General features: G+C 72.6%; 59 protein-coding genes (2 of these 59 cut by a window edge). 34 read left to right on the forward strand and 25 right to left on the reverse strand.

What is annotated here, in order from left to right; all coding sequences use genetic code 11:
* Positions 1–201, reverse strand: partial view of an SDR family oxidoreductase gene (locus FHX45_RS03830; protein WP_341771343.1) — the beginning only. Its footprint begins 549 nt before the window's first position; only the first 201 of its 750 coding nucleotides appear in the window; it begins with the start codon at positions 199–201; the stop codon falls past the left edge of the window.
* An 87-nt stretch (positions 202–288) separates the two neighbouring features.
* On the opposite strand from FHX45_RS03830, the gene FHX45_RS03835 reads away from it, so the two are divergent.
* The 3 genes from FHX45_RS03835 to FHX45_RS03845 are packed head-to-tail and all read left to right on the forward strand — an operon-like array spanning position 289 to position 2478.
* Positions 289–1194, forward strand: a complete 906-nt coding sequence (locus FHX45_RS03835) for an LLM class F420-dependent oxidoreductase (RefSeq protein ID WP_243868916.1) — start codon at positions 289–291, stop codon at positions 1192–1194.
* Positions 1191–1667 carry a nuclear transport factor 2 family protein gene (locus FHX45_RS03840; protein ID WP_167096681.1) on the forward strand — a complete coding sequence of 159 codons (477 nt, stop codon included), beginning with the start codon at positions 1191–1193 and terminating at the stop codon, positions 1665–1667. The genes FHX45_RS03835 and FHX45_RS03840 overlap by 4 nt, the downstream gene beginning before the upstream one ends.
* Positions 1660–2478, forward strand: a complete 819-nt coding sequence (locus FHX45_RS03845) for an SDR family NAD(P)-dependent oxidoreductase (RefSeq protein ID WP_167096683.1) — start codon at positions 1660–1662, stop codon at positions 2476–2478. Before FHX45_RS03840 ends, FHX45_RS03845 begins: the two co-directional genes overlap by 8 nt.
* A 45-nt stretch (positions 2479–2523) precedes the next feature.
* On the opposite strand, the gene FHX45_RS03850 is transcribed toward FHX45_RS03845, so the two are convergent.
* The 4 genes from FHX45_RS03850 to FHX45_RS03865 form a co-directional block, all read right to left on the reverse strand.
* Positions 2524–3261 (reverse strand): ABC transporter ATP-binding protein, encoded by a 738-nt coding sequence (locus tag FHX45_RS03850; RefSeq protein WP_167096685.1) that lies wholly within the window; start codon positions 3259–3261, stop codon positions 2524–2526.
* Positions 3258–5072, reverse strand: coding sequence for a branched-chain amino acid ABC transporter ATP-binding protein/permease (locus tag FHX45_RS03855; protein ID WP_208405794.1), 1815 nt, complete (start codon positions 5070–5072; stop codon positions 3258–3260). Before FHX45_RS03855 ends, FHX45_RS03850 begins: the two co-directional genes overlap by 4 nt.
* 1 nt (position 5073) lies before the next feature.
* Positions 5074–5931 (reverse strand): branched-chain amino acid ABC transporter permease, encoded by an 858-nt coding sequence (locus FHX45_RS03860; protein ID WP_167096687.1) that lies wholly within the window; start codon positions 5929–5931, stop codon positions 5074–5076.
* 85 nt (positions 5932–6016) lie between these two features.
* Positions 6017–7228, reverse strand: coding sequence for an ABC transporter substrate-binding protein (locus FHX45_RS03865; protein WP_167096689.1), 1212 nt, complete (start codon positions 7226–7228; stop codon positions 6017–6019).
* Positions 7229–7579: 351 nt separating this feature from the next.
* Here FHX45_RS03865 and FHX45_RS03870 point away from each other — a divergent pair, with 351 nt between their 5' ends.
* Genes FHX45_RS03870 through FHX45_RS03880 form a run of 3 tightly spaced genes read left to right on the forward strand, consistent with a single transcriptional unit; the run spans position 7580 to position 9694 of the window.
* A complete protein-coding gene (locus FHX45_RS03870; protein WP_208405795.1) occupies positions 7580–8353 on the forward strand; it encodes an SDR family NAD(P)-dependent oxidoreductase in 774 nt (257 codons plus the stop codon).
* Positions 8354–8366: 13 nt separating this feature from the next.
* Entirely contained in the window at positions 8367–9131 is a 765-nt protein-coding gene (locus FHX45_RS03875) for an SDR family oxidoreductase (protein ID WP_167096691.1), read from the forward strand.
* Positions 9132–9142: 11 nt separating this feature from the next.
* On the forward strand, positions 9143–9694 hold the full coding sequence (locus FHX45_RS03880) for a nuclear transport factor 2 family protein (RefSeq protein ID WP_208405796.1): 552 nt from the start codon (positions 9143–9145) through the stop codon (positions 9692–9694).
* Positions 9695–9801: 107 nt separating this feature from the next.
* Here FHX45_RS03880 and FHX45_RS03885 read toward each other — a convergent pair whose 3' ends face one another.
* The 5 genes from FHX45_RS03885 to FHX45_RS03905 form a co-directional block, all read right to left on the reverse strand.
* A complete protein-coding gene (locus FHX45_RS03885) occupies positions 9802–11022 on the reverse strand; it encodes an acetyl-CoA C-acetyltransferase (RefSeq protein WP_167096693.1) in 1221 nt (406 codons plus the stop codon).
* A 154-nt stretch (positions 11023–11176) separates the two neighbouring features.
* Positions 11177–11539, reverse strand: a complete 363-nt coding sequence (locus tag FHX45_RS03890; protein ID WP_167096695.1) for a DUF1622 domain-containing protein — start codon at positions 11537–11539, stop codon at positions 11177–11179.
* A gap of 77 nt (positions 11540–11616) precedes the next feature.
* The gene (locus tag FHX45_RS03895) at positions 11617–12135 is read right to left on the reverse strand and encodes a DUF421 domain-containing protein (RefSeq protein ID WP_167096697.1); all 519 of its coding nucleotides are present in this window, start codon (positions 12133–12135) and stop codon (positions 11617–11619) included.
* 148 nt (positions 12136–12283) lie between these two features.
* Positions 12284–12739, reverse strand: coding sequence for a nuclear transport factor 2 family protein (locus FHX45_RS03900; RefSeq protein WP_167096699.1), 456 nt, complete (start codon positions 12737–12739; stop codon positions 12284–12286).
* A 17-nt stretch (positions 12740–12756) separates the two neighbouring features.
* A complete protein-coding gene (locus tag FHX45_RS03905; protein ID WP_167096701.1) occupies positions 12757–13098 on the reverse strand; it encodes a carboxymuconolactone decarboxylase family protein in 342 nt (113 codons plus the stop codon).
* Positions 13099–13216: 118 nt separating this feature from the next.
* Between FHX45_RS03905 and FHX45_RS03910 the strand changes: the two genes are divergently transcribed.
* Positions 13217–14023 carry a helix-turn-helix transcriptional regulator gene (locus tag FHX45_RS03910; protein WP_341771344.1) on the forward strand — a complete coding sequence of 269 codons (807 nt, stop codon included), beginning with the start codon at positions 13217–13219 and terminating at the stop codon, positions 14021–14023.
* Positions 14024–14081: 58 nt separating this feature from the next.
* Here the strand turns inward: FHX45_RS03910 and FHX45_RS03915 are convergent, their stop codons facing one another.
* Complete coding sequence (locus FHX45_RS03915) at positions 14082–14696, reverse strand: TetR/AcrR family transcriptional regulator (RefSeq protein ID WP_167096705.1); 615 nt, start codon at positions 14694–14696, stop codon at positions 14082–14084.
* Between the two features lie 53 nt (positions 14697–14749).
* On the opposite strand from FHX45_RS03915, the gene FHX45_RS03920 reads away from it, so the two are divergent.
* Positions 14750–15913, forward strand: coding sequence for an MFS transporter (locus tag FHX45_RS03920; protein WP_167096707.1), 1164 nt, complete (start codon positions 14750–14752; stop codon positions 15911–15913).
* 14 nt (positions 15914–15927) lie between these two features.
* Here the strand turns inward: FHX45_RS03920 and FHX45_RS03925 are convergent, their stop codons facing one another.
* Complete coding sequence (locus tag FHX45_RS03925; protein ID WP_167096709.1) at positions 15928–16749, reverse strand: tetratricopeptide repeat protein; 822 nt, start codon at positions 16747–16749, stop codon at positions 15928–15930.
* Between the two features lie 305 nt (positions 16750–17054).
* Positions 17055–17471: a hypothetical protein gene (locus FHX45_RS03930; RefSeq protein ID WP_167096711.1), complete on the reverse strand. Its 417-nt coding sequence runs from the start codon at positions 17469–17471 to the stop codon at positions 17055–17057.
* Here FHX45_RS03930 and FHX45_RS03935 point away from each other — a divergent pair.
* The 4 genes from FHX45_RS03935 to FHX45_RS03950 all read left to right on the forward strand — a co-directional run bounded on the left by FHX45_RS03935 (position 17470) and on the right by FHX45_RS03950 (position 19265).
* Entirely contained in the window at positions 17470–17718 is a 249-nt protein-coding gene (locus FHX45_RS03935; RefSeq protein WP_167096713.1) for a hypothetical protein, read from the forward strand. The two genes, FHX45_RS03930 and FHX45_RS03935, sit on opposite strands and share 2 nt — an antisense overlap.
* 12 nt (positions 17719–17730) lie before the next feature.
* Complete coding sequence (locus tag FHX45_RS03940; RefSeq protein ID WP_167096715.1) at positions 17731–18081, forward strand: DUF3040 domain-containing protein; 351 nt, start codon at positions 17731–17733, stop codon at positions 18079–18081.
* Positions 18082–18188: 107 nt separating this feature from the next.
* Positions 18189–18827 (forward strand): acetate uptake transporter, encoded by a 639-nt coding sequence (locus tag FHX45_RS03945; RefSeq protein WP_167096717.1) that lies wholly within the window; start codon positions 18189–18191, stop codon positions 18825–18827.
* Between the two features lie 69 nt (positions 18828–18896).
* A complete protein-coding gene (locus FHX45_RS03950; protein WP_167096719.1) occupies positions 18897–19265 on the forward strand; it encodes a hypothetical protein in 369 nt (122 codons plus the stop codon).
* Positions 19266–19388: 123 nt separating this feature from the next.
* On the opposite strand, the gene FHX45_RS03955 is transcribed toward FHX45_RS03950, so the two are convergent.
* The 5 genes from FHX45_RS03955 to FHX45_RS03975 form a co-directional block, all read right to left on the reverse strand.
* A complete protein-coding gene (locus FHX45_RS03955) occupies positions 19389–19610 on the reverse strand; it encodes a CDGSH iron-sulfur domain-containing protein (RefSeq protein WP_167096721.1) in 222 nt (73 codons plus the stop codon).
* Positions 19610–19816: a heavy-metal-associated domain-containing protein gene (locus FHX45_RS03960; RefSeq protein ID WP_167096723.1), complete on the reverse strand. Its 207-nt coding sequence runs from the start codon at positions 19814–19816 to the stop codon at positions 19610–19612. Before FHX45_RS03960 ends, FHX45_RS03955 begins: the two co-directional genes overlap by 1 nt.
* 198 nt (positions 19817–20014) lie before the next feature.
* Entirely contained in the window at positions 20015–20710 is a 696-nt protein-coding gene (locus FHX45_RS03965; protein ID WP_167096725.1) for a response regulator transcription factor, read from the reverse strand.
* Positions 20707–21381: a sensor histidine kinase gene (locus FHX45_RS03970; protein WP_167096727.1), complete on the reverse strand. Its 675-nt coding sequence runs from the start codon at positions 21379–21381 to the stop codon at positions 20707–20709. Before FHX45_RS03970 ends, FHX45_RS03965 begins: the two co-directional genes overlap by 4 nt.
* 99 nt (positions 21382–21480) lie before the next feature.
* Entirely contained in the window at positions 21481–22365 is an 885-nt protein-coding gene (locus tag FHX45_RS03975; RefSeq protein WP_167096729.1) for a hypothetical protein, read from the reverse strand.
* 110 nt (positions 22366–22475) lie between these two features.
* Here FHX45_RS03975 and FHX45_RS03980 point away from each other — a divergent pair, with 110 nt between their 5' ends.
* The 15 genes from FHX45_RS03980 (at position 22476) to FHX45_RS04050 (ending at position 39289) form a co-directional block, all read left to right on the forward strand.
* Positions 22476–23204 carry a LuxR C-terminal-related transcriptional regulator gene (locus tag FHX45_RS03980; RefSeq protein WP_167096731.1) on the forward strand — a complete coding sequence of 243 codons (729 nt, stop codon included), beginning with the start codon at positions 22476–22478 and terminating at the stop codon, positions 23202–23204.
* Positions 23205–23273: 69 nt separating this feature from the next.
* Complete coding sequence (locus FHX45_RS03985; RefSeq protein ID WP_167096733.1) at positions 23274–24632, forward strand: YveK family protein; 1359 nt, start codon at positions 23274–23276, stop codon at positions 24630–24632.
* Entirely contained in the window at positions 24629–25573 is a 945-nt protein-coding gene (locus tag FHX45_RS03990) for a glycosyltransferase (RefSeq protein WP_167096735.1), read from the forward strand. The genes FHX45_RS03985 and FHX45_RS03990 overlap by 4 nt, the downstream gene beginning before the upstream one ends.
* Positions 25570–26754, forward strand: a complete 1185-nt coding sequence (locus FHX45_RS03995; protein WP_167096738.1) for a DegT/DnrJ/EryC1/StrS family aminotransferase — start codon at positions 25570–25572, stop codon at positions 26752–26754. Before FHX45_RS03990 ends, FHX45_RS03995 begins: the two co-directional genes overlap by 4 nt.
* Complete coding sequence (locus FHX45_RS04000; RefSeq protein WP_167096740.1) at positions 26745–28241, forward strand: polysaccharide biosynthesis protein; 1497 nt, start codon at positions 26745–26747, stop codon at positions 28239–28241. The genes FHX45_RS03995 and FHX45_RS04000 overlap by 10 nt, the downstream gene beginning before the upstream one ends.
* Positions 28241–29230, forward strand: a complete 990-nt coding sequence (locus FHX45_RS04005; protein ID WP_167096742.1) for a hypothetical protein — start codon at positions 28241–28243, stop codon at positions 29228–29230. Before FHX45_RS04000 ends, FHX45_RS04005 begins: the two co-directional genes overlap by 1 nt.
* Positions 29227–30381, forward strand: coding sequence for a glycosyltransferase (locus FHX45_RS04010; protein ID WP_167096744.1), 1155 nt, complete (start codon positions 29227–29229; stop codon positions 30379–30381). The genes FHX45_RS04005 and FHX45_RS04010 overlap by 4 nt, the downstream gene beginning before the upstream one ends.
* Positions 30372–31811, forward strand: coding sequence for an RtcB family protein (locus FHX45_RS04015; RefSeq protein ID WP_167096746.1), 1440 nt, complete (start codon positions 30372–30374; stop codon positions 31809–31811). The genes FHX45_RS04010 and FHX45_RS04015 overlap by 10 nt, the downstream gene beginning before the upstream one ends.
* The gene (locus tag FHX45_RS04020; RefSeq protein WP_167096748.1) at positions 31808–33061 is read left to right on the forward strand and encodes a phosphotransferase family protein; all 1254 of its coding nucleotides are present in this window, start codon (positions 31808–31810) and stop codon (positions 33059–33061) included. The genes FHX45_RS04015 and FHX45_RS04020 overlap by 4 nt, the downstream gene beginning before the upstream one ends.
* On the forward strand, positions 33058–34359 hold the full coding sequence (locus FHX45_RS04025) for an O-antigen ligase family protein (protein ID WP_167096750.1): 1302 nt from the start codon (positions 33058–33060) through the stop codon (positions 34357–34359). Before FHX45_RS04020 ends, FHX45_RS04025 begins: the two co-directional genes overlap by 4 nt.
* Positions 34356–35678 (forward strand): oligosaccharide flippase family protein, encoded by a 1323-nt coding sequence (locus tag FHX45_RS04030; RefSeq protein WP_167096752.1) that lies wholly within the window; start codon positions 34356–34358, stop codon positions 35676–35678. The genes FHX45_RS04025 and FHX45_RS04030 overlap by 4 nt, the downstream gene beginning before the upstream one ends.
* Positions 35675–36952, forward strand: coding sequence for an Ig-like domain-containing protein (locus tag FHX45_RS04035; RefSeq protein ID WP_167096754.1), 1278 nt, complete (start codon positions 35675–35677; stop codon positions 36950–36952). The genes FHX45_RS04030 and FHX45_RS04035 overlap by 4 nt, the downstream gene beginning before the upstream one ends.
* 17 nt (positions 36953–36969) lie before the next feature.
* Positions 36970–37992 (forward strand): methionyl-tRNA formyltransferase, encoded by a 1023-nt coding sequence (locus FHX45_RS04040; RefSeq protein WP_167096756.1) that lies wholly within the window; start codon positions 36970–36972, stop codon positions 37990–37992.
* Positions 37989–38654 carry a PIG-L deacetylase family protein gene (locus FHX45_RS04045; protein WP_167096758.1) on the forward strand — a complete coding sequence of 222 codons (666 nt, stop codon included), beginning with the start codon at positions 37989–37991 and terminating at the stop codon, positions 38652–38654. The genes FHX45_RS04040 and FHX45_RS04045 overlap by 4 nt, the downstream gene beginning before the upstream one ends.
* Positions 38651–39289, forward strand: coding sequence for a sugar transferase (locus FHX45_RS04050; protein WP_208405798.1), 639 nt, complete (start codon positions 38651–38653; stop codon positions 39287–39289). The genes FHX45_RS04045 and FHX45_RS04050 overlap by 4 nt, the downstream gene beginning before the upstream one ends.
* 18 nt (positions 39290–39307) lie before the next feature.
* Here the strand turns inward: FHX45_RS04050 and FHX45_RS04055 are convergent, their stop codons facing one another.
* The gene (locus FHX45_RS04055; RefSeq protein WP_167096760.1) at positions 39308–40801 is read right to left on the reverse strand and encodes an MFS transporter; all 1494 of its coding nucleotides are present in this window, start codon (positions 40799–40801) and stop codon (positions 39308–39310) included.
* Positions 40802–41157: 356 nt separating this feature from the next.
* Between FHX45_RS04055 and FHX45_RS04060 the strand changes: the two genes are divergently transcribed.
* From FHX45_RS04060 to FHX45_RS04075, 4 genes are all read left to right on the forward strand, one after another.
* Positions 41158–41631 (forward strand): winged helix-turn-helix transcriptional regulator, encoded by a 474-nt coding sequence (locus FHX45_RS04060; protein WP_341771345.1) that lies wholly within the window; start codon positions 41158–41160, stop codon positions 41629–41631.
* Between the two features lie 130 nt (positions 41632–41761).
* Complete coding sequence (locus tag FHX45_RS04065) at positions 41762–42217, forward strand: transcriptional repressor (RefSeq protein ID WP_167096764.1); 456 nt, start codon at positions 41762–41764, stop codon at positions 42215–42217.
* A complete protein-coding gene (gene katG, locus FHX45_RS04070) occupies positions 42214–44490 on the forward strand; it encodes a catalase/peroxidase HPI (RefSeq protein ID WP_167096766.1) in 2277 nt (758 codons plus the stop codon). The genes FHX45_RS04065 and katG overlap by 4 nt, the downstream gene beginning before the upstream one ends.
* Before the next feature lie 156 nt (positions 44491–44646).
* On the forward strand, positions 44647–45858 hold the full coding sequence (locus FHX45_RS04075) for a hypothetical protein (RefSeq protein WP_167096768.1): 1212 nt from the start codon (positions 44647–44649) through the stop codon (positions 45856–45858).
* Here FHX45_RS04075 and FHX45_RS04080 read toward each other — a convergent pair.
* From FHX45_RS04080 to FHX45_RS04090, 3 genes are read right to left on the reverse strand one after another with little or no spacing between them, the layout of a single operon-like run.
* On the reverse strand, positions 45815–46948 hold the full coding sequence (locus FHX45_RS04080; RefSeq protein WP_167096770.1) for an LLM class flavin-dependent oxidoreductase: 1134 nt from the start codon (positions 46946–46948) through the stop codon (positions 45815–45817). The genes FHX45_RS04075 and FHX45_RS04080 overlap by 44 nt on opposite strands.
* 58 nt (positions 46949–47006) lie before the next feature.
* The gene (locus FHX45_RS04085) at positions 47007–47447 is read right to left on the reverse strand and encodes an iron chaperone (RefSeq protein ID WP_167096772.1); all 441 of its coding nucleotides are present in this window, start codon (positions 47445–47447) and stop codon (positions 47007–47009) included.
* A 56-nt stretch (positions 47448–47503) separates the two neighbouring features.
* The gene (locus FHX45_RS04090; protein ID WP_167096774.1) at positions 47504–48127 is read right to left on the reverse strand and encodes a VOC family protein; all 624 of its coding nucleotides are present in this window, start codon (positions 48125–48127) and stop codon (positions 47504–47506) included.
* A gap of 80 nt (positions 48128–48207) precedes the next feature.
* Here FHX45_RS04090 and FHX45_RS04095 point away from each other — a divergent pair, with 80 nt between their 5' ends.
* The 3 genes from FHX45_RS04095 to FHX45_RS28545 all read left to right on the forward strand — a co-directional run bounded on the left by FHX45_RS04095 (position 48208) and on the right by FHX45_RS28545 (position 50395).
* The gene (locus FHX45_RS04095; protein WP_167096776.1) at positions 48208–48651 is read left to right on the forward strand and encodes an MmcQ/YjbR family DNA-binding protein; all 444 of its coding nucleotides are present in this window, start codon (positions 48208–48210) and stop codon (positions 48649–48651) included.
* A 224-nt stretch (positions 48652–48875) separates the two neighbouring features.
* Entirely contained in the window at positions 48876–49223 is a 348-nt protein-coding gene (locus FHX45_RS04100) for a hypothetical protein (RefSeq protein ID WP_167096779.1), read from the forward strand.
* Positions 49224–49243: 20 nt separating this feature from the next.
* Positions 49244–50395 (forward strand): zinc-dependent alcohol dehydrogenase, encoded by a 1152-nt coding sequence (locus FHX45_RS28545; RefSeq protein ID WP_341771346.1) that lies wholly within the window; start codon positions 49244–49246, stop codon positions 50393–50395.
* A gap of 72 nt (positions 50396–50467) precedes the next feature.
* Here the strand turns inward: FHX45_RS28545 and FHX45_RS04110 are convergent, their stop codons facing one another.
* The 3 genes from FHX45_RS04110 to FHX45_RS04120 form a co-directional block, all read right to left on the reverse strand.
* Complete coding sequence (locus tag FHX45_RS04110) at positions 50468–51586, reverse strand: hypothetical protein (RefSeq protein ID WP_167096783.1); 1119 nt, start codon at positions 51584–51586, stop codon at positions 50468–50470.
* Positions 51587–51668: 82 nt separating this feature from the next.
* On the reverse strand, positions 51669–53129 hold the full coding sequence (gene pntB / locus FHX45_RS04115) for a Re/Si-specific NAD(P)(+) transhydrogenase subunit beta (protein WP_167096785.1): 1461 nt from the start codon (positions 53127–53129) through the stop codon (positions 51669–51671).
* Positions 53130–53154: 25 nt separating this feature from the next.
* On the reverse strand, positions 53155–54227 hold the 3' portion of the coding sequence (locus FHX45_RS04120) for a Re/Si-specific NAD(P)(+) transhydrogenase subunit alpha (protein WP_167096787.1). 454 nt of this gene lie beyond the right edge of the window; the window shows 1073 of its 1527 coding nt (coding positions 455–1527); its start codon lies beyond the right edge, outside the window; it ends in the stop codon at positions 53155–53157.

Consider the following 54227-nt stretch of genomic DNA (forward strand, 5'->3'; position numbering starts at 1 on the left):
CTCCTCGACCCAGCGGGCGATCTGCTGTTCGTCCCGGACGTCGACCCGGGTGTAGCCGGGCACCCCGTCCCGGTCGCTGCGGCCACACGTCTCGACGGCCGCGCCCGCGGCGCGGAAGGTCTCGACGATGCCGGCGCCCACGCCGCGCGCACCCCCCGTCACCAGGGCGACCTTGCCCGACAGGCCCAGTTCGATCGTCACTTCCCCGTCCCCCTTGCCGCTCGATTCGTCACCAACCTCCATCCTAGCGTGGAAAACCAAACAAATGCTAGGTTCGGTCAGGAGTCGATGACCTGGGAGGTCTTTCTGATGGAGTACGCCGTGATGGCGCCGGTGGCGGCGGGGGTGACCGCGCGTCCGGAGTGGATGGCGGGGTTCGCCCGGCACGTCGAGGAATGCGGCTTCGATTCGATCGTCGCGGTCGAGCACACCGTGGTGGTGAACCGGTATTCCAGCGTCTACCCCTACGACAGCTCGGGGAAGATGGAGCTGGCCGACGACTGCGACATCCCCGATCCGCTGGACCTGCTGATGTTCCTCGCCGCGCACACCAGCCGGGTCGAGCTCGCGACCGGCGTCCTCGTGCTCCCCAACCACCATCCCGTCGTGCTCGCCAAACGCGCCGCGACGATCGATGCGCTCTCCGGCGGGCGCCTGCGGCTGTCCGTGGGTGTCGGCTGGATGCGCGAGGAGATCGAGGCCTGCGGTGCGGAGTTCGGCGCCCGCGGGCGGCGCGCCGACGAGCAGATCGACGTGCTGCGCCTGTTGTGGACGGACCGCTCCCCCACCGGAGCCGACCACGACGGGGAGTTCTTCACGTTCCGCGGTGCGATGACCTACCCGAAACCGGCGCGCCCCGGTGGCGTCCCGATCCACATCGGCGGGCACAGCCGGGCCGCCGCGCGGCGCGCCGGACGGCGCGGCGACGGGCTGCAGCCGATCGGGGTCGACGGCGAGCGGCTGCGGGAACTCCTCGACCTCATGCGCCGCGAGGCCGAGCTGGCCGGCCGCGATCCGGACGCCCTGGAGGTGACGCTCGGCCACTCGGTGCGGGCCGTCACCCCGGAGAAGGCCGGGGCGCTGGCAGCGCAGGGGGCGGACCGGCTGGTGCTGCAACCGGCCCCCAGCGACGACCTCGCCGCCGTGCGGGACGAGCTGTCCGCGTGCGCGCAACGGCTCGGGCTCGCGTCATGACGCTCACCACCGAGGACCGGATCGAACTCGCCGATCTCGTCGCGCGGTACGCCGCGGCCGTGGACGACCGGGACTTCCCCGCGGCCGCCGCGCTGTTCACCGAGGACGGCGTGCTCGCGATCCCGTCCCCGCCGGACGACCTGCGGCCCGTCGTCGTCCGCGACGGACGGGCGGCGATCGCGGAGGCGTTGCACGCCGTCGAGGCGTTCGCCCGCACCCAGCACGCGCTGGTAGGAGAGGTCTTCGACGGCGGCCCCGACGAGGCGGCCGGGCGGGTGGCCGCGGTCGCCCACCACCTCGGCCCGGACCCCGCGGGCGATCAGGTGGTCGTCACGTGGTACTTGCGCTACCTCGACCGCTACCGCCGGACCGGCGACGGCTGGCGCTTCACCCGCCGGGAACTGCACCTGGACTGGGTCCAGACCTACACCCCGGACCGGTGGCAGGAACGAGCGCGGAGGGACCATGCCTGACCGGCCACGGGTCTGCGTCGTCACGGGCGGTGCGCTGGGCATCGGCGGTGCCGTCAGCCGCCGGTTCGCCGCGGCCGGTGACCTCGTCGTGCTCAACGACATCGACGCCGGCGCCGCGCGGGCCACGTGCCGCGACATCGAGGCCGCGGGCGGGCGGTGCGTGGTCGTCCCCGGCGACATCACCGAGGACGCGGTCGTGGCCGCCACGGCGCAGACCGCGCTCGACGCGGCGGACGGCCGGGTCGACGTGCTGGTCAACAACGTCGGTGATTTCCGCCCGGTGGCGTGGACCTTCGACCGGTCCACCCCTGACCAGTGGCGGCGCCTGTACGAGCTGAACCTCCACCACGTGTTCACGATGACCCATGCGCTGCTTCCGGCGATGATCGGCCAGGGGCACGGCGCGATCGTGAACAACGCGACCGTGGAGGCGTTCCGGGGCATCCCGGGCAAGGCCGTGTACTCGGCGTTCAACGCCGGCGTCGTGGCGTTCACCCGCAGCCTCGCCGTCGAGGCCGGGCGGCACGGTGTGCGGGTCAACGCCATCGCCCCCGACCTCGCCGACACGCCGCAGACCCCCGCCGCGGCCATGCTGCGCGGCCGCGACCCGGACCTGATCCGGTCGTGGGTGCCGATGGGCCGGTTCGGCGATCCCGCCGACTACGCCGCGGCGGTGTGGTTCCTCGCCTCCGACGAGGCGCGCTTCATCACCGGCCACACGCTGCCCGTCGACGGCGGCACGCTGGCCGCGTCCGGCTGGTACGGGCGCGCGGATGGCAAGGGGTGGACGAACCTGCCCGGCAAGCCGTGACCGGAGGTGGCGTCCCGGGGTCCCCGGGACACCACCTCCTGCCGGCTATTCCGCCGGGACCCGTCCGAAGTAGGCGTTGCGCAAGCGGTCGAGGTCGGTCAGCTCCGCCGCGGGCGAGGACAGGACCAGCCGGCCCATGTCGAGCACCGCCACGTGGTCGGCCACCCGGACCGACGCCTCGACCGCCTGCTCCACCAGCACGATCGCGAGCCCGGTCTCCTTGAGCTCGGCGACCCGCGCCATGACCTCGTTGACGATCACCGGCGCGAGACCGCCCGAGGGCTCGTCGAGCAGGAGCAGCGACGGGTTCGCCATGAGCGCCTGGCCGATCGCCAGCATCTGCTGCTGCCCGCCCGACATGCTGCCGGCCGGCAGACCGCGCTTCTGCCCGAGCACGGGAAACAGCTCGTAGATCCGCCCGGCCTCCCGCACCAGGGCGGACCGGCTCATCCGGCGGGTGTAGCCGCCCATCACGAGGTTCTGCTCGACCGTCAGGGCGTGGAAGACCCGCTTGCCTTCCTGCACGTACGCCATGCCGCCTCGCACGCGCTGGTGCGGCGCGGCCTTCGTGACATCCTCCCCGGTCAGCGTGACCGTTCCACCGGAGACCTTGTTCAGGCCGGACACCGCCCGCAGCGTGGTGGTCTTGCCCGCCCCGTTGCGGCCGAGCAGCACGGTCAGCTGCCCGGGGTAGACGTCGAACGACACGTCCCACACGACCCGCAGGTCGCCGTACCCGGTGGCGAGGTTGCGCACCCGCAGCACCGGCTCCGCCGTCGTCATGCCTGCTCTCCCTGCGCTCCGGCGAGGTCGGCCTCGCCCTCGATCCCGAGGTACTCGCTCGCGACCCGGGGGTCGTTCTCGATGACCTCGGGCGGACCGGAAGCCATCACCTGCCCGTGGGCGAGCACGACGATGTCGTCGGCGAGGTCCAGCACGAGGCGGAAGTTGTGCTCGACGAGCACCACCGTGCCGCCCGCGTCCCGGATGCGCCGGACCAGCCCGGCGAGCCGCTCGATCTCGTCCTCGTCCAATCCGGACGCCGCCTCGTCGAGCAGCAGCACGCCACCGCCGCCGATGAGCGCCCGCACGACCTCCAGCAGCCGCCGCATGCCCAGCGGCAGGGACGCGGCCTCCACGTCGCGCAGCCCGGTCATGCCCGCGAGTGCGAGCAGGCGCTCCGCTTCCAGCCGGTCCTCGCGCCGCACCCGCCGGAAGCGGGGGCCGCGGAACACCGCGGACAGGATCGACGCGCGGTGCGCGGTGTACCGGCCGGAGATGACCGCTTCCAGCACGGTGATGCCCTCGGGGATGTTCGGCGTCTGGAACGTCCGGGCCACCCCGGCGCGGGCCACCTCGTGCGGCGCCAGGCCGTGGGTCTGCCTGCGCCCCACCGAGATCGTGCCGGCGTCGGTGCGGTAGAAGCCGCACACCATGTTGAGCAGGGTGGTCTTGCCCGAGCCGTTGGGACCGATGAGCGCGGTGACCCGGCCCGGGCGCGCGTGCAGGGTGACGCCCTTGAGCGCCTGGTTGCCGCCGAACGCCTTCGACACGTCCTCGACGGCGAGCGTGGCGCCGCTGAGCGGGGGCAGGCCGGCATCCGCCGGCGCGGCGGGTCCGGAGCGGACGTTCGCCACCCGGTCCAGCCACCTGACCAGCCGCTTGCCGAGGTTCGCGAGCCCGCCCTTGAGCAGCACCCCGCCGACGATCAGGAACACACCCGTGAACACGAGGGCGTACTGCTGGAACTCGCTGGCCTGGTTGGGCCCGAACTGCATGATCGCCGCGCCGACGACCGCGCCGTACACGCTCGCCGACCCGCCGAGGATCGACGCCGCCAGCACGGTCGTGGCGAGCACGAACCCGAACCCCTCCGGCGAGATGTACAGGTCGACGTTCGCGAACAGCGCACCGGCCAGGCCGGCGGGGAGCGCACCGAGCGCGTAGGCGAGCAGCTTCATCCGGAACACCGAAATGCCCATCGACGACGCCAGCACCGGGCTCTGCTTGAGCACCCGGAACGCCACGCCGTGCCGCGACACGACGATGTTGCGCAGCACGCCGAACCACAGGATCGTCACCACGACGATCACCAGGTACAGGTCGTCGGTGGTGAGCGGGGTACCGAGCAGCGTGGCCGGTTCGATGCCGCTGAGCCCGTTGCGGCCACCGGTGGCGTCGGCGAAGATCGTCAGCAGGTCCGGGACGAGCAGCACGAGGAAGAACGACGTCATGGCCAGCGACCAGCTGCCCAGCCGGAGCCCCGGGACACCGGTGATCAGACCGACCAGCAACGCGACGGCGCCACCCGCCAGGAGCTGCACGAGGATGTCCGTGACGCCGGCCTTGGACACGAGTCCCGCGGTGTAGGCGCCGGCCGCGTACATCGCGGCCTGTCCCACCGCCAGTTCGCCCGCGAATCCCAGGCTCAGGTTCAGCCCGCTCACGAGCAACGCGAGGATGCACGCGAGGGTGATCTGCCGCGAGAACGAGAAGCCGAGCCCGCCGAGCGGCAGCAGCGCGACGACGACACCGAGCGCGAGGGGCAGGACCCAGCTGGGCACCGCCCGCAGCGCTCGCCACACAGTCAGCATGTCAGACAGCCCTTTCCCGGGTACGGACGAACAGCCCGGCCGGACGGGCCATCAGGATCGTGATGAACACGGCGAACACGGCGATCGTCGCGAACTCGCCGCCGAGGTAGCGGCTCGCCAGCGCCTCCACGAGGCCGACGATCAGGCCGCCGACGAGGGTGCCCGGAATCGAGCCGAACCCGCCGATCGCCAGCACCACGAACCCCTTGAGCGCCAGGGCGGTGCCGAGGGTCGCCACGGCGTAGGTCTCCGGTCCGACGAACAGGCCGAGCACCCCGGCGAGCGCACCCGCGCAGGCGAACGAGCCGAACACCAGCCGTCGCACGTTCACCCCGCGCAGCATCGCGGCCTCGCGGTCCTCGGACATCGCGAGCAGCGCGAGACCGAGCACGAAGCGCTTGCTCGCCCAGGTCAGCAGCAGGACCAGCAGCACCGCGACCGCGACGAGCGCGAGCTCGACCGGGTAGGCCCGGCCGCCGAGGATCGTGAGCACCCCGTCGCCACCGAAGAACGGGACGGGCAGCGGCTGGGTGCCCCAGATGAGCTGGGCGGCACCGTCGAGCAGCACCGACGCGCCGAGGGTGGTGACCAGCACCGCATGCGGGTCCTTCAGCGGCCGGATGGCGACCCGCTCCTCGATCGCCGCGACGGTGAACACGACCGCGAGCGCCAGCAGCGCCACGACGGGCGCCGGGAGGTGCAGCGTCACCAGCCCGGTGTAGGCGACGAAGCTGCCGATCATGATCAGCTGCGCCTGCGCGAAGTTGAAGGTCTTCGACGAGATGAAGACGATGTTGTAGCCGATGGCGACGAACGCGTAGACCGCGCCCAGCGCGAGTCCACCGAAGATCAGGGTCATCGGAGCTGGAACCTTCCGCGTGGGAAAGGGAACTTCGCCCGCCCGTCCCGGCGGGACCGGCGGGCGAAGCCAACGGACGTGCCGGTCACGGCCGGAACTGGCCGCTGTCGAGCCGGCTGGGTTTGATGAAGACGAACGCGTCCGCCGTGGCGTTCGGCGAGTGCGACGTGGCGCTGTAGTGGTAGTCGTGCAGGATGGCGGTTTTCGCCCTGGCCAGGACCTCCGGCTTCTCGATCGCCTTCGCGATCGCGCTGGGGTCGTCGGCCTTGCCCACGTCGGCGGCTGCCGCGGCCACCAGGGCAAGGGCGTCGTAGTTGTAGGCGTTGATCAGGGTGGACGGGATGACCCCGCCCTCGGCCTTGGCCTTCATCGCCGCCACGGCGGTGTTCACCGAGGTGTCGGCCGGGTCGTAGACGGTGCTGTCGAAGACCTCCATCATGAGGTTCGCGACCTGGTCCGTGCCGAGCACGCCGTCCGGCGGAGGGGTCGACACCAGGCTGGTGGCGGACACCGCGGTGTCGCCGAGCACCGGCACGGTCCAGCCGATCTTGGCGAGGCTCTTCAGCACGTAGCCGACCGGCGCACCGTACGCGGTCATGGCGATCGCGTCCGGCGAGGAGCCGCGCAGGTTCTGCAACTGGGGCGTCATGTCGAGCGCCTTCGCGTCGAACTGCTGCTCCCCGACCACCTGCAGGCCGGCCGCGGTGAGGGCCTGGTGCATCTCCCGCACGAAACTGGCGCCGTAGCTCGTGCTGCCGTAGAGGATGCCGATCTTCTGGTAGCCCTTCTCCTTCGCGTGGGCGATGAAGCCCTTCGCGTAGTCGGTGGGCGACGGCGAGAGGTCGAAGTTCAGCGGGAACTTCCCCGGATCCGCGGACTCGTTGGTCGGGCCGATGTTGAACGAGAGGATCTTGTTCTGTTGCAGGATCGGCAGCGTCGCCGAGGCGATGACGGACGGGCCGGAGTTCAGGTAGAGGTCCGGCTTGCGCTTCGCGATCGCCTCCCGCAGTTTGGTCACCGCGGTCGTGGGATCGCCGCCGTCGTCCACCACGGTCACCTCGATGCGGCGGCCCGCGATGCCGCCCGTCTTGTTGATCTCGTCCGCGCTCGCCTGCGCGGAGATCACCGAGGTCTTGGAGTTCGTCGCGAGCACACCCTGGGCGCTCAACCCACCGGTGACGAGCACCCGGTACGGATCACCGGCGCCGCCACCCGAGGACGCGGCGCCACCGCAGCCTGCGAGGACCAGCGCAGCGCTGGAGACGACCGCGCCCAGTACGAGAACATGTCTGTTCATGACCCAACTTTCGACATTGAAAGGGACAACCAAGCGCTTGCTACTTGGCAGGAGAGCGTAGATGAGCCACACCACCCCGTCAAGCAAACCCGGTAACCAAACGAGCAAGCGCTTGGCAGACACAAAATCGCAGGTCACGAGCACTTCCGGTGCGGGATCTACCGGCAGACCGTCACACCACGGAACCAGCCGGACACCCACGGCTGAACCGCTTCCCGGCGGGCAACGGACCCCGCGTTCGCCGGACGCTCCCGCCCGATCCCCCCGGCCGCGCGCAGGAGCGTTGACCGGCGGCGGCGCACCACCTATTCTCACCAAGCGCTTGCTTGTCTCGATGGTCACGGAAGGCGGATGATGAAGGACTTCGACGGCAGGCCCGGTGCCGCGGTGGTGACCGGCGGGACGGGCGGGCTCGGCGCGGCGATCTGCCGCACCCTCGCGTCCCGCGGAAGCCGGATCGCGCTGACGTATCACGGGAACCAGGAGCGCGCCGACGCCCTCGCGGCCGAACTCACCGCCGAGGGGCGCACGGCGGTCGCCGACCGGCTCGACCTCACCGACGCCGCCGCGACGCGCGCCTACGTCGACAGCGTCACCGAGCGCTTCGGCGCCGTGCACACCGTCGTGCACGCCGCCGGACCCCACATTCCCCAGATCCACCTGTCGCTGGTCGACCCGGACCGGTTCGCCCGCCACCTGGCCGGTGAGGCCGCGGCGTTCTTCAACCTCGCCCACGCCGCGCTGCCCGCCCTGCGGGCGAGCAAGGGCTCGATCGTCGCCGTCACCACCGCGGCCACCCGCCGCTACCCCGTGCGGGACGGGCTGTCCGCCGGCCCCAAAGGCGCCGTGGAAGCGACCGCGCGGGCGCTCGCCGCCGAGGAGGGCCGGTTCGGGGTGCGCGTCAACTGCGTCGGTCCCGGGATGCTCACCGACGGCATGGCCGCCGAACTGATGGCCGGCGGCGACCTCGACGAGCGGGCACTGGAGGTCACCCGCCGCAACATCCCGTTGCGCACCTTCGGCGGGGCGCAGGACATCGCGGAGGCCGTGTGCTTCCTCGCCTCCGACCGAGCCCGGTTCATCAGCGGGCAGAAGCTCGACGTCGACGGCGGGTACGGCGTCTGACCACCATCCACCCGTGACCGGAGGAGCATTCGTGCCGAACAACCCCATCCACTTCGGATTCGCCCCGGGCGAGGTCCTGGTCGTCACCGGCGCCGGCAGCGGCATCGGCCGGGCCATCGCACTCCGCGCGGCGGAACTGGGCCTCGCCGTCGCCGCGTGGGACCTCGACAGCGCGGCCGTCACCGCGACCGCCGAGCGGATCGTGCACGCCGGCGGCACGGCACTCGCCGTCACCGCCGACGTCTGCGTCCCCGCGGATGTCGAGCGCGGCTTCGCCGGGAGCCGCGCGCTGGGCGCCATCCGGTACCTCGTCAACAACGCCGGCCCGTCGTCGGCGAGCGACCTGGGCTTCGACGAGGGTGTGCGGATGGCCGTGGGCAGCGTCCGGCTGGTGACCGAGACGTGGTTGTCCGGCGGCGTGCCGGAGGGCGCCGCGCTGGTGAACGTCTCGTCGGTCGCCGGCAACCTCATGGGCACCGACTCGGCGTGGTACTGCGCGGCGAAGGCGGGGATCGCCGGCTACACCCGGCACCTCGCGACCTACCGCGCGGGCGAGGTGCGCAGCAACGCGATCGCCCCCGGGATGACGGACACGCCGCGGCTGCGGGGGTTCGCGGCCAGCGAGGTCGGGCAGCGCTCGCTCGCGAAGAACCCGCTGGGCCGCATGGCCACCGCGGACGACATCGCGTGGGCCACCCTGTTCCTGCTGAGCCCGCTCGCCTCGTACGTCAACGGCGTCTACCTGCCCGTCGACGGCGGGTGGGCGGTGACCCAGTGAGCGATGACCCGGTGAGCGATGACCCGGTGACCGGTGCCGCCGCGGACCGGTGGGCGATCCACGACGTGGTGCTGCGCTACTGCCGCGGCGTCGACCGGCTCGACTTCGACCTCGTGCGCTCGGCCTACCACCCGGGCGCGATCGACCATCACACCGGCTTCGACGGACCGGTGGACGACTACGTCGAGTGGGTGCGGCCGCTGCTCGCCACCTACACCGGCACGATGCACCTCGTCGGCAACCACCTCGCCGAGGTGTACGGGACGCACGCGGTCGCCGAAACCTACGGGACGGCCGTGCACTGGGGTGAGCCCGCCGCCGATCCGCGGCGGAACTTCGTCAGCGGCTTCCGCTACGTCGACCACCTGGAGAAGCGGGACGGCCGCTGGGCGATCGTCGAGCGGTTCGCCGTGCGGGAGTGGACCCGTTCGACGGTGGGCACGCAGCTCGCCCCCGAGGGCGAGGGCCCGCGCGGCAGGCGGGATGCCGGAGATCCGGTGTACCTGCTGACCCACCGGGCCGCGACCGCCGGAAGCGCTCGGCCCCCGGTGGGGGAACGGTAGCCGCCGGACTTACCGGCGCTCCCGTGGTGTGGTGGGCCGGGCCGCGCGCGGGCGGTGCCGTGCGGCCGGCCTGCCCGCCCGGAGGGGTCGGGCAGGCCGGCCCGGGCTCACGACAGGCGGTCGATCACGAGCGCCATCCCCTGGCCACCGGCCGCGCACATGGTGACCACACCGGTCTGCGCGTCGACCGCGCGCAGGCCGTTGATGAGTGTGGTGGTCATCCGCGCACCGGTCATGCCGAACGGATGGCCGAGCGCGATCGCGCCACCGTGGACGTTCACGCGGTCCAGATCGATCCCCAGGTCGTCGCACGACGGCAGGACCTGTGCGGCGAACGCCTCGTTGATCTCCACGAGGTCGAGGTCGGCGACGGTCATCCCGGCGTGCGCGAGCGCCCGGCGCACCGCCTCCACCGGCCCGAGGCCCATGATCTCGGGCGAGAGCGCCGACACCCCGGTCGACACGATCCGGGCGAGTGGCGTGATGCCCAGATCGCGCGCCCGGTCGGCGGACATGACGATCAGCGCCGCGGCGCCGTCGTTGAGCGGGCAGCAGTTGGCGGCGGTGACCGTGCCGTCCGGGCGGAACACCGGGTCGAGCGCGGCGACCGACTCCAGGGTGACGCCCGCACGCGGCCCGTCGTCCGCCGCGACGGTGGTGCCGTCCGGGGTCACGACGGGCGTGATGTCGGTCGCGAAGAACCCGGCGGCGATGGCGCGCTGGGCGTTGTGCTGGCTGCGCACGGCGAACTCGTCCTGCCGCTGCCGGGACACGCCGCGCAGCTGCGCGACGTTCTCCGCGGTCTGTCCCATCGCGACGTAGGGGTCGGGCAGCAGGCCCAGCGCACGCGGATCCTGCCACGGCGGTGCGCCGGCCGCCGACCGTCCGGCCGTGCGCGCCTCCGCCTCGGCGTAGCGGGGGTTGTGCGTGCCGGGCATGCCGTCGGCCTTGCCGCTGCCGTAGCGCGACACGGTCTCCACACCCGCCGAGACGAACACCTGCCCTTCCCCGGCGCGAATCGCGTGCAGCGCCATGCGGGTGGTCTGGACGCTGGACGCGCAGTAGCGGTGCACGACCGTGCCGGGTACGGTGTCGAGCCCCGCGGCGACGGCGAGCTGGCGGCCGAGGTTGTAACCCTGTTCCCCGGCGGGCTGGCCGCAGCCGACCATGATGTCGTCGATGGTCGCCGGGTCGAGCTCGGGCACCTGTTTCAGCGCGGCCTCGAAGACCTGGACGAGCAGGTCGTCGGCGCGCAGGTCACGCAGCGAACCCTTGCCGGCGCGGCCGATGGGTGACCGCGTGGCGGCGACGATCACGGCTTCAGGCATGGACCCTCCCAAATTGAACAAGCAAGCGATTGGTCAAGTTAATTCGGGTACGGGCCGTTCGTCAAGGCGTGCACGGCAGGCCGCCACCAGGAAGACCTTGCGCATGCCGCTGAGGAACGTCTCGTGCGCTGCCGACGACCCACCGCACCCGGCCTCACCCGGGCTCCTGCGCACGGCGCCGTTTCTGCCACGGCCAGCGCCCCTCGAGTTCGACTTCCAGGGAGAAACTGAGGAAGGTGCGCACGGCGACGATCACCGCCAGCACCCCGACGCTGGTGTAGGTCGGGGAGATCGCGACGGTCCGGATGATGTCCCCGGCGACCAGGAACTCCAGCCCGAGCAGGATCGCCCGTCCCAGGCCCTGCCGGTACCGGCGGTAACTCCCGGTCAGTTCCTCCCGCGCGGCCAGCCGGCGCAGAAAGCCGGCCGAACCGATGACCGCACCCACGACCATGACCGCGACACCACAGGCGTCGACCGCGGTGCCGACGGTCTCCATTACTCCGGTGAACTCCATGGTGGTCCTCGATCAGGTGCGCGGCGCGGCGCCGGGCCCGCAGGCCCGGCGCCGGTGTCCTTGGTGGAGGTGTTCGCTCACAGGTCCGGAAGCGTGGTGCGCGATGCGTGCGGCGGCTCGTCGTCGTTCACGACGGTCAACCCGCCCTTCGACTCGTAGATCACGTAGCGGATCCCGGCGAGGCTGTGCACACCCCGTTCGCGCAGTACCTCGTACAGGTCGCCCTCGGTCAGCTGCGCTGTCTTCAGCTGCCGGTGGTCCACGGCGCCGTCCACGACGAGGACCCGCACCGGGTGGTCGAGCACGCGCGCCACCCGCGGGACGAACCGCAGCCGGGAAATGATGATGTGCACCACCAGCAGGGTCACCAGGGCGACAGCACCGATCAGGAACGACGTGTCGGCGGCGGTCGCGCTCCGCCCGACGATGGCGCCCGTCGCGATGATCACGACGAGGTCGAAGATGCGCAGCTCGGCGAGGGCCCGGCGCGGGGCGAGCCGCAGACCGGCCAGCGCCGTCAACGACAGCGTGAGGGTCTTCACGCACACCGCGGGGAGCTCGCCCGCGTCTCCGATCAGCCAGTCCGCGCCACTCATCGCCACCACCCCGTTCCCCTTCCCCGGCCGCCGGAGCCCCCACCGGCTACCCGCACGGACCGCCCTTACGCACCCTCCCTACGGGGCGCTCGAGCACCGTCGTGCTGGGGAATGTGGCGCGCGGACGCTGCCGGCCGCGATGAGCCCGTCACTGCCGGGCGGCCGCGATGCTGAGGATGTCCTTGTTGCCGTCGGCCCAGGTCGCGGTCATCACCACCTCGTTGATGAGCCAGTGGCCATGCACCCGGGCCAGCCCGAAGCGGTAGGTGCCGCCGAGGGTCCAGCGAGGTGAGCCGAACGTGGTCGCCAGCAGGTGGGTGGCCTGGAACGCGGCGGTGAGCACCGCGGTGTCCCCGTCCACGGTCGCCAGGTGGTTGCCGAGCAGGTGCTGGGTCGCGTCGAAGGCGCCGATCAGAGCCGACCACTGGGCTTTGATCTCGTCCGGGGTCTGCGTCCAGGGCTCGCCGCCGTAGATGCTGGTGTAGTCGAGGGTGACCCGATCGGCGAACACCCCGGTGAACCTGTCCCAGTCACGCATGTCGACCAGCCACATCATCCGGGTGCAGGTGTCGATGACGTCGGCGCGGTCCTGGGCGGTGCTCATAGTCTCTCCTCCACTGATCATTGCAGGGGCAACAGGTTGCGGTCGTCGAAGACGCGGCGGGCGATAGCCATGGCGGCGAACACGCGCGGGAACCCGGCGTACGGGATCACCTGCATGATCGCTTCGACCACGGCCCGTGGTGCGAGGCCGGCGGCGAGCGCGGTGCCGACGTGGGCCTCCAGCTGGGGTTCGACACCCCCGGTCGTGATCAGCGCGCCCAGGATGACCAGCTCGAATTCGACCGCGAGCCGGCTCAGGTCCGGGGCCACGTCAGCGAGCGCGTCGTAGGCCTGTCGCCGCGGGCCGGCTCCACCGATCTCCTGCTGGCGAGCCAGCCCGCGCCGGAAGCGTTCGGTCATGAGCTCTCCCCTGTTGTTCGTTCGTGCAGGTCACAGCGTGCCGGTTGGACACGACGCGACCCAGATCCCTGGTTGTACGGGTACTGGCAGGGCCAGGCTGGGCAGGCATACTGGTGGCGTGGCAGACGTCGGGTTGGGTGGGTTCCTCCAGTCGCGCCGCGCGCGGGTCACGCCGGAGAGCGTGGGGCTGCGCCCCGGGGGCCGGCGGCGCGTGCCTGGCCTGCGCCGGGAGGAGCTGGCACAGCTCGCCGGGATCAGCGTGGAGTACTACCAGCGGCTGGAGCAGGGGCGGGCCGGCCGTCCCTCGGACGAGGTGCTCAACGCTCTCGCCGACACGCTCCGCCTGGACGCGGTGGAGCGCGAGCACCTGCGCGCCCTGGCCCGCCCGCCCCGGCGTGGCGCCCGCTCCCCCGAGTCGGTGCGGCCCGAACTGCGGCGCATGCTCGATCTGATCGACCTGGTGCCGGCGCTGGTGATCAACGACCGGTTCGACGTGCTGGCCGTCAACGGGCCGGCGGGCCGGCTGTTCGGCGAGAAGCAGAACCTCGCGCGCGAGCTGTTCCTGGACCCGGCCGCCCGGGACTTCTACGTGGAGTGGGACGAGGTGGCTGCGGCGACCGCGGCCCAGCTGCGACTGGTCGCCGGCCGGCATCCCGGCGATGCGGATCTCGCCCGGCTGGTGGCCGAGTTGTCCGAGCGGAGCACGGAGTTCCGGCGGCTCTGGAGCACCGGGGATGTGGAGCTGCGGGCGTTCGGGGCCAAGAGCTTCTTGCATCCCGATGCCGGGGTGCTGACCTTCCACTACGAGAACTTCGAGCTGCCCGGCGACGCCCGGCAGCGGCTGATCACCTTCACCCCGGCGAAGGGCAGCACCACCGAGGCCGCGCTGCAGCTGTTGGTGACCGGCGCTGCCGCCACCCGCTGAGGTCCTGGTTCGGGCCGGGCCGGCGGTGGTCGCGCACCGGAAGGCTGCGTGCCGTCGGTCAGGACCCGGCGCTCGGCCGGTGCGCGGACAGCAGCGCCTCGGCCGCTGCCCGCGCATCGGCACCCGCAGCGGTGGTTGCGTCGATGGTGACGACCACACTCGCCCCCTCGATGAGGAGCAGAAGCTGCCTGGCGAGCCGGGCCGCGTCGGCGAGGCCGGCCTGCTCGATGCGGTCTTCGAGCAGGCGCCGGTACCGGACCAGGTGCCGTCGGGCGATCGCGGCGACGGCGGGATCGGCACGCATGTCGGTGACGGTGTTCACCACCGTGCAGCCGTGGTAGCCGGGACGGGCGAACCAGTCGATCAACAGGTCGAACACCGACAGGACCCGCTCGACGCCGGCCGGTGCACCCGCGGTCTTGCGGACGAGCCAGGCGTGGATCCGGTCGCTGTGTTCGGCGAGCATCGCTTCGACGAGCGCGTTCTTGGACGGGAAATAGCGGTACAGGCTCAGCTTGGACGCCTTCGCCTCCGCCGCGATCTCGTTGACGCCCACCGCGTGCACGCCCTGTTCGTAGAAGAGCCGGGCGGCTGCGTCGAGGATCTTCGCCCGAGTGGCCCGCTGCGACGGGCTGAGCTCTTCGAGCGCCACGTCCGTCCGTAGCTTCTCCATGACCAGACAGTACCAACCTGTACTACAAGAAAACAGATCGGTACTGTCGCGGCATGGCGAACGATCATCAGGTACCCGTCACGCGGCTGTGGCTGGCCGTCCTCTGCGGCTACCTCGCACTCGGTGCCACCCTCCAGGAACTGCCCGGTTACGTGTCGGGCCACTTCCACCAGCGCCCGTTCGCCGTCGGGGTGGCCGTGGGCCTCGCGTTCGCCGGAACGGCCGCCGCCCGGCCGTTCGCCGGGCGTGCGGGCGACGCCGGCCGGGCTCGTCCGGTCGCCATGACCGGGGGCGTACTGACCGCAGTGGCCGGCGTGGGCCACCTGCTCGCCCCGGACATCGGGACCCTGCTCGCCGCACGCCTGGTGATGGGGGTCGGCGAGGCGGCGCTGTTCTCCGGATGCCTGCCGTGGGTGCTGTCCGGGATCGCCCCGTCGCGCCGCGGGCGGGTGACCGGCTGGTTCGGACTGTCCATGTGGGGCGGCCTGTCGGCCGGTCCGTTGCTGGCGGTCGCGGTGGGCTCGGCCGGCGGGGCGAGCGCCGTGTGGTCGGCCGTGCTGACGTTGCCGGCCCTCTCCACCGTGTTGATCGCCTCGACCCGCCGACCTGCGCGACCGGCGACATCCGTCTCCGTGCGCGGCTGGCGCGACCTCGTGCCGGCCGGGGTCGGCATACCGGGGATGGTGCTCGGGCTCGCAGCCTACGGATACGGCAGCCTCACGGCGCTGCTCGTGCTGTTCCTGGCGACTCCCGGCATCGGCGGGACGGGCACCGGCCTGGCGGTCTTCTCCGTGGCGTTCCTGGCGACGCGTGCGGCAGGGAGCCCGCTGGTGGACCGGTACGGGGGCCTGGCGACAGCGCGCGTCGTCCTTCCCATCGAGGCGGCCGGGCTGGCCCTGCTCGCCATGGCCACCTCGCCGGTTGCCGCACTGATCGCGGTCGCCGTCACCGGCGCGGGTCTTGGCATGATCTATCCCGCGACGACGAAGCTGACCTTGCGCAATGCCGGAGGGCTGACGACGGGAACCGCGGTCGGTGCCATGACGTCGTTCTGGGACCTCGGCATCCTCGTCGCCGGGCCGGTCAGCGGTCTGATCGCGGCAACCGCGGGATTTCCCGCGGCGTTCGCGACGGGATCGGGTGCCGCGGTGCTCGCCGTCGTCCTCACCGCGGTGGACAGGGCGCCACGTGATTCCGGCGAGGGTTCGCTCGTCTGAGGCGCCTTCGGCCGCTACGCCTCGAGCTCGTCGAGTAGTTCCCGAGCGTCCACGTCGCCCCACACGGCGCCCCGTTCGAGCACCGCTCGCGCCTCGTCGACGCGATTCCGGCTCAGCAGAAAGCGTCCCAGGGCGTGACTCCAGCCGACTTCGTCGTCGTCGAACGCGGCCCAGAATTCCCTCTCCGCGGCCTCGAGGTCGCCACGATGCTTCCACAGGAACCACCCGTACTTCTGATGGACCCGTGGAGCACCGAGTCGAACGCCGTCCCGGAACAACGCATCGGCCTCGGCGAGCTTGCCCAGGTTGGCGTACACGTCGCCAAGCGCCGGATAGACGCCCGGGTACCGCGGAGACAGATACCGCTCGCCCACATCCCTCGCCGCCGCCAGATCGTTCAGATCCTCGACGTACAAGGCGATCAGGTTTCCGGGGGCCAGCCGGTCACCGAACTCCGCCGCCCGCCGGAAAATCGCGATGGCCTCGTCCAGATTTCCCTCGTCGCACAGCAGGAGCCCGTAATCGTTGAGTGCTGACAGATCGCCGTGGTCCATCGCTCTTCGATAGGCTTCATGCGCGGTTCGGTAATCGCCCAGCTCGGTGGCCAGGGAGCCCAGAACCGTGCACAGGTCCACACGCCCCTGGCCGATGGCCGCCTTCAGCACGGCCAGCGCGTCGCGAGGCCGGCTACCACCGAGCAAGGCATACGCGAGCTCGCGGGGCGCCGAAGGCTCTCCGGCGGCGACGGCCTCCCGGAGCACCTCGATCGCTTCCTCATGACGGTCCTCGTCGCGCAGCTCGGTACCGCGTCGCGTCAGCGGCTCACCCTGGTGCATCGGTTGCGCGATCCGTCACGCGATCAAAGTACCGGTGCCGCACCTGCGCCCCGCGGCAGGCGCACCACTCCAGGAGGTTGCCGCCGTGGTGTACAGCCGGAAACCCCTCGGGGCGAGGGAGTCCACGGTGCTGTGCCAACAAACGGTTCGTCGTCGAGCACTTACCCCAGCCGGGCCTCGTCTTCGCGTTCACGAGCCCGTCGTGGCGGCCACCGGCGGTTCGCGGCTTGCTCGCCTCGGCCGTCCGGCCGGTCACCGGCTCTTTTCGTGCTGGAAGAACGCCCCGGGGCGGCTCCGGCCGGAGGTCAGCCGGCGTCGGACCTGACGTAGGCCTCGCACTCGCCCAGCGGTGCCCCGGCGCCGTCCAGCAGGCAGACCGACACGATGGCCGCGCCGCCGGGGACGTCGGCGGTGAGGTCGATCCGGAAGGGGCCGATCCGGTCCCCGCACTGGGCACTGGTGCTGCCCTCGTCGAGCCGGCCACCGCCGGAGTCGTAGGCGACGGCGTACGCGCGGCGGCAGCCGCTGCTGCTGAGGGACCGCAGCGTGCCATCCAGCCGCACGGCCCGCGCATACCAGGTCATGGTGCCTTCGGCGTAGGTAGCTGTGTATGCCACCTTGAAGTGGTTGCTGGGATAGGCCGCAGCGGATGCCTGCGGCACGGCCAGCGCCAGCGCGGTCAGGACGACCGCGCACCCGGCGGCCTTCGCACGTTTCGACATGTGGTTCCTCCCCAGTCGGCCGGGCCCGTCCGCGCGGACCGGTTTTGCAGCTTCCCACGCCAATCAAGGTCAAGAACGAGAACCGGTCATTTTCACCCGGCCGGGCGCCGGGGACGGCAAGGTCATTTCCGAGCCGGACGGGCACATCGCGGTATTGATCGACAATGGCGTCACAGTGAACCGGCTCACCGCGGATACGGACGACAGATCGTCATTTCCGGCGGCTATCCTGGGCGAGCAGCACTGAAGGAGATCACGGGTGAAGCTGAGCGACGACGAAGAGCGGAAGCTGAGGGAGCTGGAACGCGCATTGCAGGCGGAGGACCCGGGACTCGATCGGCGTCTCGCCCGGTTGCAGCCGGACGGTCCCCCGGCAGTGCTGGCAGTCCTCGTGCTCGCAGCCGGCGTCGCGCTCGCGGTGGTGCTGGTGACGCTCGGCGACCTGCTCGCTGTCCCGGCGTGCCTGGTGGCCGGCCTGATACTCACCGGCACGGTTCCGGCACTGGCCGTCGTGTGGTGGGCCCGGCGCTACTACTGCCGGTACTGCGCGGGCAAATGGCCCGCACCCGCCCGTTCGTGCCCGCGATGCGCCCGTCCTACGCCCGCATGAGCGACGGCATTGGCCGGGTGCGTTTCGCCGTACCGGACTAATCTGAGGTGTACGTCACACAAGGATGGCGTCGGCGTGTAGCCGGTTATCCGCGAAAAGGAGTTGTGATGGTACATACGGAGAAGGGTTCGGTGGAAGCGCCGGTCACACCGCAGGTGGATCCCGGTGCGCACATCGCCGATCCGGCCCCGCTGGGCCTTGCCGCATTCGCGATGACGACCTTCGTGCTCAGTGTCTTCAACGCCAAATTGATCAGCAACACCGCACTGGAAGCCGTGGTGCTGCCGCTCGCCCTCTTCTACGGCGGGCTGGGCCAGTTCATGGCCGGCATGTGGGAGTTCCGCAAAGGCAACACCTTCGGCGCGTTGGCGTTCACCTCGTTCGGGGCGTTCTGGCTCTCTTTCGCCGCATATGTGAAGTTCGTCGAGCCCGGACTCGGGGCGAGCGCGGCGACCGCGACCGGGCTCTACCTGCTGGCGTGGACGATCTTCACCGCCTACATGACGGTGGCCGCGGCCCGGGTCAGCGGCGCGGTGCTGGCCGTCTTCGTGTTCCTGACGCTGACGTTCTTGTTCCTCACCATCGGGACGTGGGCAGCCTCGCCGAGCATGGGCAAGGTGGGCGGCTGGCTCGGCCTGGTCACGGCCGTACTGGCGTGGTACGCGTCCTTCGCCGCGGTCACGAACTTCACCTGGAAGCGGAGCGTGCTGCCGCTGTTCCCGCTGTCCTCGGCGCCGCACCGCTGACCCCACGACGAAGTCCCGGCGCGCACCGTCCGCGCCGGCGTGCCCTTGCGCAGCGGTTGTGGAGCACTCATGACCCTGTCGGATGAACAACGCCGGGAACTCGCCGAGATCGAGCGGGATCTGTGCACTGAGCCGACGTTGCCCACCTTGACCGAGCTCTTCGCCGGCTCACCGCACCACGTCTCGTCCTGGGCCGCCCAGCCTCGAACCCGTACCGTCCGGGCCGGACGGCGGACCCGGCTCGTCACACCGGCCGCCGCGGCAGCAGCCGTACTGGGAATCGCCGACGCGATCGTGGCGGGCCTGGCCGGCCTGACCACGCCAGTCTCGATCGGTGTCGTCGTGGCGGTCAGCGCGGTCGCGGTGCTCGTCGCGGATCTGCTGTGCCCGGACCGGTCCGCGGGCACACACCTGCCCAACCCGTTCCACCGGGGGTGAACCGGCTTCAGACCTGTACTGGCACACCGTGTGACCGTTCCTGTGGGCGAACGATTCGCCCCACAGGAACGCGCCGCGAGCCGGATCGCGCCGCAGACCGGCCCGAGCAGTCCCGCTGAGCCGCTACCCGGACCGCTCGGCAGCGGCGAACCCGTGGCGTGAATGAGCGCCGTCGCAGAAGGGCTTGTTGGCCGACCTCCCGCAGCGGCACAACAGCTTCGTGCGGCCGGGTCCGAGGTCGTAGACGTTGTTGTCGTGGTCGACCAGGCGGATCGGGCCCTTCACCTGGTACGGGCCGTTGTCCACCGCCTTGATCACGACCTCGGGGACGGGCTGACCGGTCATCAGCCCGCGACCCGGTAGCCGGCGCCGGCGATCGCCGCGTGGACCTGCTGGTCGTCGATCGGCGCGTCGCTGGTGACGGTGACCTCACCGGTCGCGATGTCGACGTCGACGTCGGTGATGCCGGCCAGGCCGGTGACCGCGGTGGTCACCTTGTTCATGCAGCCGGAGCAGGTCATGCCCTCGACGGTGTAGACAGCAGTGCTCATCCCTTGCCTCCTCATCAGCGCTACCACTGGGTGACCGGGAGGCCGAGCCAGACCCGGCCATCTCAACTACCCGCAGGGGGTATGTGGATCACGCTAACACGGACGCTACCCGATACACCACGGGGGTATACGTCCGTCGTCCAGCAACGGACAGCGCCCGACAGCGCCCGACGGCGCCCGACAGCGCCCGACAGCGGCTCACCGCAGCGACGCGCCGCCTGCCCACCGCTCGGCGGCACCGGCCGGACCGTCCGTGACGGGTGACCCGAGGAGATCGTGCCGCACCGCGAACGACGCCGCTTCCAGCCGGGAGTGGACACCCAGCTTGGTCATCAGCGCCTGCACGTGGCTGCGCACCGTCGTGACGGACACCCCGAGCCGCCGGGCCATCACGTCCGTGCGGAGCCCGTCGACGAGCAGTTCGAGGCATTGCCGCTCGCGCACGGTCAGGTACCGGGCGAGCAGCCGCGCCTCGGGATCGGTTCCGGCGCTGTCGCGCCCGTGCCGCCGGATCGGCAGGTCGGTCACGAGCTCACCGCGCATGACCTTGCCGATCGCCGTCACGAGGCTCGCGCAGCCGCGCGACTTGTGTACGTAGGCGGCCGCCCCCGCCTCGACGGCCGCGACCATCGACTCGATCGTCGCATCCGCGGTGAGCACGACGATCCTCGTCCGCGGGCTCGCCGCCTGGACGGCCGCTACGCCGTCGTGGTGGTCGTGCTCGCCGAACCGGAGGTCCAGCACGCAGACATCCGGTTCGTAGGCGCGGACGGACGCGACGAGCTGACCGAACTCGTGGGCCGAGACGACCACATCGATCCCGCTCTTGCGGAGCATCGGGACCATCGCCTCGACGAGGAGAACGTGGTCGTCGCCCACAGCAGCACTGATCATCGGACATCCCTCCCGCTGGCGGTGCCGGTGTCGTCATACCCGCTCGGGGCCAGGGTCACCCGCGCCAGTGTGCCCGCCGGGGCACGTTGTGCGAAGGACACGTGCACGCCGAGCTCCCCGCTCAGTTTCCGCACCGCGGCCAGTCCCAGTGTGGCCCATCCGGGCTCGCCCCCGCCGAAACCCGGTCCGTCGTCGGCGATCTCGATCACGACCGGTTCCACGCCGGCGATCCCGACCGAAACCGTGCCGCCGCGGCCGGCCGCGCGGGCGGCGTTGCCGACCAGGTTGGACAGGATGCGCCACAGCACGCCGCCATCGAGGTCGGTCTCCGGTTCCGGCCCGTCGAGGAGGGTGACCCGCGCCGGGCCCGTCGCATCCGCCTGCTCGGTCAGCTGCGCCAGCAACGAGCGCACCGGAATGGGCTGGCCACCGGCCGCCGGGCGGAACGCCTGCTCGATGAGCGAGGTCAGCATCCGGGTCTGCGTGTGCACGAGTTCGAGCTTGCGCCGGGCGGACGCCGCGTCGAGGTCGTCGGACAACGCGGACTCCACGAGAAAACTGACGGCAGCCACCGCATGCCCGATGTCGTGGATGAGCGCTCGGAGCTCATCGGCATGCCGGTCCCCCCGCCGTCTGCCCCTGCTCTGCCGCCGGTCCGGAACCGCAGTCATGGTGCCACCTCAAGAACGGCTGTAGCCCTAGCCGTTAACCCGTTTCGAAATGAGTCGCACGACTGGTTGAGCGTGTTACGAGATCCGTGCAGGCCACGATCATGGTTGCGGGAACGGGAAATGCGGATCGGCGTTCAACCGCTGCAGCACCGAGAGCAGGTCAGGATGGTCGATCAGCCGGCCCCCGCCGTAACTCCAGGCGAACGTGATCTGCCCGCTCCAGTCCGATTTCTGCCATTGGGCGATCATGTGCTCGAGCTCGGCCGCGGTCGGCCAGCGCCACTTGCCGGCGCCGAAAGCCTGGAGCAGAGCCAGGTACCGGTGCACACCCGCCGCCCGCAGTGCCGCGATGTAGGCGGGGATCAGGGACCAGTCACACGCCTGGCCGGTACGGCAGGGGTAGGGATCCGTGGCGATCACGTCGACGGCATCGGCGAACGCGCGGAACTGCGCCGGGTCGTCGATGTTGGCCAGGGTGAAGTGGCGCGGATCGGGATCGAGTGACCGGACGAGGCGGGCGCGGGCACGCACGTCGGCCGCCGCGGACGGGCAGGTGCCCGCCGTGTTCGGTTCGTCGGCGAGGAAGTACGCCCGGGTCCGGGGTGAGCCGGCGAGCCGGAACTCGTCGAACAGGGCGGCGATCTGCGCGTCACTCCACGACCAGGTACAGGTCTGGTTGTCGTATCCGCCCAGCCACACCAGGCCCTGCTGTCCGGGTGGCACCGCGGACAGCTCGGCCGGCGTGACATCGACGAGCCGGAATCCGTACTGGGCCGCGGTGTTTTCGATATCGGTGTCCAGAATTGCCGTCAGGAAAGGCGGTTCCGGCGCGGCCGGTGGTGGTGACGCCGGCGGCGGTGACGCGGACGGGGTCGTGCACGCGGCGGTGAGGATCAGGGTCACCACGGCAGCCGCGGCCGGCCACCGGCGTGCGTGACCACCCAAGCGGCGGGCCGTGCGGGTGGTGCCGTGAACTCGTTCCATCGCCCTGCCAGCATCGGCTCCGGCGCGCCCGGTGCCCTCCTGCGTTTGGGGGTGCCGGTCACCTGCAAACGCATGAGGACAGGCCCACGGGCGGCGCCCACGATGTGCCGATGGAGCGGACGCGTGTGTTCTTCGTGGACGACCACCAGGTGCTGACGGACGCCCTGGCCACCTTGCTGGCCGACGATCCAGAGCTGCACGTGGTCGGCCACGGCACCATCCGCGACCCGCAGCTGACCGGGCTGGTCGCCGTGTTGCAGCCCGACGTGATCACGGTCGACGTCGCCGCCGCGGACATGGAGCCGGGCCGGCTGGTCGAGCGGCTGCTGGCCGCGGCACCCGGCGCCCGCGTCGTCGTGCTGACCGCCGCGCACGATCCCCGTCAGGCCACCGACGTCGCGCGGGCGGGCGCCGCGGCCTGGGTGAGCAAGCAGTGCTCGGCCCGCTACTTCGTCACGGTGCTGACCGGGGTGTGCCGCGGCGAGGCGTTCTTCCCGGCCGACCTGCTCGGCACCGTCTTGCACCAGCTCCGCGAGGACATCGGCCGCGCGCGGGCGCACAGCAGGCTGCTGGACGTCCTGACCGCGCGCGAGTGCGACGTCCTCACCGGCATGACCGCCGGCTGGTCGAGCGCGCGCATCGCGGCGGAGCTGTTCCTGTCGCCGCACACCGTGCGCAGCCACATCCGCGCGATCCTGTCGAAGCTCGACGTGCACAGCCGCCTGGAAGCGGTCCAGAAGGTGCGCGCGGCCGGCCTGGCTCCGCCCGACGGCGCCGCCGTGATCGGCCTGCGGGACCACCGGCCCGCATCTGAGGTAACGCATCTACCCCATCGGTAGGAGTCGCCGACCACGGCCCGCGCTTAGCGTCGACATCTGGTCCGCCCGCGTCACTTGTGAGGTGGTCGAATGGAGCTCAACGAGGCCCTGCGCCGCACGTTCGCCGGGCACTGGCGCCTGCTGGTGTGCGCCGTCGCCCTGCCGTTGCTGGTCGTCGCCGCGCTGCAGGCACTGGCGGTCCCGGCCTACGTCGCCACCAGCCGGATCCAGGCGTCGAGCACCCCGCCCAGCACCGACACCGAGGCCGATGCGGTGCTCAACCGCGTCGCCGGGATCGCGACGAGTCCCAGTGTGGTCAACGACGCCCTCCGGCAGGCGGGCATCACCAACCGCAACGCCGACCAGGTGGCCGGCAACGAGGTCGCGGTGACGCGGCTGGGCAGCTCGGCGGTGTTCAACGTGAGCATCACCGACCCGAGCCCCCAGGTCGCGACCGGTCTCGCCGGCGCGCTGGGCAACCAGCTGGTCACGTTCCTGAACGGGACGGGGGATCCCCGCGCCGCCGGTCTGATCACCCAGCTGACCAACCAGCAGCGCGACCTGCTGGCGCAGCGCCAGCAGGTCGCGGCGCGGCTCGCGGCGGGCGGCAGTGCCCTGGACACCGCGAACCTGTCCGCCCAGCTGAGCACACTGGACCAGCAGCTCAACGACATCGGTGCGACACTGCGCCAGCTGCAGTCGACCGTGCTCACGAACGGCGGTTCCGCCGCGGCCATTTCCCTGGCGGGCCCCGCCGTGCGGGCGCCGTCCCGGCTCGCGACCGATCTCGGTCTCGCCGGCATCGCCGGCCTCGTCGCGGGGCTGCTGCTCGCCACCGGGCTCGAGATGCTGCGTCCCCGGGTGTCCGGCGGACGAGACGTCGCCCGCGAGCTGGGCACGGTGCACCTCGGGCGGCTGGCGCGCCCGCGGGACGGGGACGGCGCACCCCCCGTCGACGACGTGACCCTGGTGGGCCTGCGCGAAACGCTGACGCGCACCGGGACCGACCGGGTGGTCGTGGCCGGACCGCTGCCCGCGCCGCGGTTGTCCGCGATCGCCGCGGAGCTGTCGAGCCGCCTGTCCATCGATCGCAACAACGGGGACGAGCCGGCAGCGGCGGACGGTGTGCCCGGGGCACCCGGGGTTGCCCCACAGCCGGAGGCCCTGGCCGGGCACGGCCGCACCGCCACCTTCCAGCCGGTCCTGGAGCTGCGGCGCAACCACCAGGCGATCGAGGTTCGCGCACTGCCCGAGATCGGCACCGCCGCGGACACCGCGCACAGCGGTCTGCTGTTCGTCACGCCCGATTTCATGCTCCACCGCGAAGTGCACGGGCTGCGCACGCTGACCGCCGCCACCGGCTGGCCGGTGCTCGGCGTCCTGGGCACCCGGGCTCTCCGCCGGCGCGAACGCGGCCGCCGGACCAGCCGGCGGGGAGCGCGCCCGTGACGGCCCTGTCCCATGAGCCACCCCGGGTCCGGCTGGACTGCGTGGCGGCGGTCGACGGCCTGGCCAGTGTGCTCGAACGCGCGGCCGCGGCGCTCGCCGACGCCCGCCAGATCCGGCTGGCGCGCCCGGGCGAACCGGCCGACGTGGTGCACACGGTGGGCGAGGCCGGGCCGGGGCGCGCTGCGGGCCGGGCGCGCCGGGTGCACACCGTCGACCGCGTGCTGCTCGACCGCAGGGGCCTGGCCGCCGCGGCCGGATGGGTGCACCGGCAGCGGCGGTTCACCCGCGGCGCCGAGACCTGGCTGGTGCACGGGCGGACGGCGGCCCGGGTCCTGGTCGCGTCCGGGGTCGTCGACGGTGCCCGGCTGCACGAGCTGCCGGTCGTCGCGCCACCACCGGGGCGGGCCGCCGCTGACCGGGACCGGTCGAGCGTGCGCGCCCGGCTCGGGATCGCACCCGGTGTCGCGCTGGTGGTGGGGTGCGAACGCGGCCCCGGCCTGAGCGTGCCCGGGTGGGCCGACTCGATCCGCGCGCTGCACCGGACCGACGTCCGGGTGATCCACCACGGAACCGGTGGGCCCGTCACGTTCGAGGAACTGCTCGTCGCCGCGGACCTGTTCGTCGCCGCCGGGCTCGGCCTGACGGCGTGCAACCCGGGCGCCGCCGCGGTCGCCGCCGGGATCCCGCTCATCGCGGCGACCAGCGACAGTGCGGCCGAACTGCTGCGGTTCGGCCGCACCGGTCTGGTCGTGCCACCGCATCCGGCGGCGATCGCGGCCGCCGTCCAGGCCGTCCTCGACGGCGCTCTGCCCCGCCGCGACCGCCGCCCCCCGGCATCGGCTGCCGACGCCCAGCTGCCCGCGCTCGCACGCGGGCTGCTCGGCGCCTACCACCGGGCGCTCGGCACGCCACGGGCACCGGTCGCGTGGAGCGGGTCATGACCGCCGGGGTGGGCACGCGCACCGTGCCCTACGCGCGGTGCCACATCGTGCCCGAGGCGCACGAGGCCGTCGCGCGGGTGCTGGCGAGCGGGTGGCTGACCACCGGACCGCAGACCCTGGCGTTCGAGGACGAGTTCGCCGGCTGGCTCGGCGCGCCCGAAGCCGTCGCGGTCAGCTCCTGCACGGCGGCGCTGGAACTGGCGTTGCGGGCACTGCGACTGCCGCCGGGGGCGCCGGTGCTCACACCGGCCCTCACCTTCTGCGGCGCGGTGCACGCCATCATCCACAGTGGACTTCGCCCGGTGCTGCTGGACGCGGACGAGCAGACGCTGACGGTGGATGCGGCCACGGTCGCCGCGGTGGCCGACCGGGTCCGGCCCGCGGCCATGGTCGTCCAGCACATGGCCGGTTACCCGGTGCCGGTCCCGGCCCTGGCCGGGGCCGCCGGTCTGCCCGCTGGACGGGTCGTCGAGGACGCGGCACACGGGCTGGGCGCCGCGGCGGGCGGCCGGCCGGTCGGGGCGGCGTCCACCGCGGCCTGCTTCAGCTTCTACGCCACCAAGAACCTTCCGATCGGGGAGGGCGGCGCGATCACCACGACCGACCCCGCGCTGGCCGCAGCGCTGCGCGAGACGCGCCAGCACGGGATGAGCCGCGACGCCTGGCGGCGCTACGGGCCCGGCGCGCAGTGGCGTTACGACGTCACGGCCGACGGGCTGAAGGCCAACTTCACCGACCTGCAGGCCGCGATCGGGCGAGCCCAGCTGCCTCATCTCGCGGACTGGCAGCGGCGGCGCGAGGAGCTCGCCGCCCGGTACGACCAGGAGTTGGCGGCCGTCCCCGGAATCATCCCGCCGCCCCGCCCGTCCGGTGGCCGGCACGCCTGGCACCTCTACCCGGTCCGGGTCGCCGCGCCGTACCCGCTGCACCGGGACGCGCTGGCCGAGGCGTTGCGCGGGCGGGGCGTCGGCACCTCGGTGCACTTCATCCCGGTGCACCACTTCACGTACTTCCGCACGCTGCTCGGGGCGGACGCCTGCGGGCGCCTGCCGGTGGCCGACAAGGTGTTCCCGCAGCTCCTGTCGCTCCCGCTGCATCCCGGCCTCACCGACGACGACGTCGACTACGTCTGCGACCAGATCGCGAGCCTCGCCCGGACCGGAGGTGACCCATGCCCCTGACCCACTGGCGTTCACGCCATCGTGCCAGTCCCGGGATGGCGGCACGCACGCTGATCGTGGGAGCCGGCGACGCCGGCCGCACGCTGGCCCACGATCTGCAGCAGACCCCGTCCTACGGCCTGGTGCCGATCGGTTTCCTCGACGACGACGTCCGCAAGCGGCACGTCGCGCGGCTGCCGGTGCTCGGCCGCCTGGCGCAGCTCACCGACCTGGTGCGCGCGGAGGCCGTCGACGTCGTCATCGTCGCGATCCCGTCGCTGCCGCCGGTGGAGCTGGCCGCCCTGCTGCGCGAGGCGAGCCTGTCCGGGGCGCGGGTCCGCTACCTGCCGACATTTCACGCCGCGGTGCAGCGCGGCAGCCGGGCCGAGGACCTCTACGAGGTCTCCCCCGCCACCCTGCTGGGGCGCGCCGAGATCAACGTGGTCCGGACGGTCACCCCGACGCTGATCCGCGGCCGGCGTGTGCTGGTGACCGGGGCGGGCGGCTCGATCGGCAGCGAGCTGTGCCGTCAGGTGCGTGCCTACCGGCCCGAGGCGCTGTTCATGCTGGACCACGACGAGTCCAACCTGCACCGGCTCCAGCTCGAGATCACCGGCGAGGCCCTGCTCGACGCCGACGAGCTGATCGTCGCCGACATCCGGGACCGGGCCCGGGTGGACCAGATCTTCGCGACCCTGCGCCCGGAGATCGTCTTCCACGCCGCCGCGCACAAGCACCTGCCGCTGCTGGAGCGGCATCCCTGCGAGGGTGTGAAGACCAACGTGCAAGGCACGCAGCACCTGATCGACGCGGCGGCCGCCCACGGCGCCCACCGGTTCGTCCTCATCTCCACCGACAAGGCGGCGGCGCCCACGTCGGTGCTCGGCGCGACGAAACGCCTCGCCGAGCTGGTCGTGCGCGGGCACGCGGGCAACAGCACCGTGGCGGGGTCCGTGCGGTTCGGCAACGTGCTCGGCAGCCGGGGATCGTTCCTCGACGTGCTGGCCCACCAGATCGCGGCGCACGAACCGGTGACCATCACCGACCCCGACGCGGACCGCTTCTTCATGACCGTCGAAGAGGCGGTCGGGCTGGTCCTGGAGGCAGCCGGGATGGCCGAGACGGGCGAGACCTTCGTGCTCGACATGGGCGCTCCGGTGCGGCTCCGGTCCCTGGTCGAAACCTACGCCGCCCAGGTCGGCGCGCATGACGTGGTGATCCGGTTCACCGGGCTGCGCCCCGGGGAGAAGCTGAGCGAGGTCCTGTTCAGCGCCTCGGAACGGCGCATCCCGACCGGCCATCCGCGGATCTTCGCCACCCGCGGCGAGCCGGTGCCGCCGGACCTGGACGCCGGTCTGGGCGAGCTCTACGAGGCCGCCGAGCGCAACGACGACGACGCCGTCGGGGACTGGCTCGCCAAGCTCGTCCCCGGCTACCGGCCGGCCGCACGGGGCCGGCCGCCGTCCCCCCGGGCCCTGTTCGGCACGTTGTACCCGGACGACTTCTGATGCGGGCCATGATGATCCAGGCCGGGGAACGGCTGCTCGCCGACTGCCCACGGGGCTGGGTGGCCGACCTGCTCACCGAGGCGTGCCCCGGGGCATGGCAGCCGGCGGACGGGCAGCCGGCCGACATCGAGCTATCCGTGGTCACCGGGCGCAAACCGTTCCGCGTGACCGGCGCCGTGCCGTTGACCAGGGGCGCCTACCGCGGGGCCGGTGCGGTGGTGCTGACCAACGCCTGCGGGAGCGGCTTCGACCTGCGGGTGACGGCCGGTGCGGACCGGCTCCGGGTGGAAGCCCGGTGGCGGCCGCCGCACCGGGAACGGGTGGCGGCGCGGGTGCTGCGGTCCCGGTTCCACCTGCTCGCGCGCGCCGCGCTGCTGCAGTACCCGGCGCTGTGGTGGGCGGGCCGCCGCGGCCGGGTCCCGGTGCACGCCGCCGCGGTCACCGCGGCCGGCACGGTCCCGCTGCTGGCCGGGCCGGGCGGAATGGGCCGGTCGACGCTCCTGCTCGACGCGGTGGCGGGTGGTGAACAGGCCTGCTCGGACAACCTGTGCGTCAGCGACGGCGACCAGGTCTACGGGGTGGTCGAACCGGTCCGGGTCGAGGGCGGTGGGGGCCGCCGCATGGCCTACGGCCGCCGGGAACGCGGCCTGCCGGGCCGGATCGGCGTGCTGCGCCCCGACCGGCTGGTCGTGCTCAGCCGCACCGGAGCCGGACAGCCCGTGGTGCGGCCCTTGGCCGCGACGGCGGCGGCCGAAGCCCTGACCGCGGGCACCTACATGGCCGGTGAGCTGCGGCGGTACTGGGCGTTCGCCGCCACGCTGGCCCTGGGTACCGGGCTGGGGCCCGCGCACCCGCCGGTCCGCGAGGTCGCCGTGGCCATGGCCGACCGGCTGCCCGCGTGCGAGATCGTGCTCGGTGCCCGGCCGGGCGCGGGCCTCGCCGAGTTGCTGGCACCGGCGACCGGCCGGCCGGCGGCGGTGACGTCATGAGCGGGCCGCGGGTGGCCACGGTGATCACCCGGTTGCAGGCCGGCGCGGGCATCGTGGCGCTGCGTGGAGCGGAGGCGCTGGCCGCCCGCGGCTACCAGGTGACGATCATCGCCGGCAGCGGTGACCGGCTGCTCGACCAGGCGGGTGTCGAAGTGGTGCGGGAGCCGGCGTTGCGCGCCCCGATCGCCCCCCGGGACGACCTGGTGGCCCTGCACCGGCTCACCGGCCTGTTCACCCGGCGGCGGTTCGACGTCGTCCACACACACAGCGCGAAGGCCGGTGCGATCGGCCGCATCGCCGCGCATCGCGCCGGGGTGCCCCGGATCGTGCACACCTACCACGGCTTCCCGTTCCACGAGTTCCAGCCGGCGCTGCGGCGGCAGGCCTACGTCCGGATCGAGCGCAGGCTCGGCCGCATCACCGACATCGCGTTGTGCGTCGGCACCGGGGTGTCGGTCGAGGCCATCCGGCGTGGCCTGCTCCCGCCGGAACGGATCCGCACGATCGCGGTGCCCGTGGCCGCCGACGTGCTCCCGCCCTCGCCGCAGGCACGGCCGCGGGCCCGCCGCGCGCTGCGGCTCCCCGACTCGGCGCTGGTCGTGGGGGCCGTCGGGCGGCTGTCCTACCAGAAGGCCCCGGAACACTTCATCGCCGCGATGACGGCGCTGCACCGGCCGGACGTGGTCGGCGCGTGGATCGGCGACGGTGAGCTGGCGGCGCGGGTCCGGGTGCTCGCGCGCGCGGCCCACCCGGACACGCGCATCGTGCTGGCCGGTGAACGGTCCGACGTGCCGGCACTGCTTCCCGCGTTCGACGTGTTCGCCCTGCCCAGCCGGTACGAGGGCCTGCCCGTGGCGATCGTCGAGGCGATGGCCGCGGGCGTGCCGGTGGTCGCGACCGCGGTCAACGCCGTGCCCGACGTGGTGCGGCCGGGCGAGACCGGGCTGCTCGTCCCGCCGGAGCGCCCGGACCTGCTCGCCACCGCCATCGCATACCTGCTGGACCGTCCGGGTGAGGCGGCGCGCCTGGCGCACGCCGCACGGGCCCAGGTCGGTGCCCGCTACGGCGCCGGTGCGCTGGCCGACGCGCTGGAAGCCGCCTACCAGGCCACACCCACCACTGCCGATCACGAGGAGTCCCCGTGCGCGTAGACGTGTTCACCCACCCCACCGGCGACCCCGTGGCGGACCTGACGGTGTTCGACAACGCCGACGCGCCGGCCGATCCGGCGCTGCTGGACCGCGTGCGCGCGGGCACGGCGGCCGCGGACCTCGCCGCGCCGCCGGTGGTGCTGCCGGACTTCTGCCACAAGGAAAAGTCCGAGATGCCCTCCAGCATCGCCGTCGCGACGCGCGACGCGATCCGCCCGACGCTGACCGACGCGGCCCTCAACTGCGGCATGGCACTGGCCACTTTGGACATCGAACCACCGGCCGTGCCGGCGATCGACGACTTCTACCGGCGGGTCCGCGAGCGGTATCCGAACCCGCCCGGCTGGCGGTTCGAACTCACCCGGGACGAGGTGCTGCGCGCCGCGGTCGAGGGGGCCGGTTTCGCCGCGCACCGGTACGACCTGGACGGCCACGACATCGACCGGGTCGAGGAGTTCGGCCGGCTGCCGGTGGAGGAATACGGTGGCGCCGCCCGCGCCCGCCGCGAGCTGCCGTGGATCTGCGTCCAGCTGGCGCGCCTGCGGTTCGGCTCCATCGGCCCGAGCACGCACTTCCTGGAGCTGCAGCAGGTCGAGGAGGTGTTCGAGCCGGAGATCGCGGAGCACCTCGGGGTGCACGTGGGTCAGGTGACGATGCAGTTCCACAACGGCGGCGGGGTGCTCACCGGCCAGATCGGGGAGATGTACGCCCGCCGCAAGTCCGCGTCCCGCCTGCTGCGCACCGAGATGGCTCTGCAGAAGCCGCTGACCCACCTGGCCGGCGCGGGCAGCCTGGCCCGGGCACGGCAGCGCTACGCCACGTACTTCTCGGTGGGCTGCCCGTCCATTCCCATCGAGGGCGACGAAGGCCGCCGCGTGATGCTGGCGCAACGCCTGTCGATGAACTACGGGTTCGCCTACCGCCTGGCGACCTACGCCACGCTCCGCCGCTTCGCCCGGGAGGCGTTCGGCGCGTCCCTGCGGCTGGTGGTCGACTCGCCGCACAATTCGGTCTACGAGGAGACGGTCGACGGCCGGCCCGCGTTCGTGCACCGGCACAACGCGGCGCGGGCGTGGCCGGCCGAGCTCATGAGCGGGCATCCCGCGTTCGCCGGCACCGGGCAGCCGTTGCTCGTGCCCGGGACCAACCGCACCTCGTCCTTCCTGTGCGTGCCAGCACCGCAGGCGCACCGCAGCCTCTACACCGCCTGCCACGGCACCGGCAGCATCATCAGCGAATTCGTCCGCAATGGACGGTCCGGCCCCGACCCGCGGGGACGCCACACCTTGCGCTACGGCTACACCGACGCCGCACCGCGGGAGGTCGCGCAGCTGGACGACCACGGGGTGGACGCGGCGCTCGGCATCCTCACCGGCAACGGCCTGGTCCGCCCGGTGGCCCGGCTCCGGCCCTTCGCGGTGCTGACATGACCAGCTCCCCCGCGGTGCACACGGGACCGGCGCACTGGCAGGCGGTGCTGCCGCCGGGCCGGCGGTTCGTGGCGTTGCCGTCGCGCCGGCGGCCCGTCGTGGTCGCCGAGGAGGACCCGTCGGTGCTGCGGTACGTGCGGACCTGCCTGCTCGCCGCGCCGCCGGGCAGTACGCTGCCCGGCTGGGTGTTCGGCGCGGCCCGCCAGGCCCTGCGCCTGCCGGTGTCGTGGCGGCTGGCGCCGCACCTGCGGGCCCCGACCGGTGCCACGGGACGGTTCGACCGGCTCGCCGCCGGGCACCGGCTGCTGGTCCTGCGGCACAGCCACGACCCGGATGCGCGGATCCTGCTGCTGCTGTTCGCGCCGGACGGCCGGTGGCCGCGCCACGCGGCGAAGGTGTCGTCCGACCCCGCGGGCGCCGCGCGGGTCCTGCGGGAGGCGGACCGGCTGCGCGCCATCGGCGGGCTGTCCCTCGGCCCGGTGCGGGCGACGGTGCCCGAGGTCGTCGCGGTTCTGTCCGACGACGGCTCGCCCGCCCTGGTGACCACCGCGGTGCCCGGTACGCCGATGCTGGTCGGCTACCACCGCCGCGGGCACACCAGCCGGCCCGCGACCGTCCGCGCGGACTTCTCCGCGGCCGGGGCGTGGCTCGCCGCGTTCCAGTCCGGCACCACGGACGGGGTGGCGCCGCTGGACCTCGCCCCCGGCGTACCGGAGAGGCTGCGGCACCGGCTCGGTGCGCGGCCCGACGGCGGGCAGCGCGTGCAGGACCAGCTGGCCGCACTGCGGCAGCGGCTGGGGCGGCACCAGGGCCCGCGGACCGCGGTGCACGGCGACTTCTGGCCCGGCAACCTCCTCCTCGACCGGGGCGCCGTGACGGGCGTGGTGGACTGGGAATGGGCCGAGCCCGCGGGCAGCCCGGTGCGTGATGTGGCCCGCTTCGTCCTGACCTACTCGCAGTACCTCGCCAAGCACACCCCGCCCGGCCGCCAGGTGCGCGGGCATCCCGGGCTGCTCGCCGGCCGTCCGGACGCGGCACTGGGCTACGCCCTCGACGGCGAGGGCTGGTATCCGCGGCTGGTGCGCGAGTTCCTGCACACCGGGCTCCGCCGGGTCGGGATGACCCCCGGCTGCGCCCGGGACGCCGTCCTCGCCGAGCTCGCCGCGGTGGCGGCCGAAGCGACCGACCGCGCGTTCGGGGAGGAGCAGGTGCGCGTGTTCGAGCGGCTCGCCGGGCAGGTGCCGTCATGACGGTGCGGACCAGGCCGCTGCCGGCGCTCGCCGAGCTCCCCCGTCCGGCGCGGGGGACGGCCGAGCGCGCGGCCGTGCTGGCCGCCGCCGGGGCGATGGTGTTCCAGCCGATCCTGCGGCCGGCCGGGCCGGGAAACAGCTCGCCGGTGGACCTGTTCACCGCGGCCACGATCGTGTTCGTCGCCCTGTGGGCGGCGACCAGCGGGCGCAAGCTCGGCGCGCCGTACCTGCTGTCCTTCGGGCTGATGATCGTGGCCGGCGGGATCGCCGGGCTGGCCGGCCCGCTGCCGCGCACGTCCCTGCTGGAGGTTTTCCAGGACCTCGTGCTGATCGCCTGGGCGGTGGCGCTGTACAACATCGCGCGCCGTCCCGGTGTGCTCGGCATGCTGACCGCCACGTTCGCCTACTCCTCGATCGTCTGGGCGACGGTGCTGGTGGTCGCGTCGCTTGCGCACATCACGCCCCTGGAGGGCATTTCCGCGGCCGAGGGGAACCGGCTGCTGTTCACCCTGGGCGATCCGAACTACGCGTCGGCCTACTGGGTGGTGTCGCTGCTGGTGGTGTTCGCGGCGAAACGCCCGCGGCACTGGGCGGCCCGCTGGTTCGGCTACGCGATGCTGGTCTGGGCGATCGTGCTGAGCGAGTCCAACGGGGGCGTGCTCGAGCTCGGCATCGGCCTCGGCTTCCTCGCTCTGGTCGCCAGTTACCGGCGGCGCGGGCTCGTGGGCGCGCTGGCCCTGGCGGTGTCGCTGGCCGCCGTCGCCGGACTGGGCCTGCGGCTCGTCCCGTTCTCACAGGTGCAGACCTGGGCGCTCCAGTCGGGACAGTCCTACCTGGTCAACTCGCTCGGGCGCAGCAACGGCAGCAGTTCGCAGCGAGCCCTGCTGATCCAGGAGTCGATGGGGCTGTACCACGCGGACGGGGTGCTCGGCAGCGGGCCGCGCACCACGAAACAGCTGCTGATCGACCGGAATTACCCGTACGCCAAGGAAGCGCACGACGATTACCTGGCCGCGCTGACCGAGCGGGGTGTGGCCGGGGCGGCCGGGATGGTGCTGCTCGTGCTCGTGGCGGCCTGGCGAGCGAGCCGCGCGCTGCGCGCCCCACCGGCTGCGGGGTTCGCGGCGGAGGTGGCACGGCCGGCCGGGCTCGTCGCCGCCCTGCTGGCCATGGCCGTGGCCGGGACCTACTACCAGGTCCTGCATTTCCGCTTCGTGTGGATCCTGCTGGTGTTCGTCGCGGTGCTGGCCTCCCGGCCCGACGCCGATCAGCCAGCGCCGGGGCGGGGATCCCGATGAGGATCGACGTGCCGGGCGTGGCGCGGCGCTGGTGGGGCACGAGCGCGGGCAGTCCCTTCGGCCGCCGCGGCGCGCTGCTCAACCTCACCGCGCAGGGCACCGCGTTGCTCATCGTCGCCGTGGCCAGCGTGCTGGTGGCGCGGATCGGCGGACCGACCGTGCTGGGCGAGTACACGCTGCTGCGGGTGCTGCCCTGGCTGTTCGCCGTCGTGTTCAGCTGCGGGTTGCCCGTCGCCTCGACGTTCTTCATCGCCGGCGGCTACCGCGACGACCCGCGGCTGCGGCCCACGCTCACCGTCCTCGCGGTCCTCGGCGCGGGCATCGCGACGGTGCTGTGGCTGGTGGCGGCACCGCTGTTGCACCGGGAACTGTTCACCGCCACGCCGCTGCGGGTGGTCGCGCTGATGGCCGCCACGGTGGTCACGCAGCTGATCACCGTCTGGGGCAAGGCCTGCTGCCAGGGCGCCGCCGACATGCGCGGGGCCAACCTGGTGATCGTGTGCGAGGAGCTGCTGTTCCTGCCTGCCTACGGCATCGCCGGCCTGGCCGGGCTGCGTGGTATCGACGCCGTGGTGGCCGGCATGATCGCCGGCGGTGCGGCGGCCGCGGGGACGGCGCTGGGACGGCTGGCCGTCACCGGCTTCTTCCGCCACTGGTCACGGCCGCGCCTGCCGCTCGGCTTCGCCATCCTGCGCTACGGCGCCCGCGGTCAGCTGGGCAACCTGCTGATGCTGGTCAACCTCCGGCTGGACTTCGTGATCCTCGGCGTGCTCGCCGGTCCGGCGGTGGTCGGGGTGTACGCGGTCGCCTCGAAGTTCGCCGAGCTCATGCGCCTGCCGGCGACCGCGCTGAACTACGTGCTCTACCCGCGCTTCGCCCGGCAGGAACCGGCCGCGGCCGACGCGGACGTGCAGCGCCTGCTGCCCCGGGCGGTGGCCGGCACCGCGGCCATGGCGCCGCTGCTGGCGGGCGCGTCGGTGATCACACTGCCGGTGCTGTACGGGCCGGCGTTCCATTCGGCGGTGCTGCCGGCGTGCATCCTGCTGGCCGGGCTCGCCGTCGAGGGAGCCGCCGCCGTGTCGTCGGCCTACCTGTGCGGCCGGGGCCGGCCCGGCGCGAACTCGTGGGGCATGGGCGCCGGCGCACTGGTCACCGTGGCGCTCGACCTCGTGCTCATCCCGCGCGCGGGCGCCGTGGGCGCGGCCATCGCGTCCAGCGCGGCCTACCTCGTGACCACCGGGCTGCTCACCACGATCGCGCAGGGGCTCGCCCGGCGCTCGGTCGCCGTGGTGGTGGCGGACGGTGGTGAACCGGCATGACCAGCCCGGCGTCGCTCGTCTCCGCCGTGGTCGCGGTGCTGGTACTCGTGGTCGGGCTCGCCGCCGCGGACAGCCCGTCCGTGGCCGGCGGCTACCCGCCGTGCACATCGTCGGTGGCACCGCAGGCATTCCGCGTCACCCTGTGCCTGACCGCGCCGGCCGCGGGCGCGACCCTGCCGGGCCCCGCCACGGTACGCGCCACGGTGGCCGTGTCCGGCCCGGCTCCCGACGTCGAGGGCGTGACCTACAGCCTCGACGGGGCCTACCTGTTGTCCGACGAGCAGTCGCCGTACTCGTTCACCCTGCACACCTACCTGTTCGCCCCCGGGCGGCACGTCCTGTCCGCCAGCGTGTCCTTCAGCGGTGGCTACGCGACACCACCGCTGGCGCTGCCGGTGACCTTCGCGCCGACACCCGCGCCACCGCCACCGCCACCGTTCACGCCGTCGACCGGGACGCCGCCCGCCCCCGGGGCACCACTGGTGGTGGCCGCCGGCGGCGACGGCGCGTCCGGGCTGACCCGGGAGCAGCAGGTGGCCGGCCTGATCGGCTCGTGGCACCCCAACCTGTTCCTCTACCTCGGCGACGTCTACGAGCAGGCGTCGAGTGAGGAACTGCTGAACTTCTACGGCGAGCAGGGCTCGTTCTTCTCCCGCTTCCGCGCGATCACGAACCCGACGGTCGGCAACCACGAGTACACCTTGAGTCCCACCGCGCAGCCCTACATCGACTACTGGGGCGGGATCCCGCACTACTACAGCTACGACATCGGCGCCTGGCACTTCGTCAGCCTCGACGACACCGCACAGTACGGCCAGGGCGCGGTGACCTCGCCACAGTACCAATGGCTCGCCGGCGACCTCACGCGCAACACCAAGCCCTGCACCCTGGTCTACTTCCACCGGCCGATCTTCACCCTCGACGCCGATGCCCCGGCCACCGAGTACACCGCGTACTGGCAGCTGTTCGCGGCCCACCACGTGACGCTCACGCTCAGCGGGCACGCACACAACTACCAGCGCTGGCAACCGCTCGACGGGGACGGCGCCGTCAGCGCCACCGGCGTGACGTCGATCGTGGCCGGTACCGCCGGGCAGTGGCTGAGCCCGTTCGCGCGCACCGATCCGCGCGTGGCCGCCGGGTTCGACAACACCCGCACGAGCTCGGGGGCGTTGCAGCTGCGGTTGTCGAACGGCAGTGCCGGCTTCCTGTTCCAGAACGTGTCGGGCCAGGTCCTCGACCACGGCGAGGTCACCTGCCGGGGCGGGACATGAACCACGGAGGTGCCGCGATGCCCGGTCCGCAACGGTCTCCCGGCCGTGTCGTGTTCGTCGGCGCGGTCCACGAAGCGCTCCCGGCACTGTCCACTTTGCTCGCGCACCCCGCGGCGCGGGTCGTCGCGGTGCTGACGCCACCGGCGGAGCAGGCGAGGCAGCTGTCCGGTGCCGTCGACCTCGCCGCGGTGGGCGGGCTCGGCGGTGTGCGCCTGCTCCGCGCCGACGACATCAACGCGCCCGCCGTCGTGGGCACGGTGCGCCGCCTGGCGCCGGATCTGCTCGTGGTGGTGGGCTGGACCCGGTTGCTCGGCCCCGAGCTGCTGTCGGTGCCCGCCCGGGGCTGTGTCGGGTTCCACGCGTCCCTGCTCCCGCGCCACCGTGGGCGGGCCCCGGTCAACTGGGCCATCCTGCGGGGCGAGACGCTCACCGGGAACACCATGCTGTTCCTCGATCCCGGTGCCGACACCGGCGCCATCATCGACCAGCGCCCGGTGCGCATCCGGCCCGACGACACGTGCGCCACCGTGTACGAACGCGTCGCCGCCGCGGGCGCCGACATGCTCGCCGAGCACCTTCCCGCGCTGCTGGCGGGCACCGCACCCCGCCGGCCGCAGGATCCCTCCGACGGGGACGTGCTCCCCCGCCGCACCCCCGCGATGGGCATCCTCGACTGGAACCGGCCCGCCCGCGCCGTCCACGACTGGGTCCGCGCCCTCACCCGGCCCTACCCCGGCGCGTTCAGCGCGCTCCACGGGAACCGCACGATGATCTGGCGGACCCGTCCACCGGGCGAGTCCGGACCGGACGGTCCCGCGGGCACGATCCTCGCGGTGGACCAGGCCGGGGTCCGGGTCGCGACCAGCCCGGGCAGTGTCGTCGTCACCAGCATGTCCGGACCGGATGAACCGCCCCGGCACGCGGCCGACTGGTGCGCCGAACGCGGGATCCGGCCCGGCGCCCGGTTCGCGGCCGTGCCACCGGCGCTGGCGCGCTGGGCCCGGGGCGAAGGGCCGCGGCCGGAGGTGCTGGCGCGATGAACACGGTGCTCGTGGTGGCCGCCCATCCCGACGACGAGGTCCTCGGCGCCGGGGGCACCCTGGCCCGTCACGTCCACTGTGGAGACCGGGTGCACGCGCTGCTGGTCGCCGACGGCGCGACCAGCCGGTACGCCACCGGGATGGCGGAGAGGCTCGCCAAGTGCACGCACCGGGCGGCGCAGGTGCTCGGGTTCGCCTCGGTGCACCAGTTGTCGCTGCCGGACCAGCGGCTGGACACCCTGCCGCTGCTCGACGTCACCCGCGAGGTGGAGAAGGTGGTCGACCGGGTGCGGCCGGAGGTCGTCTACACCCATTTCCCCGGAGACGTGAACGCCGATCACGGGGTGGTGGCCAGGGCGGCCTGGACGGCCTGCCGGCCGTACGTGCTGCCCGGGCTGCGCCTGTTCGCCGCGTTCGAGACCCCCTCGTCCACGGAATGGGCCTGGCCGCTCGCGGGCAGCACGTTCAGCCCCGCGCGCTTCGTCGACGTGTCCGCCACCCTGGACGGCAAGCTCGACGCGATGTCCTGCTACGACAGCGAACTGCGCGACTACCCGCACCCGAGATCGCTGCGCGCGCTGCGGGAACGCGCCGCCTACTGGGGCAGCCGGGTGGGGCGGCCCGCGGCGGAAGCGTTCCAGGTGCTGCGGGAGGTGACGTGACCGGCGAGATCGTGACCGGCACCATCGTGCCCGACACCCGCCTGCGCCGGGCCGCCGACCTCGCCGTGGCCGCGACGGCCTTGGTCGTGCTGCTGCCGCTGCTCGTGGTCATCGCGCTCGCGATCAGGCTGACCAGCCGCGGACCCGCGGTGTACCGGCAACGCCGCGTCGGCCGGAACGGGCGCCCGTTCCTGATCTGGAAGTTCCGCACCATGGTCGCGAACGCCGAGCGCATCGGGCCGGCGGTGAGCGGCAGCGCGGACCCGCGGATCACCCGGGTCGGGCGATGGCTGCGCGCGACGCGGCTGGACGAGCTCCCGCAACTGGTCAACCTGCTGCGCGGGGACATGACCCTGATCGGGCCGCGGCCCGAGGTCGAGCGGTTCATCCTCTACTACACTCCGGCCGAGCGCCGCCTCCTGACGGTCCGCCCGGGCATCCTCGGTCCCGGCGCACTCCTGTTCGCCGCCGCGCAGAGCCAGGAGCTGACGCATGCGGCCGATCCGGAGGCGCACTACGTCGCGCACCACCTGCACCCGAAGCTGGAGCTGGATCTGGCGTACCTGGCCCGGCGCGGGCTCCGGGCCGATCTGGCCCTGCTGGCGCGGACCGTCCGGATCGTGCTCGGCCGGTGAGCGGCCCCCGGGTGCAGGTCACGCCCCAGCGCCCCGCTCCCCCGGCGTCACCGCCTGCGGGGCAGCGGGCGCCGGTGCGGCCGTGCTGCGCGAGCGGCGGCCGGCCAGGACGAACACCGCCGTGGTGAGCACGCACACGGCGAGCAGGACCAGCACGGCGGCGCGCGTCGCCGTGCCGACGGCGTCGGTGAACACGGGTGCCGTCGCGGCCGGGCGCTGCGCCGGGGGCAGGCCCGCCAGCGTGCTCTCCAGTGTGGCCGTCATGAGCGTGCCGAGGACGCTGGTACCGAGCACACTGCCGAGCTGGCGGGCCGCGTTGACCGTGCCCGCCGCGGCACCTTCGTTGCCCCGCGGCACGTGTTCGACGGCGAGCACGGTCGACGGCCCGTTGGCCAGGCCGCAGCCGAGTCCGAAGAGGACGAAGGAGGCGAGGTAGTCGGGAAAGGTGTCGTCGGGGCCGATCGCGGTGAACAGCGCGGCGCCGGCCGCCGCGGCGAGGAGTCCGGCGACGACCAGCCAGCGCGCCGGCACCCGGCGCACGAGGAGCCCGGCCAGCGCCGAGACCACGATGAACGCGCCGAACTCGGCGAGCATCTGGACCCCGACCGCCAGGGCGCTCAGCCCGGCCACCCGCTGCAGCCACAGCACCTGCAGGACGGACACGCCCACGAAGCCGAACAGCACCGCGGCCGCGAGCACCAGCGCGGCGCTGTACTGGGCGTTGCGCATCAGGCGCAGGTCGAGCATCGGCGCCCGGTGCCGCAGCTCGACGACCACGAACAGGCCGAGGGCGGCCACGGCGATCGCGGCGGCGGTGATCACCCGGCCGCTGCCCGGCCCGGTGTGACCGCCTTCGATCAGGGTGTAGATCAGTGCGCCGACGCCGGCCGCCCCCAGCAGCAGACCGCGGAGGTCGAGACCGCTGCCCGCGGTGCGCGATTCGGGGACGAACGCGAGGGCGGTCACCGCCGCGATCACCGCGAGGAGCGGGTTCACCCAGAACGCCGCGTGCCACGTCGTGTACTTCAGGGCCAGGCCCGCGGCGATCGGCCCGACCGCGAGGCCGAGGCCCGAGACGGCGGCCCAGGCCGAGATCGCCGCCGCGCGACGGGCGGGTTCGGGGAACTGGTGCGCGAGCAGGGCCAGCGAGCTCGGGGCGATCAGCGCCCCACCGAGGCCGGCGATCGCCTGCCCGGCCAGCACGACGGGAAAGCTCCCGGCGAACACCAGGAGGACACCGCCGGCCGCCATGGCGGCGACCCCGGCGAGGAACACGCGCCGCCGCCCGTTCCGGTCCGCGAGCGCTCCGGCGGCCAGCACGAACGTCGCCACGATGAGGGTGTAGACGCTGGGGATCCACACCACCTGGGCGGGCCCGAGGTGCAGCTCGTCCTGCACGGCGCTGAGCGTGCCGATCGTCTGCGTGGTCTGCATGAGGACGGTGAACAGGCCCAGGCAGGCCGCGGTCAGGACCGCGGCGCCGTGGGCGCGGGTGGGGCTTTCAGCGTGCATCGAAGGTTCCTTCCGCCGTCTCCGGCGCTGGGTCGGGTGTGGTGAGTGCGTGGCCGTGTTTGCCGCTCCCAGCGGCGTGTTTGCCACTGGTAGGTCGCGTTCGGCGGTCAGCGGCCGGAGTGCACGGTCTGGGCTGCTTCCCGCGCCCGCGCACCGGCTCGGTGGTGGCCGGCCTCCGGGCAGGAGGTTCCACGCCGGCGTCAGCCGTCGGAGTCACCGCCGCGATGACACCTTCGTCCACTGCGGAACGTGGCGGGAGCTGGTGCCGGACCATGACGGGTCCCCCAGTTAGTCAGTTGGAATGTCAAACCGAGTGGAGACTAGCGGTGGTGAGTTTGATATGGCAACCTACTGGGGTGACGAACCCAGCCGGCGCTTCGCACGATGCGCCCGCCCTGCCGGGACGGCCGTGCTCCATCGCGGCGGCCCTGCACCTCGTGGGGGACAAGTGGGCGCTGCTCGCCATCCGCGAGCTCACCCTCGGCAACCACCGGTTCATCGAGATCGCACGGGACACCGGTGCGCCGCGCGACCGGCTGGCGGCACGGCTACGCGGCCTGGAAGCGGCCGGTGTCGTCGAGCGACAGCAGTACAGCGAGCACCCGCCGCGCTTCGAGTACCACCTCACCGAGGCCGGGCGCGATCTCGGCATGGTGCTGCAGGCCCTGCGCAGCTGGGGTGACCGCTGGGCCGTGGACGAGCCACCGGTCGTGTTCGAGCACACGTGCGGGCACCCGCTCGACGCGGCCCTCATGTGCCGGCACTGCGGTGCCGAAGTGGTCCCGGGCGACGTCCACGCGCACAGCGGCGCCGGCACGGACGAGCACTGAGACGGCCGCTCCCCGTCCTCCGCGCAGCCGAGCGCCGCGGCGGGATCGGCGACGGCGACCGGGGAACCATCGGGTGAACATGCGGTGCCTGAATTTGATTTATTCAAGACAACTGCTCTAAGGTCGTGGCGTGAGGTCGGACATCGAGGCGCAGCTGCGGTCCGTCTCGTTGCGCGTGACCCGGCCCCGGGTGGCCGTGCTCGCCGCGCTGCGCGACCATCCGCACGTCGACACCGAAACGGTGATCGAGCTGGTGCGGGCCGACCACCCGGCGGTCTCCCACCAGGCGGTCTACGACGTGCTGCGGGCGCTCACGGACGCGGGACTGGTGCGCCGCATCCAGCCCGCCGGCGCGAACGCCCGCTACGAGACCCGCGTGGGGGACAACCACCACCACGTCGTGTGCCGCTCGTGCGGCGCGATCGCCGATGTCGACTGCACCGTCGGCCACGCCCCGTGTCTCACCGCCTCCGACGACCACGGTTACGTGATCGACGAGGCGGAGGTCGTCTTTTGGGGCACCTGCCCCAACTGCTCGGCCGAACCCCACCCCGATGAACCGCCAGCTCGGAAGGCAGGTAAATGAGCGACACCCAGGACAACGTCCCCTCCAGCGCCCAGGGGGTGGACCAGAAGGCGGCGGCCGGCTGCCCGGTCGCGCACGACTCGGTGACCTCGCACGGCAGCGAGAGCGAGAACCCGGCGATCGACTCCCCGACGCCGAAGACGGGCGGCCGTCCGCGCACCAACCGCGACTGGTGGCCCAACCAGCTCAACCTGTCGGTGTTGCACGCGCACTCGTCCAAGAGCAACCCGCTCGGCGAGAAGTTCAGCTACGCCAAGGAGTTCGCCAAGCTCGACGTCGAGGCGCTCAAGCGGGACGTCGTCGAGGTGCTCACCACCTCGCAGGACTGGTGGCCGGCCGACTTCGGCCACTACGGCGGCCTGATGATCCGGATGAGCTGGCACTCCGCCGGTACCTACCGCATCTCCGACGGCCGCGGCGGCGCCGGTGACGGTGCCCAGCGGTTCGCGCCGCTGAACAGCTGGCCGGACAACGCCAACCTGGACAAGGCGCGCCGGCTGCTGTGGCCGGTCAAGCAGAAGTACGGCCAGCAGATCTCCTGGGCCGACCTGCTGGTGTTCGCCGGCAACGTGGCACTGGAGTCGATGGGCTTCAAGACCTTCGGCTTCGGCTTCGGCCGGGAGGACGTCTGGGAGCCGGAGGAGGTCTTCTGGGGTCCCGAGGACGACTGGCTGGGCGACGAGCGCTACGTCAGCGACGCGGAGATGGTGCCCGAGCTCGGCGCGACCGAGATGGGCCTGATCTACGTCAACCCGGAGGGTCCCCGCGGCAGCGCGGACTTCCTCGCCGCGGCGCACTTCATCCGCGAGACGTTCGGGCGCATGGCCATGAACGACGAGGAGACCGTCGCGCTGATCGCCGGTGGCCACACCTTCGGCAAGACCCACGGCGCCGCCGTCGCCGACGACCACGTCGGGCCGGAGCCGGAGGCCGCGCCGCTGGAGGCCCAGGGCCTGGGCTGGCTGAGCACGCACGGCAGCGGCGCGGGCCCGGACACGATCACCAGCGGCCTCGAGGTGACCTGGACCGACCGGCCCACCGAGTGGAGCAACCGCTTCTTCGAGATCCTCTTCGGCTACGAGTGGGAGCTCACCACCAGCCCGGGTGGCGCCAAGCAGTACGTCGCCAAGGACGCGCCGGAGATCATCCCGGACCCGTTCGACCCGAACAAGAAGCACAAGCCGACCATGCTCACCACCGACCTGGCGCTGCGCTTCGACCCGGTGTACGGGAAGATCTCCCGCCGGTTCCTGGAGAACCCGGACGAGTTCGCGCTGGCGTTCGCCAAGGCGTGGTACAAGCTGCTGCACCGCGACATGGGCCCGGTCAGCCGCTTCCTGGGGCCGTGGGTGCCGGAGCCGCAGCTGTGGCAGGACCCGGTGCCCGCCGTGGACCACGAGCTGGTGGGTGAGGCCGACATCGCCGCGCTCAAGGCGAAGGTGCTCGAGTCCGGCCTGACCACCGCGCAGCTGGTCACCACCGCGTGGGCGTCGGCGGCGAGCTTCCGGTCCACCGACAAGCGCGGTGGCGCCAACGGGGCGCGCATCCGGCTCGAGCCGCAGCGCAACTGGGAGGTCAACCAGCCCGAGCAGCTCGCCGGGGTCCTGGCGACCCTGGAGGGCATTCAGCGGGAGTTCAACGCCGCCGGCGGCGCGAAGATCTCGCTCGCCGACCTGATCGTGCTGGCCGGTTCGGCCGCGGTCGAGAAGGCGGCGGCCGATGCCGGTGTCCAGGTGACCGTGCCGTTCCACCCGGGCCGCACCGACGCCAGCCAGGAGCAGACCGACGTCGAGTCGTTCGAGGTGCTGGAGCCGCGCGCCGACGGGTTCCGCAACTACCTGCGGGCCGGCGAGAAGCTCCAGCCGGAGGTGCTGCTGGTCGACCGCGCCTACATGCTCGACCTGACGGCGCCGGAGATGACCGTCCTGGTCGGCGGTCTGCGCTCGCTCGGGGCCAACCACGGCGGCGCCCGGCACGGGGTGCTCACCGACCGGCCGGGCGTGCTCACCAACGACTTCTTCGCCAACCTGCTCTCGCCGGGCACCCGGTGGAAGGCGTCGGAGTCGGAGGAGAACGTCTACGAGATCCGGGACGCGGCGACCGACGAGCTGAAGTGGACCGCCACCGCGGTGGATCTCATCTTCGGCTCGAACTCGCAGCTGCGGGCCCTGGCCGAGGTCTACGCCAGCGACGACGCGCGCGAGAAGTTCGTGCAGGACTTCGTCGCGGCCTGGACGAAGGTCATGGAGCTCGACCGGTTCGACCTCGCCTGATCGCACCGGCACGACGAGCCCGGCCGGTCCATGTGACCGGCCGGGCTCGTCCCGTTCCTCCCGGGGCCCTGACGTTGTCGCCCAGGAGGTGGAGGCCGCGTCGAGCTGCGCCCGGGTCGTTACACTCCGCCGGGATTCACCGGCGAGGGGGACGGGATGGCGGAGGAGGCGCGGGCGGGCGCGGCCGATCAGGAGGCCTGGCGGCCGCGCTGGTGGTTCCTGGGGATGTTCGCCGTGCTCGCCGGGATCCACCTGGGCCGCGGCTGGGACGCCACGACCGCGGTCGGGCTGCCGGTGGGCTTGGCCGTCACGCTGGTGCTGGTGTTCGTCCGGCGGCTGCCGTCGTGGGTGACCGGCGAGTGGGCGGCGCGGCCGACGTCGCGCCGCTGGGTGCGGGCCCAGCGCAACCGGCTGTCCTGCGTGCTGCCGTTCGTCCTGCTGGGCGTGGCGGCGGTCGTGTCCGGAGTGGACGATCACCGGCCGCAGGGCGACGAGGTGCCCGCCGCCGTCTTCGTACTCGTCTGCGCCCTGGGACTGGCGCTGTTCGTCACGCTCCGCTGGCTGCGCGCCGTCCGCACGCTGCGCCTGCTCGCCGGTTCGCGGACCGCGCTGCGCGCCGAGGTCCACTCGCCGGCACCGATCGATGACCCGGTGGCCGTCACCGGAACCGTCACCTTCCCGGACGGCTCACCGGGTTCGTTCACCGCACGCGAGTGCCCGGCCGGGCTCGCGACGGCGATCGCGGACACGGCAACGCTGCACGTCACGTCCCCGCGCCCGGGCCGGGTGCTGGCGGGCCTGCCGGGCAGCGACGAGTTCGCCCGAGTCAGGCTCACGACCAGGCGCTTCCTCTCGCGGACGGAACTGACCCGGCGGCTGCGCGTGCGCACAGCCACCCTGGTGGTCGTCGCGGCGGCCGCCGCCGCGGTGGAGGTCACGGCGTGGATCACGCTCGGCGGTGCGGTGCCGTGGGTGCTGGCGGTGCCTCTGCTGCTGGCCGTCGCGGGTGTCGCGGGGTGGCGGTCGAACGTCGCCCGCCTGGTGCGGCCGCTCGCGGCCGGTTCCTGGACCGGGGTCGCCGCCGCTACCCTGGACGACCCCGCCGACCGCGGGCCGGTCACCGGGTGGGCGCGGTTCCCGGACGGGGTCCGCGCCCGCTTCCGGATCGCGCAGTGTCCACCCGGGATCGCCACCGAGCTCCGCGAGCGACGGCGGTTGTGGATCGCCGGCGACCCGCACGGGGACGAGGTCGCCGTCGGCACCCCGGACGGTGACGACGTCGCCCTCGTCACCTTCGGGGTGCGGCGCCGGGAGTACCGACGGCTCAGGGCGCGGACGGCTCCCGCAGCAGCGGCAGGAGATCGCTGACGACGCGGTCGGCGTCCTCGGGGATCACGGCGGGCCGCACCCGGACCCCGGCGAGGCCCTGACCGGCCCAGGTCGCGAGCAGGTCCCGCAATTCGGCCGCGGTGCCGGTGAACACGCTCGTGTCGGTGGTCCACGCGGCCCCGGCGAGGCCCTCCAGTTCCGCGCGCCGCTGCCGGGCGTGCGCGGCGGTGTCCCCCAGGACCACCGCCACGTCGGCGTACACCTCGGTCGGTGCGGCACCCGGCGTGAGCCGTTCGATCTCGCGCAGCACCTGGGTGATCTCCGCGGGCGACTCCTCCCCCGGCGTGACGAACACCCGGTCGGCCACGGCCGCGGCCAGCCGGTACGGCTCGAGGGCGTGGTGGGCGAGCACCGCCACCGGTGGTGTCGCGAGCACCGGCACGTTCAGCGGGCCGTCCGCCTGGTAGCGGCCCGCTGCCGCGCGGACGGTCCCCACCCGCTCCGGGTCCAGGAAGGACCGGGGTGTGCCGTCAGCGGAACCGGCCAGGCTGTCGCCGGGAAAGCTCGCCCACAACTGGCGGACCGCCCGCACGAAGTCCTCGGCATCGTCGAACAGGGTGTGCAGCCGGCGGGCGATCTTCGTCGGGACGTAGATGTCCTCGGGTTGCAGGGCGGGGGTGGCGCGGCCGCCGGCGACCGCGGCGTCCGCCGCGTTAGCGGACACCTGCGGCCGCCACACCAGCCGGCCGGGGGCGATCGCGGCCAGCGACGCGAGCTGCGCGGCGACCTGGAACGGCTGGTGGTGCGTCACGTTGCGGGAGACCACCACCTCGATCCGTTCGGTCGCCGACAGCAGCAGCGCGGCGGCCACCACCGGATCGAGCCGGCCGCGCACCTGGTCGCCGCGCCGGTCGGGGGTACCGAACCGTTCGCTCTGCAGGCTGATGCCGTCCTCGACCGTCACGAACGCGGCACCGCCGGCCTCCGCGCGACGCGCCAGGCCGGTCCAGAACGCGGCGCCGAACAGGTCGGCGGGGCGGTCGACGGAGGTCACCTGCCAGGCACACGGGTGCCAGCCGGCCCCGTCGAGCGCGAGACCCACGCGGAGCCGGCCGGATCGTGTGTTCATCCCGGCATCCTCGAACCCTCACACTGGTGTGAGGGTCAAGACCGGCGTGACGCGCGGCTCAGCTGACCGCCTGCTTCACCAGCTGGGCGATGCGGTTCTCCACCTCGGGGGTGATCTCGATCAGGGCGAACGAGGTCGCCCACATCCCGCCGTCGTCCAGGTTCGCGCGGTCCTCGAAGCCGAGGGTCGCGTAGCGGGACTTGAACTTCTCCGCGGGCCGGAAGTAGAGGACGTTCTTCCCGCCGAGCGCGTAGCAGGGCATCCCGTACCACAGCTTCGGCTCCAGTTCCGGAGCGGTCGTCGTGACGATCGCGTGCACGCGCTCGGCCAGGACCCGGTCGGCGTCACGCATTCCGGCGATCTTGGCGAGCACGTCCCGCACGGCTTCCGCCGCCTTCTCCGCGCGCGACCCGGCGCGGGCGGCCTTGCGCTGCTCCGTGGCGTGCTCCTTCATCGCGGCGCGCTCTTCGGCGGTGAATCCCTCGTAGCTACGGCTCATGGTTCGGTCCTTCCGGTTGTGGTGGTGTGCGGCGGCGGGTGGGCTGTGCAGGCACATCAGGGCCGCGCGGCGATCGGGCTGGTCTCCCAGACGAACCCGTCCGGGTCGGTGAACGCGCCGGCGCCGCCGATCGCGATCCGGTGCGATCCGGTGCCCTCCGGGGACACGCGCGAGGTCTTGGCCAGGGCCCGGCGGCGGTAGAGGGCGAGCTTGACCCGGCCCTCCCCCGGCTCGAACTCCGCGTACACGCGGCCGAAGCTCTTCGCCACGCGGAACCCGCGGCCGGCGTAGAACCGCTTGCTCGCGGCCACGTCGGCCACGCCGAGCAGGAGGACGACGGCGTCGATCCGGCCGGTGGCCGGGCCGGTGTCCTTCTTCGCCGATGTCGCGATCTTCCAGATCGTCCCGTCGGGGGCCTGCACCACGCCGCCGTAGCCCCACAGCGACTTCGTGGCGGGCTCGAGCACGGTGGCACCGGCTTCCCGGGCGGCACCGGTCAGGGCGTGGACGTCGGCCGGCTGGGACACCAGCAGCGACAGGGTGAACCCGCGGAAGCCGGTGCTCGGCTCCCGGGCGGCCCGCAGCCGCAGCTCGTCGCCCAGGCCGAAGGCGGTGGCGTAGAAGCGTTCGGCAGCCGGGAGGTCGGCCACCTCGAGGGTGATGGCGTCGATGGAAGTCATGCCGGTAACGCTATGTGCGCCGCGGTGACCAGCGCTTCTCGATTCCTGACCGGTCGTGCCGTAGGGCCTAAGCTCGCCGCATGGCGGCAGGCAGGAAGGCGCGGGTGCGCGACGTGCACGATCTGGCGATGGCGATGCCGCACGTGACGCGGCTGCCGGGCAGCCGGGGCAGGCCGGTGTACCAGGTCGGCGGCCGGTCGTTCGTGATCTTCCGCAATCCCCGCCCCGACGCGGCGGACCCGGTGACCGGCGAACGCTACCCCGACGTGATCGTGTTCTGGGTGGGGTCGCAGGCCGACAAGGAGGCGCTGGTGGGCGACGAGAACTCGCCGTGGTTCACCACGCCGCACTTCGACGGGCACCCGTCGGTGCTGCTGCGGGAGGCCGACGTCGAACGGCTCGACCACGACGAACTGGCCGAGATCGTGCAGGACGCGTGGCTGGCCCGCGCCTCGGCCAGCCGGGCGAGGGCCTGGCTGGCGGCACACGGACTGCCGTCCACAGAGGACCGCGGCCGCGCGTGAGCGCACCTACCCGGTTCCCGTCCTCGTCACACCGCGGCATCAGCAGGGTTCCGCCGGGCCGTTCGGGGTACTGCCCCTGCTCGGGCACGCGAGCGGACCACGGAGGGGTGGATGAACAGGACCTGGCTGGGGCTCGGCGGGGTGGCGGCAGCGGCGACGGCGGCCACCGCGGTGCTCCGGAGAGACATCGGCACCGCGGCCAGGCGGAGCCCGGGCGGTGGCTCGTGGTCACCGTCGACGCCTCGCCGCTGACCGTGGGCAACAGCAGCGAGCTGCGGCAGATGCTCGCCGGGTTCGGGGACGACGTGGAGTTCCAGCTCTCCCCTGCACCGGGCGACCGGGGCACCGAGGTGGCCCTGCGGCCGTCGGGCACCCGGGAGAGCACGGTGTTCGCGCGGCTGCGCGGCGACGATCCGCGGCAGGAGGTCCGCCGCGCGCTGCGGGACCTCAAGTCGCGCCTGGAGACCGGCGACGTGATCCGCCCGGACCTGCCGACCACCGGAAAACCGACCCCGGGCGGCGCGATCATGCGCTTCGTGACGCGACGCGCGGGCGGGGAGGGACGATTGTGAAGGCACTGTGCTGGCAAGGCGTGAACAAGCTTTCGGTCGAGGACGTGCGGGATCCGGAGATCCGCAACGGGGAGGACGTGATCGTCCGGGTCACCGCGAGCACCACGTGCGGTTCCGACCTGCACCTGATCGGCGGTTACGTCCCAGCGATGGAGGCCGGGGACGTGCTGGGCCACGAGTTCCTCGGCGAGGTGGTCGAGGTCGGCCCGGGCGTGCGGCGGCACCGGGTGGGCGACCGGGTGGTGGTGGCGTCGTTCATCGGCTGCGGCCGCTGCTGGTACTGCCGCAACGACCTGTGGTCGCTGTGCGACAACAGCAACACCAACCCCGGGATCGCCGCGATGATCTACGGCTACGAGCCGGGCGGGATCTTCGGCTACTCGCACGCGATGGGTGGTTTCCAGGGCAGCCACGCCGAGTACATCCGGGTCCCCTTCGCCGACTACGGAGCCTTCACGGTGCCCGAGGGGCTGGACGACGACGCGGCGCTGTTCGCCTCCGACTCGGTCCCCACCGGCTGGATGGGAGCGGACCTGGGCGGGGTCAAGGCGGGCGACGTCGTGGCCGTGTGGGGTTGCGGCGCGGTCGGGCAGATGGCGGCCAGGGCGGCGATCCTGCTCGGCGCGGAACGCGTGATCTCCATCGACCGCTACCCGGAACGGCTCGCCATGACCGAGCGGCACATCGGGTCCGAGACCATCGACTACACCAGCACCGACGTCGGCGCCGAGCTGCGCGAGCGCACCGGCGGCCGCGGCCCGGACGTGTGCATCGAGGCGGTCGGCATGGAGGCGCACACCACCGGGCCGGAGCAGCGCTACGACCAGGTGAAGCAGCAGCTGCGGCTGCAGACCGAGCGGCCGGCGGCGGTGCGGGAGGCGATCCACGCCTGCCGCAAGGGCGGCACCGTGTTCGTGCTCGGCGTGTTCGGCGGCGTGGTGGACAAGTTCCCGCTCGGTGCCGTCATCAACAACGGGCTGACCATCCGGGGCGCCCAGCAGCACGGGCAGCGCTACATCCCGATGCTGCTGGAACGCATGGCCGCCGGGCAGATCCCCACCCGGCACCTGGTCACGCACGCGTTGCCGCTGACCGACGGCCCGAAGGGATACGACCTGTTCAAACACAAGAAGGACGGCTGCGTCCGGGCGGTCTTCCACCCCGGCGGGTGACCGTCGGCGCCGGTACGAGAACGGCCGCGTACCGCCCCTGTGCGGGGTGGTACGCGGCCGTCCGGACAGCCGTCAGCGCTTGAGGAACTTCAGGCTGGTGCTCAGCGAGTCCGACCACGGCGAGGCCAGGTCGAGACGCCGCAGTTCGTCGGCGTGCTGGACCGCCGCCAGCTCCGCCATCAGGCGGGCCCGCATCCGGTCGTCGTGCGCGGCGTTCGCCGCCCGCAGGGCGCGGTCCAGCCGGGTCTTGCGGAACGGGGTCATCCACGACGCCCGGGCCAGGTGCGCGGCCCGGCGGGCGGCCCGGTCGCGGGTGCGCGCCAGGGCGTCCCGCTCGTCGTCACCCAGCCCCAGCCGGGACAGGAACCGCTCCTTGAGCTCGCGGGTGACCCGCGACCACGTGGTGATCCGGGCGCGGGCGTGCCGCAGCTCGATCCCGAGCGCCAGGTGCAGCATGACCACGCCGAGCACCGGTCCCAGCGTGACCCGCGCCAGGCCGGACACCGGTCCGGCCAGGTCGAAGGCCATGTAGCCGGACGCCGCGCACAGCGCCCACAGGATCAGCCGTGCCGGGCCGGGCTTGCCGCTCGGGCTGCGGATCTCGGCGCGCATGGCGAACCCGCACGCGATCAGGGCCACCTCGACCACGGCGAACATCGCGGCCCGCTCGTAGACGTTGGTGATCCCGAGCTTGTCCCCGAAGAACCGCCACGAGGTGTCCACCGAGACCAGCAGCGACATGAACGCCACCAGGTAGAAGCCCCGCGAGCCCTCCGGCGATTTCCGGGCGGCGGGTGCCGTGGCCTCGGCGGTGTCCGTGCCCTGGCCGGTGGGGGTGTCGGCGTCCTCGCCGGACGGCTCCGCGGCGGCCTCCTCGGCGTCGCGCCGGTCGTCCAGTTCGGCCAGCATCTTCACCGACAGCCGCGGCAGGTCGCCGGTGTCACCCAGCCCGCGCTCCTTCCGCCACCGGGTGACCTGCTCCCCCACAGCGGCACGTTCCCGCTTGGGGTTGGTGACCACGCCGTAGGTCACCAGGAAGGCCAGCACGTCCGACGTGGACGGCTCGCCCAGGGTTTCGCACGCGTACCGGACCTTCTCGTCCATGGTGTCCAGCATGACCAGGCGGGCGGCGTGCGCCGCGCTGCTGATCACGTCAGTCGAAGCAGCGTGCTGGTCGCTCTCGGTTTCCATGTTCGTCCTTGTGAAGCTCTCGTCGGTGGGGTCGCGAGCATAGCGGGTATGTCGATCAACCGGGTGATCGCCCTTGATCTTGCTACCCGCGGCTCCCGGCCGCCGCGTGCGCCGTGCTCGCCGTGGGCAGGGCACGCAGCAGGTCCTCGACCCGCTCCTTGGCGTCACCGAAGAGCATCGCCGAGTTCTCCCGGAAGAACAGCGGGTTCTGCACGCCCGCGTACCCCGACGACATGGAGCGCTTGAACACGACGACGTTCTTGGCCTCCCACACCCGCAGCACCGGCATACCGGCGATGGGTGAGCCGGGGTCCTCGGCCGCGGCCGGGTTGACGGTGTCGTTGGCCCCGATGACGAGGACGACGTCGGTGTCGGCGAAGTCGTCGTTGATCTCGTCCATCTCCAGCACGATGTCGTAGGGCACCTTCGCCTCGGCGAGCAGCACGTTCATGTGCCCGGGCAGCCGTCCAGCGACGGGGTGGATGCCGAAGCGGACCTCGACGCCGCGGTCCCGCAGCCGGCGGGTCAGTTCGGCCACCCCGTGCTGGGCCTGCGCGACGGCCATGCCGTAGCCGGGGGTGATGATCACACTGCTCGCGTCGGCGAGCAGTTCCGCGGCGCCGTCGACGCCGATCTCCCGGTGCTCGCCGTAGTCGGTGTCGGCCGCCGGTCCCGCCTCGATGCCGAACCCGCCGGCGATGACGGAGAGGAACGACCGGTTCATCGCCTTGCACATGATGTAGGACAGGTAGGCACCCGAGGAGCCGACGAGCGCGCCGGTGACGATGAGCAGGTTGTTCTCCAGCAGGAAGCCGCTCGCCGCGGCCGCCCAGCCGGAGTAGCTGTTGAGCATCGACACGACCACCGGCATGTCGCCGCCGCCGATCGACGCGACGAGGTGCCAGCCCAGCGCCAGCGCGACCACGGTGACGGCGATGAGCAGCCACAGCTGCGGCCGGGCGATGAACCACACCGTCAGCGCCACGAACACGACCAGCGCGCCGAGGTTGAGGAAGTTCTTGCCGGGCAGCATCAGCGGTGCGGACTTCATCCGCGCGGACAGCTTCAGGAACGCGACGATCGAGCCGGTGAAGGTGACGGCACCGATGAACACCCCGATGAACACCTCACCGGAGTGGATGCCGCCCAGGCCGAGCGCGTCCAGCGCGTGCGCCTCGGTGCCGCCGGGTTCGGCTTCGACCTGCAGGTAGCCGTTCCAGCCGACCAGCACCGCGGCCAGACCGACGAACGAGTGCAGCAGGGCGATCAGCTCGGGCATGCCGGTCATCTGCACGACGCGGGCCCGCTGCAGGCCGACGGCCGCGCCGGCCACCATGGCGACGACCAGCAGGATGACGCCAAGGGTGGAGATGTGGCGGTTCACCGCGAGCGCGATGGTCGCGGCCAGCGCCACGACCATGCCACCGATGCCGAACCCGTTGCCGGTCTTCGCGGTCTCGTGCTTGGACAGGCCCGCCAGCGCCAGGATGAACAGCAGCGCGGCGACGAGGTAGGCCGCCTGCGCGATGGTGTCGAGTGTCATGAGTACAGGTCTCCTGGGTCCGGCTTCAGCTGCGGGAGAACATGGCGAGCATGCGCCGGGTGACGGCGAACCCACCGAAGATGTTGATCGAGGCCAGCAGGATCGCCGCGAACGACAACCAGGTCACCACGGCGTTGCTGTGCCCGACCTGCAGGAGCGCGCCGACCACGATGATCCCGGAGATCGCGTTGGTCACCGACATCAGCGGCGTGTGCAGCGCGTGGTGCACGTGCCCGATCACGTAGTAGCCGATCACCACGGCCAGCGCGAACACCGTCAGGTGCCCCTGCAACGCCGGCGGGGACGCCGCGACCAGCAGGAACAGCAGCGCACCCGCCACCGCGACCAGCCCGATCCGGGCCGCGGGCGACAGCTTCTTCGCCGGCTCCGGCTCCGCCTTGGCCGCGGCCGGGGCGGCCTTCGCGGGCGCCGCGGACACTTGCGCCGGGGGCGGCGGCCACAACACCTCGCCCTCCCGCACCACCGTCATCGACCGGATCACGATGTCGTCCAGGTCGAACACCGGTGTGCCGTCCTTGCCCGGTGTCACCAGCTTCATCAGGTTGACCAGGTTCGTGCCGTAAAGCTGCGAGGACTGCGCCGGCAGCCGTCCGGGCAGGTCGGTGTAGCCGAGGATGGTCACCCCGTTGTCCGTGGTGACCGCCTTGCCGGGCACGGTGCCTTCGACGTTGCCGCCGTTGGCCGCGGCCATGTCCACGATGACGCTGCCGGGACGCATGGAGGCGACCATCTCCGCGGTGATGATCCGCGGCGCCGGTTTCCCCGGGATCAGCGCGGTGGTGATGATGATGTCGACGTCACGGGACTGCTCCTCGTAGAGCCGCCGCTCGCGCGCCTTGTAGTCGTCGCTCATCTCCTTGGCGTAGCCGGTGGTGGAGACCTCGACGTCCGGCGCCTCGATGGACAGGTACTCACCGCCGAGCGATGCCACCTGGTCGGCCACCTCCGGGCGCGGGTCGGTGGCGCGCACCACCGCACCCAGGCTCCCGGCCGCCCCGATCGCCGCCAGCCCGGCCACCCCGGCGCCGACGACGAGGACCTTCGCCGGTGGCACCTTGCCGGCCGCGGTCACCTGGC

The sequence above is a fragment of the Amycolatopsis granulosa genome, assembly GCF_011758745.1.
GTDB classification, from domain to species: domain Bacteria; phylum Actinomycetota; class Actinomycetes; order Mycobacteriales; family Pseudonocardiaceae; genus Amycolatopsis_E; species Amycolatopsis_E granulosa.

Bases quoted from the DNA above. Each gene is read 5' to 3' on its own strand.
- FHX45_RS03835 (WP_243868916.1), top strand. From the start codon at position 289: ATGACCTGGGAGGTCTTTCTGATGGAGTACGCCGTGATGGCGCCGGTG.
- FHX45_RS03840 (WP_167096681.1), top strand. From the start codon at position 1,191: ATGACGCTCACCACCGAGGACCGGATCGAACTCGCCGATCTCGTCGCG.
- FHX45_RS03845 (WP_167096683.1), top strand. From the start codon at position 1,660: ATGCCTGACCGGCCACGGGTCTGCGTCGTCACGGGCGGTGCGCTGGGC.
- FHX45_RS03850 (WP_167096685.1), bottom strand. From the start codon at position 3,261: ATGACGACGGCGGAGCCGGTGCTGCGGGTGCGCAACCTCGCCACCGGG.
- FHX45_RS03855 (WP_208405794.1), bottom strand. From the start codon at position 5,072: ATGCTGACTGTGTGGCGAGCGCTGCGGGCGGTGCCCAGCTGGGTCCTG.
- FHX45_RS03860 (WP_167096687.1), bottom strand. From the start codon at position 5,931: ATGACCCTGATCTTCGGTGGACTCGCGCTGGGCGCGGTCTACGCGTTC.
- FHX45_RS03865 (WP_167096689.1), bottom strand. From the start codon at position 7,228: ATGAACAGACATGTTCTCGTACTGGGCGCGGTCGTCTCCAGCGCTGCG.
- FHX45_RS03870 (WP_208405795.1), top strand. From the start codon at position 7,580: ATGATGAAGGACTTCGACGGCAGGCCCGGTGCCGCGGTGGTGACCGGC.
- FHX45_RS03885 (WP_167096693.1), bottom strand. From the start codon at position 11,022: ATGCCTGAAGCCGTGATCGTCGCCGCCACGCGGTCACCCATCGGCCGC.
- FHX45_RS03890 (WP_167096695.1), bottom strand. From the start codon at position 11,539: ATGGAGTTCACCGGAGTAATGGAGACCGTCGGCACCGCGGTCGACGCC.
- FHX45_RS03895 (WP_167096697.1), bottom strand. From the start codon at position 12,135: ATGAGTGGCGCGGACTGGCTGATCGGAGACGCGGGCGAGCTCCCCGCG.
- FHX45_RS03900 (WP_167096699.1), bottom strand. From the start codon at position 12,739: ATGAGCACCGCCCAGGACCGCGCCGACGTCATCGACACCTGCACCCGG.
- FHX45_RS03905 (WP_167096701.1), bottom strand. From the start codon at position 13,098: ATGACCGAACGCTTCCGGCGCGGGCTGGCTCGCCAGCAGGAGATCGGT.
- FHX45_RS03915 (WP_167096705.1), bottom strand. From the start codon at position 14,696: ATGGAGAAGCTACGGACGGACGTGGCGCTCGAAGAGCTCAGCCCGTCG.
- FHX45_RS03920 (WP_167096707.1), top strand. From the start codon at position 14,750: ATGGCGAACGATCATCAGGTACCCGTCACGCGGCTGTGGCTGGCCGTC.
- FHX45_RS03925 (WP_167096709.1), bottom strand. From the start codon at position 16,749: ATGCACCAGGGTGAGCCGCTGACGCGACGCGGTACCGAGCTGCGCGAC.
- FHX45_RS03935 (WP_167096713.1), top strand. From the start codon at position 17,470: ATGTGGTTCCTCCCCAGTCGGCCGGGCCCGTCCGCGCGGACCGGTTTT.
- FHX45_RS03930 (WP_167096711.1), bottom strand. From the start codon at position 17,471: ATGTCGAAACGTGCGAAGGCCGCCGGGTGCGCGGTCGTCCTGACCGCG.
- FHX45_RS03945 (WP_167096717.1), top strand. From the start codon at position 18,189: ATGGTACATACGGAGAAGGGTTCGGTGGAAGCGCCGGTCACACCGCAG.
- FHX45_RS03950 (WP_167096719.1), top strand. From the start codon at position 18,897: ATGACCCTGTCGGATGAACAACGCCGGGAACTCGCCGAGATCGAGCGG.
- FHX45_RS03955 (WP_167096721.1), bottom strand. From the start codon at position 19,610: ATGACCGGTCAGCCCGTCCCCGAGGTCGTGATCAAGGCGGTGGACAAC.
- FHX45_RS03960 (WP_167096723.1), bottom strand. From the start codon at position 19,816: ATGAGCACTGCTGTCTACACCGTCGAGGGCATGACCTGCTCCGGCTGC.
- FHX45_RS03965 (WP_167096725.1), bottom strand. From the start codon at position 20,710: ATGATCAGTGCTGCTGTGGGCGACGACCACGTTCTCCTCGTCGAGGCG.
- FHX45_RS03970 (WP_167096727.1), bottom strand. From the start codon at position 21,381: ATGACTGCGGTTCCGGACCGGCGGCAGAGCAGGGGCAGACGGCGGGGG.
- FHX45_RS03975 (WP_167096729.1), bottom strand. From the start codon at position 22,365: ATGGAACGAGTTCACGGCACCACCCGCACGGCCCGCCGCTTGGGTGGT.
- FHX45_RS03980 (WP_167096731.1), top strand. From the start codon at position 22,476: ATGGAGCGGACGCGTGTGTTCTTCGTGGACGACCACCAGGTGCTGACG.
- FHX45_RS03985 (WP_167096733.1), top strand. From the start codon at position 23,274: ATGGAGCTCAACGAGGCCCTGCGCCGCACGTTCGCCGGGCACTGGCGC.
- FHX45_RS03995 (WP_167096738.1), top strand. From the start codon at position 25,570: ATGACCGCCGGGGTGGGCACGCGCACCGTGCCCTACGCGCGGTGCCAC.
- FHX45_RS04000 (WP_167096740.1), top strand. From the start codon at position 26,745: ATGCCCCTGACCCACTGGCGTTCACGCCATCGTGCCAGTCCCGGGATG.
- FHX45_RS04005 (WP_167096742.1), top strand. From the start codon at position 28,241: ATGCGGGCCATGATGATCCAGGCCGGGGAACGGCTGCTCGCCGACTGC.
- FHX45_RS04010 (WP_167096744.1), top strand. From the start codon at position 29,227: ATGAGCGGGCCGCGGGTGGCCACGGTGATCACCCGGTTGCAGGCCGGC.
- FHX45_RS04020 (WP_167096748.1), top strand. From the start codon at position 31,808: ATGACCAGCTCCCCCGCGGTGCACACGGGACCGGCGCACTGGCAGGCG.
- FHX45_RS04025 (WP_167096750.1), top strand. From the start codon at position 33,058: ATGACGGTGCGGACCAGGCCGCTGCCGGCGCTCGCCGAGCTCCCCCGT.
- FHX45_RS04030 (WP_167096752.1), top strand. From the start codon at position 34,356: ATGAGGATCGACGTGCCGGGCGTGGCGCGGCGCTGGTGGGGCACGAGC.
- FHX45_RS04035 (WP_167096754.1), top strand. From the start codon at position 35,675: ATGACCAGCCCGGCGTCGCTCGTCTCCGCCGTGGTCGCGGTGCTGGTA.
- FHX45_RS04040 (WP_167096756.1), top strand. From the start codon at position 36,970: ATGCCCGGTCCGCAACGGTCTCCCGGCCGTGTCGTGTTCGTCGGCGCG.
- FHX45_RS04045 (WP_167096758.1), top strand. From the start codon at position 37,989: ATGAACACGGTGCTCGTGGTGGCCGCCCATCCCGACGACGAGGTCCTC.
- FHX45_RS04055 (WP_167096760.1), bottom strand. From the start codon at position 40,801: ATGCACGCTGAAAGCCCCACCCGCGCCCACGGCGCCGCGGTCCTGACC.
- katG (WP_167096766.1), top strand. From the start codon at position 42,214: ATGAGCGACACCCAGGACAACGTCCCCTCCAGCGCCCAGGGGGTGGAC.
- FHX45_RS04075 (WP_167096768.1), top strand. From the start codon at position 44,647: ATGGCGGAGGAGGCGCGGGCGGGCGCGGCCGATCAGGAGGCCTGGCGG.
- FHX45_RS04080 (WP_167096770.1), bottom strand. From the start codon at position 46,948: ATGAACACACGATCCGGCCGGCTCCGCGTGGGTCTCGCGCTCGACGGG.
- FHX45_RS04085 (WP_167096772.1), bottom strand. From the start codon at position 47,447: ATGAGCCGTAGCTACGAGGGATTCACCGCCGAAGAGCGCGCCGCGATG.
- FHX45_RS04090 (WP_167096774.1), bottom strand. From the start codon at position 48,127: ATGACTTCCATCGACGCCATCACCCTCGAGGTGGCCGACCTCCCGGCT.
- FHX45_RS04095 (WP_167096776.1), top strand. From the start codon at position 48,208: ATGGCGGCAGGCAGGAAGGCGCGGGTGCGCGACGTGCACGATCTGGCG.
- FHX45_RS04110 (WP_167096783.1), bottom strand. From the start codon at position 51,586: ATGGAAACCGAGAGCGACCAGCACGCTGCTTCGACTGACGTGATCAGC.
- pntB (WP_167096785.1), bottom strand. From the start codon at position 53,129: ATGACACTCGACACCATCGCGCAGGCGGCCTACCTCGTCGCCGCGCTG.